This is a genomic window from Candidatus Polarisedimenticolaceae bacterium (genome assembly GCA_036275915.1).
Lineage (GTDB): Bacteria > Acidobacteriota > Polarisedimenticolia > Polarisedimenticolales > DASRJG01 > DASRJG01.
The window spans coordinates 690,335-748,005 of sequence record DASUCV010000004.1 but is presented as its reverse complement, the minus strand read 5'-3'; the positions used below and the strand labels follow the sequence as shown (position 1 = coordinate 748,005).

Sequence of the window (57,671 nt, the reverse complement as noted above, 5' to 3'; positions counted from 1 at the left end):
CCTCGCGTGGAACATCACCGGGGACAACCAGAACCTCCTCAAGTTCCACGCCGGGCGCTACTACGCCGGCTTGCACGCGACGTACTACTACTGGGTCGATCCCGGGGCGTTCCAGGACAGCCAGAAGGTCATCGACTGGGACAGCGGGGCGGTCCAGACGTTCCCCGTGAGAACGAAGACCTACGCGATCGATCCGAACTTGAAACAACCGTACATGGATCAGGTCGTCCTCGGCTACGACCGAGGACTGCCGATGGGCATGGTCTTCTCGGTCACCGGCATCTATCGAACGTGGAAACAGTTCGTCGAGACGATCGCCCAGCACCCGAACTACACGCCGGTGACCGGACACGTCGGCGTCCAGGACGCGGCGGGGAACTTCGTCTCGACCGGTCAAACCGTGACGATGTACGACTGGAACAACTTCGACACCGACACGCTGCTCGTGACGAATCCCTCGGGGCTCACGCGCACCTTCAAGGGCGCGATGTTCACGCTGACGAAGAACTTCAAGAAGAACTGGCAGGGGCAGATCTCCTACGTCTACTCGAAGACGACGGGAACGACCGACAACGTCGGGTTCGACGGAGCGTCGGACAGCGGAGGGCAGGACGCCGGACCGAGCCCGTTCCTCGACACACCCAACTCGAAGATCAACTGGAACGGGCATCTCACGCACGACCCCACGAACCAGATCAAGATCCAGGGGACGTACGCGTTCGAGAGGCCGCACCTGTGGCTCTCGGGCAACTGGACGTACTACACCGGGGACACGTACACGAAGAAGAGCCAGTGCCTGCTCGTCGACGACGACAACAACCCGGCGACGCCGGACGTGTGCCACGCATTCCCGCAGGACGGAATCGCGAAGGTCCGCTACTTCGCCGAGCCGCGCGGCGACCGGCGCCTCCCCGGGTTCAATGAGCTCGACCTCCGGCTCGAGTGGAAGCCGCCGCTCGGCAAGAAGGGCAATCTGGGCGTGATCGCGGATGTCTTCAACGTGCTCAACTACACGCAGATCCAGTCGGTGCAAGACCGCGACAACGGGAGCTTCGGCGAGCCGCTGACCTACAACGTCGGCCGCTACGCGCGGTTCGGGATCCGGTACGAGTTCTGACCGGGGAGCGCTACTTCGCGTCCAGGTACCGCCCGAACCAGTCGAGGAGCCGGTAGAGCCGGTCGACGTAGTGCGACGGCATCGACATCGTGTGCGACTCGTCGGGGTAGACGACGAGCTCGGTCTTCATCCCCATGAGGCGGAGGCGCTGGTAGAACTGCATCGCCTGGGAGACGGGGCAGTTGCCGTCCTTCTCGTCGGCGATCAGGAAGAGCGGCGTCTTGATGTGGGTGATGAAGGTGACCGGTGAGACGGCGCGGTACTTGTCGGCGTTCTCCCAGGGCTTGCCGAACTCGGTGACGTACTGAGTTTGCCACTGGTCGGTGCCGTAGCACGAGAGGTAGTCGATCTCGAAGCGCTCGGGGACGCCGACCTTGAAGCGCTCGGTGTGCGCGACCGTCCAGATCGTCATGATCCCGCCGTACGACCAGCCGCCGATACCGAGGCGCGTGCCGTCGATCCACGGGTTCTTCGCGATTGCGGCGTCGAGCGCGGCCATCAGGTCTTCGAACTCGCGGCTGTGCCAGTCGCCTTCGATCGCCTTGCAGAAGGCCTCGCCGTACGACGTGCTGCCGCGGTAGTTGACGCGGAGCACCGCCCAGCCGTGACCCGGGAAGATCTCGTTCTCGAGGCCGCTGTCGAAGTACTCGCCGTCGTACCCCTGGGGCCCGCCGTGAACGTAGAGGACGAGCGGGTACTTCTTCGCCGGGTCGAGATCGAGCGGCGGGTAGAGCCACGCGTCGATCGTGTCGCCGGCCTTGTTCTTCGCCTCGAGCTTCGAGGGGACGGACAGCTCGAGTCCGTCGAACAGCTCACCGTTGGGCCGGACGATCGCGTGCGCGCCGGCGCCGTCGACGTTCGCCGTCCACAGCTCGCCGAACGACGTCGTCGTGGAGACGGTGAAGAAGAGGCGTGGCCCGGCGCGGCGGACGAGCCCGTAGACCTTCGAGCCGCCGAGGATCTCCTTCGACTCGCCGCCGGCCGACGGGATCGCCGCGACCCACGTCGCGCCTTTCCGGTCGAAGACCGCGTGGATCGTCGCGTCGTCGGGTGACCAGAGGAGGCGTGCGAGCTTTCCCGATCCGATCGCGTAGTCGTCGGAGGCGACCCAGTTGTCGAGCGCCGCCGAGAGATCGCACGCCGGCCCGCCTTCGACCGGGACGACCATGATGCGGTTCGTCTGATAGGCGTCGTTCGCGCGCATCGCGCCGACGAAGGCGATCCGGTCGCCCTTGTGCGACCAGACCGGCGCCTCGTCCGGTCCCGCGTTCGAGCTGACGCGCTTCACCGGGCCGCCGTCCGGTTTCACGATCCAGATGTCGGTGTCGTCGGACGCGTCGGGGTCGGCGTTCCGGTTCGAGACGAAGGCGATCCACTCGCCGGTCGGCGACCAGCGCGGCTCGCCGTCGTCCTGCGATCCGCGCGTGATCTGCCTCGGCGTCCCGCCGGAGACCGAGACGACCCAGAGGTGCGTGTAGCGGTCCTCGAGGAAGCCGACGCCGTCCTGCTGGATCTGCGTGCGATGGATGACGTAGGGAGCGGTGTCTTCTTTTCGCTCGTCGGCGCCGCTGAGCGAGGACGACTCGCCCTTCGTCGCGGGAGCGGGGGCGCCCGGCGGACGCTTCCTCACGTAGGCGTCGTCCCTCTCGAAGACGATCTTGGATCCGTCGGGGGACCAGTCGAGCTCGCCGATCGACTCGGCGATATCGGTGACGGCGCGGCCGCGCCCCTCGCCGACCTTCGCGACCCAGAGCTGCGTGCCGTCCTTGCGGTCGGAGAGATAGGCGAGGCGCGAGCCGTCCGGTGAGAACTTCGGATCGGAGCACGAGTCCTCGGAGCGGCAGAGACGCTTCGCCCCGCTCCCCGAAGCATCGGCGATCCACAGCTCGTCCTTGAACGCGTCGCTCTCGCGGTCGGTGATCTCGAGCGTGTAGGCGATCTTCTTCCCGTCCGGCGAGACCTCGAGCGCGGAGACACCCTTCAGGTGATAGGTGTCCTCGGGGGTCATCGGGCGCCGCGACGCGGCGGCGAGGGCGGCGGCGAGGACGAGAGCGGCGAGCGGCATCGGGCGGCCTCCAACGCGAAAGCGCGCATGTTACCCTCACCGCCATGGGCGCTTCGCCTCCCGCATCGAAGGTCACCTACGTCACGCTCGCCGGCAACGACGAGGCGAACGCCGCCTACGATGCCGCCGTCCAGCGCGTGAGGCGCACGCTCGGCGCGACGCACCCGTTCTTCATCGACGGAAGCGCGCGCGGCGAGGGCCGCGCAGCGTTCGACGATCTCTCGCCGGGCGACGCGTCGCTCGTCGTCGGCCGGTTCGCGTCCGCGACGGCGGAGGATGTGGGCGATGCGATCACCGGGGCGCGCCGCGCGTTCCTCGACTGGGGATCGCGCCCGTGGCCCGAGCGTGTCGCGATCCTGCGCGCGGCCGCCGAGACGATCTCGGCGCGGCGGAGCGAGCTGGCCGCGCTCATGAGCCTCGAGGTCGGCAAGAACCGTCTCGAGGCGATGGGCGACGCGGAAGAGGCCGCGGACCTCTTCCGCTATTACGCCGCGCAGATGGAGGAGGCCAACGGGTTCGAGAAGCCGCTCGACCGCCTGCTCCCCGGCGAGGACACGCGCTCGGTGCTGAGGCCGCACGGCGTCTTCGCCGTCGTCGCGCCGTTCAACTTCCCGCTCGCCCTCGCGGCCGGCATGGCGGGCGGCGCGCTCGTCGCCGGCAACACGGTCGTGTTCAAGCCGTCGTCCGACGCTCCGCTCACCGGCCTCCGCCTCTACGAGATCTTGACCGGCGCCGGCGTTCCGGCAGGCGCGTTCCAATTCATCACGGGGAAGGGCGGTGCGCTCGGCGAGGCGTTCCAGGGCGATCGCTTCGACGGCATCGTGTTCACCGGGTCGAAGGAGGTCGGGCTCGACCTCCACCGGCGCTTCTCGAAGAGGTGGCCCAAGCCGGTCATCGTCGAGATGGGCGGCAAGAACCCCGCGATCGTGACGCGCCGCGCCGATCTCCAGAAGGCCGCGGAGGGGATCGCGCGCTCCGCGTTCGGGTACGGCGGCCAGAAGTGCAGCGCCTGCTCGCGCGCGTTCGTCGCTCGCGAGGTTCACGGCGAGTTCCTCGAGCGTCTCGTCGAGGTTGCGAAGACGCTGGCGGTCGGCGATCCGACGCACCGCGGCACCTACATGGGACCGGTCATCACGGCGAAGGCGAAGGCGACGCACGCCGCCGCGGTCGCCGAGGCCCGGCGCGACGGGCACCTCGTTTTCGAAGGGAAGATCCCCCAAGATCCCGCCCTCGCGCGCGGCCACTTCGTCGCCCCGGTCGTCGCCGAGCGCCTCCACGGCAGCCACCGCCTCTGGCGCGACGAGCTGTTCGTGCCGTTCCTCGCCGTCGACTCGTTCGGCACGCTCGACGAGGCGATCATGCGCGCGAACGACACCGAGTACGGCCTCACCGCCGGCGTCTTCAGCGAGGACGAGGACGAGGTCAAGACGTTCTTCGACAGGATCGAGGCCGGCGTCGTCTACGCGAACCGCCGCACCGGCGCCACGACCGGCGCGTGGCCGGGCGTTCAGTCGTTCTGCGGCTGGAAGGCGTCCGGCTCGACCGGCAAGGGCGGCTGCGGCCCCTGGTACGTGCAGCAGTTCCTCCGCGAGCAGAGCCGGACGATCGTGCGATGACCGGGGCGGAGAAGAGCCTCCGCCACACACTCTTCACCTGGTCGGCGCAGGGCGGGCTCGATCCGATCGAGATCGTCTCCGCGGAGCGGGCGCACTTCACGGACGGGAAGGGCCGCCGCATCCTCGATCTCGCGTCGCTCGTGATGAACGCCTCCGCGGCGCTCCACCACCCGAAGATCGCCGCGGCGATCGCGGCGCAGGCGGCGACGCTGCCCGCCGCAGGTCCCGCGATGGCGACGGAGATCCGCGGCCGGTACGGAGAAGCGCTCGCCTCCGTCGTGCCCGACGGTCTCGGCAAGTTCCTCTTCACGCTCGGCGGCGCCGACGCGAACGAGCACGCGATCAAGATCGCGCGCCTCGTCACCGGCCGGCCGAAGATCGTGACCCGCCACCGCAGCTACCACGGCGCGACGCTCGGCGCGCTCGCGGCGACCGGCGACCCGCGCCGCCTCCCGTTCGAGCCGGTGATACCCGGGGTCGTGCGCGTCCTCGACCCCTACTGCTACCGCTGCCCGTTCGGCTGGACGCCCGACACATGCCGGCGGCCGTGCATCGACCACGTCGACGAGGTGATCCGCGCGGAAGGGCCCGGCACGATCGCCGCGGTCCTCGTCGAGCCGGTCGTGGGCACGAACGGCGCCTTCTGGGGACCTCCCGAGTATCTGCCGCGCCTGCGCGAGATCTGCGACCGCCACGGGATCCTCCTGATCTTCGACGAGGTGCTCACCGGGTTCGGCCGCACCGGGCGGTGGTTCGCGTTCGAGCGCTGGGGCGTGACGCCCGACATGATCACGATGGGGAAGGCGATCACGAGCGGCCACGCACCACTCGGGGCCGTCGCGGTGAGCGAGCGGATCGCGGCGCACTTCGAGAAGAATCCCCTGGTCACGGGTCTCACCCACGCAGCGCACCCCGTCTCGCTCGCGGCCGGGCTCGCGACCCTCGAGGTGATGAAGGAGGAAGGGCTCGTCGAGCGGTCCGACCGCCTCGACCTCTTCCTCGCCGAGCGCCTCGCGGCGATTGCGAAGCACGGGGCCGTCGGCGACGTCCGCAGCCTCGGCCTCTACGGGGTCATCGAGCTCTCGGGCCTCACGACCGAACATGTCGCGAAGAAACTGGCGCACGACGCCCTGGCTCGTGGTATCCATTTGTCCACGCGCTGGAACTTCGTCTTCGTCGCGCCTCCTCTGTGCATCGAGGAGAACGATCTCGCAGGGGGACTCGGTACGGTGTCGGAGCTGATCGGCGCGCTGTCCTGAAGGGGGGGGTCATGAAAGCCGCCGCCGTCCTCTTCGCCGTCCTGGTGACGGCGTTGCCTTCGTTCGCAGGAACGACCACCGACATCGAGATCAGCCCCGGTTCCATCGCGATGTCGGGGCCCGAGAAAGAGATCGCCGCCGATCCGGCGAAGGGGATCCAGCACGGGGTCATCCTGATCGACGAGACCGAGCGCGACGACAATCACGGCACCAACTCGCAGATCGGCCGGCACGTCCGCGCGAAGATCCTCTCCGCCGAGGGACGGGGCCTCGCCGACGTGGCGATCCCGTTCGAGAAGGGGAACTCGAGCCTGAAGAAGTGGTGGGGGCGCACGATCCTGCCGGACGGGAACGTCCTCGAGCTGCGCGAGGACGAGCTGAAGAGCCAGTCGGTGGCAAAGACGAGCAGCGCTGACTTCCGCGAGCTTCGCGGCTCGCTCCCGGGGGTCGTGCCGGGCTGCGTCATCGACTACGGCTACCTCATCGAGCAGGACGGGTTCCAGCAGATGACGCACGTCTTCCTCCAGACCGACTGGCCGGTACGCGCGTTCCGCTACCGCTGGGTGCCGAGCAAGTACTATCCGGCCGCGTACGTGCTGTCGCGCGCGGAGGGGCTCCCCATCGGCGCCAAGCACGACTCCGGCTCGGTCCTCGTGACCGGCCACGACCTGGACACGGTCCCCATCGAGCCGAAGATGCCCCCGGACCACGAGGCGCGCGCCTCCGTGATCTTCTACTACACGACCGCCGATCCGACGGCGCAGGAGTACTGGGACCTGCGCGCCAAGCGGATGGAGACCCAGCTCAAGTCGTTCATCGGCAACGGCGGCGCGATCCGCGAGGTGCTCGAAGGCTTGAAGCTCCCTCAGTCGGCGCCGCTCGAAGACAAGCTCCGCGCCGCGTACGACTGGATCGGCGCGAACGTGAAGAACACGCTCCTCAAGAGCGCCGAGGAGGCAGAGGCGGAGGACCGCAAAAACAACGACGCGTACAACGCCAAGACGGTCCTCAGGGCGAAGGAAGGATCGCCGCGCCAGCTCGACTACCTCTTCGCGGGGATGGCGCGCGCGCTCGGCGCCGAGGCGGACGTGGTCTTCGCGGTCGACCGGACCGACCGGTACTGGAACAAGGCGCTCAAGACGTTCGAGCAGTTCGGCTACTCGTTCGTCGCCGTTCGCGCCCCCGGCGAGCCGGACGGCAAGCTCGTCTTCGTCGATGCCGGCTCGACCCTCCCTTACGGCGAGGTGCCCTGGCGCGCGACCGGCGCGAATGCGCTCCTCTGCACGCCGAAGGGCAGCGGCTCGGTGCTCATCCCGCCGACGTCGCCGGCGCTGAACCGCGCGGACACGCACGTCAAGCTGAAGTTCTCGGACGACAACGAATCGATGGTCGCCCAGTGGTCGCGGACCGCGATCGGCGCCTACGGCACCGGCTTCCGGATCTGGCTGCGCGACCTCGACACGCGCGAGAGGAAGGAGAAGCTCGACGAGATCTGCGGCGCCGAGGGCCGCAGCGAGGTGACCGCGGCGGAGCTGCCGGGTCTCACCGAGGCTTCCGGACCGTTCCAGATCGCCTGCGACCTCGAGATGTCCGACACGAATCTCGACGGCGCGATCGCGCGCTACAGCCTCCCGATGAGCGGCCCGTGGTGGCCGGAGACTCCCGACTTTCCCGCCGCGAAGCGGGTTCACCCGATCATCTTCGACTATCCGAAGCTCGACATCCTCGCGATCGACGTGGAGGCGCCGCACGGCTTCGTCCCGAAGGATCCGCCGGCGCCGGTGACGCTCGACTCGCAGTACGGCCGCTATCAGCTCTCCGTCACGAAGACCGCGACCGGTTATCACGTCGATCGCGCGTTCGCCCTGACCGTCCTCATCGCGAAGCCGCCCGAGTACGACGGCCTCCGCGCGTACTTCGCGAGCGTCCGCAAGGCCGATCAGACGATGCTCGCGTTCGAGCGCCAAGGGGGGAAGCCGTGAGACGACTCTTCCTCGCCGCATGCGTCCTCGGCCTCGCGTTCAGGGCCGACGCGGGGATCCCCGACTGGGCGAAGGCCGTGACCGTGCCCGCTCCCGCGTTGCCCGACGGCGTGCCCGACTGGCCGCAACGTACGCTCCTCCTCGAGACGAGCATCGTCGTGTCGCCCGACGGCACGACATGGCGCGTGCGGCGGCGAAAGGTGATCCAGGTTCTGAGCAACCGCGTCGACGATCGCACCTTCGGATCGTTCGCCTTCGACGACACGACGAAGGTCAAGAAGTCGAAGGGCTGGCACGTGCCGCCCGGCGAGCACGCCGAGCGCAACACCGGCGGCGCGATCGACCTGACGCTCTCGCAAGAATTCCTGACCGACGCGAAGGCGCGCGTCGTCGCCCTCGAGGGGATCAAGCGGGGGAGCCTCCTCATCTACGAGTTCGAAGCCGAGAGCCATCCCTACGCGCTCACCGACGTCGAGTCGTTCTACGACGGCTCGCCGATCGCGCTCGCACGCTACTCCGTCGAGCTGCCGGCGGGCTGGGGGCTCAAGCACTCGTGGCTTCCGGCGGCCGGCCCCGCACCGGCGCGCGACGGGAACGTCTTCACGTTCGAGCAGCGCGATCTCATGCCGCAGCGTGAGGACGCGCTCGCCCCCGTTCCCACCGACCTCGGGCCTCGCCTCGTTCTTGCGTTCGTGCCGCCGAGCGGCACGACAGCGTCGAGCCCGGCGTTCGCCGACTGGAGCGCCGTCGGCGGCTGGTATCAGCAGCTCGCGAGCGGCCGGGACGCCGCGAGCGACGACATCAAAGCGGCGGTCGAGAAGGCCCTGGCGCAAGCCGGTCCGGCGCCGCTCGATCGCATCCGCGCGGTCACGCTCCTCGTGCGCGACCGTGTGCGCTACGTGGCGCGCGAGGTGGGGATCGGCGGCTACCAGCCGCACTTCGCCGCCGACGTGCTCAAGGGGCTCTACGGCGACTGCAAGGACAAGGGGACGCTCCTGCGCGCGGCGCTCGCCGTCGCGGGCTACGCGTCGTACCCGGTCCTGATCCACGCGACGAACCCGTACACCGTCGCTCCCGACGTCCCCGCGCTCGGATCGTTCGATCATTTCGTCATCGCCGTCGCATGGCCGAAGGACGCCGCCGTTCCGCCGGAGATCGCCTCCGGAATCGTGGAGGCGCCGCCCGCGGGCACTCTCCTCGTCCTCGACGCGACCGACGAGCGGGCGTGGCCGGGGACGCTTCCCGACAATCTCGCGGGGAAGACGGGACTCCTCGTCGTCGACGGAAAGGGCGTTCTCGTCACGCTCCCCGCGGCGAAGCCGGACTGGCATCGCATCATGCGCACCGACACGGTCACGATCGACGCCGGCCATTCGGTGGCCGTCACGCGCGTGTCGCGGTTCTACGGGGGCCCTGCCGAACGCGAGCGCGACCGCAACGCGAGGTCCTTCAAGGACCGCCGGGAGGCCGCCGAGTCGGAGATCCGCAAGGCGTGGCCCGGTGCGGAGGTGAAGGACTACGCGGTGACGGCGGAGGACAAGGACGGCGCCTTCGTCGAGACGATCAGCCTCGCGCTCCCCTCCGGGGCGCCGTCGCTCCAGGAGAACGCCTACTGGCTCTTTCCGGGGGCCACGTACGACATCGACCGCGTGCCGTTGACTCGTCGCACGCTGCCGGTGCTCTATCCCTACCCGGTCGAGCTGCGCCGCGAGACGACGGTGAAGGGCCTGCCCGACGCCGCGTCGATTCCCACGGCACAGAAGCTCGCGGGAGACGGATGGGCGGTCGAGAGCACCTTCGGCCGCTCAGGCGGATCGGTGAACGGCGTCTGGACCGCGACCCTGAGCCGCACGCGGTTCGAGCCGGCGGCGTTCGCCGAACTCAGGCAGTTCTGGTCGGCGGCAAGCAAGGCGGCCGCGCCGGGCATCGCGCTCGCCCCCTAGCTTCCGCGCAGCAGGTGATAGGCGATGCGCTGTGTCGGCGTGCGCGGCAGCGCATCCATCACGCGCCACCGCGTCGGCACCTTGAACGGCGCGAGATGCGTGGCGCAGTGCGCGGCGAGCTCCTCCTCGCCGGCGCGAAGACCGGGACGGAAGACGATGCACGCCTGGACGTCGTCCTCGCCGACGGGGGACGGGACGCCGACGACCGCAGCCTCGAGAATCGCCGGGTGGCGCTCGAGGACCGATTCGACCTCGGCGGGCGTCAAGTTCTCGCCGCGGCGCCGGATGACGAGCTTCTTGCGTCCGGCGAAGGTGTAGGCGCCGCGTGCGTCCACCGTCGCGAGATCGCCCGTCTTGAGCCAGCCCTCGTCCGTCACCGCCTCGCGCGTCGCCGCGTCGTCGCGGAAGTAGCCGGAGAAGGTCGCTGGGTTTCTGAGCCAGATCTCGCCGTCGACGAGCTTGACCTCGGTGCCGCCGCGGGGCTCGCCCATCGACGCGAGGTCGCACGGCCGGCCCTGCGGATGAATGAAGCCGAACGTGCTCTCCGTGAGCCCGTAGCCGATCACGAGCTTCACGCCGAAGCGGCGCTCGAACGCGAGGTGGTCGCGCTCTCCGAGCGCGAGCGCTCCGTAGACGAGCCGGAGGCCGTGATCGCGGTCCTCAGGTGACGGCTCGCGCTCGAGGAGGATCCTGAGCATCGCGCCGATTACGTTGACCTCCGTGGCGCCGCTCTCCTTCATCCAGGCCCAGAAGCGTGAGGCGGAGAATCGCTCTTCGACGGCGAGGGACGCGCCGGCGGCGATCGCGCCGAGGCACGAGTAGAAGCGCGCGTTGACGTGCGAGAGCGGTAGGCAGGTGAAGAGCCGGTCGCCCTCGCCGAGGCCGAGCCACGTCGTGAAACCCTCGCCGGTGAGCACCGCCATCCGGTGCGAAAGCATCGCCGCCTTCGGCGCTCCGGTCGTCCCCGACGTCGTGAGGATCGTCGCGATCCCATCCGGCTCGACGCTTGCGAGGGTGCGCCGAGAGGCCAGCAGCGCGTCAAGCGTGCCGGCGCGCGTCCCGCCGATCGTCAGTGTCCCCGACGGATCGATGCTTCCCCGTGGATCGAGATGCGCGAGCGTGGCTTCGACCTCCGGCGGGGCGAGATCGACCGCGATCGGGCACGAGACGATCCCCGCCTTCGCCGTCGCAAGCCAGAGGAAGACGTGCGCCGGTGACGTCGGGAGGCGCATGGCGAGCCGGTCGCCGGGTGCGAAGCCGAGCGCGAGCAGCTCCGCGGCGACGCCGTCCGTGATCGCGCGGAGATCGGCGTAGCTCCACGTGCTGCCGCGGAAACGGAGGAACGGTGCCTCGGGGCGCCGCGCGCAGGCGCGATCGAGGAACGCTCTCACCTGCGGTACTTCGCCAGCGCCGCCTTCAGCTTGTCGTGGTCGAGGCCGATTGCGACGTGGCCGCCCTGCCCCTTCATCGTGTCCGCGGCGACGAGCGCGTTGACGACCGCCTCCTCCGTCGCCTGCGCCGCGGCCGCGAAGAGCGGGTCGAGCTCGCCGTTCGGGAGGTACTTCGCCGTGAGGGGAGCACCGCTCGAGCGATCGGCGACGTTCGCCGTCGTGAAAGCGATGAAGAGATCTCCCGAGCCGTTGCCGCTGATACTGCCGGTGCGTGCGAGTCCCATGGCGCCGCGGCGCGCGAGCCGCTTGAGCTGCTGCGGGAGGAGCGGCGCGTCGGTCGCGAGGACGACGAGGATCGAGCCCGCCTCGTGCTCGTAGGCGGGGCTCTCGGGGATCTCGCGACCGACCGGCACGCCTGCGATCGTGAGCTGCGGGCGCAGCCCGCAATTGCACTGGAGGAGCACGCCGACGGTGTACGACCCGCCGCCCGCCTTCACGCGCCGCGACGCCGTGCCGATCCCGCCCTTGAACTCAAAGCAGACGGTTCCCGTGCCGCCGCCGACGCTCCCCTCCGCGACCGGACCCGGCGCGGCGGTCTCGATCGCATGGAAGACGTCCGGCGCCTTGACGTGGAACCCGTTCATGTCGTTCAAGAAGCTGTCGTCGGTCTCGCCGACGACCGGCAGCGACCACCAGTAGTCCTCGGCGTCCGGAGACTTCTGCCGCGTGCGCCAGGCGATCACGGCGTCGCGGACTGTTCCCACGCTGTGCGTGTTCGTGAGCATGATCGGCCCGTTCAAGAACCCCGAGTCGTCGAGCCACGCGGTGCCGGTCAGCTCGCCGTTGCCGTTCAAGGGAAACCAGCCGGCCATGACCATGTCGCGGCTCGCCTTCCCGCGCGGAAGGATCGCGGTGACTCCTGTGCGGACCGAGAGGGGCCCGTCGCTCCGGATCAGCGTCGTCTCGCCGATCTCGACACCGGCGACATCGGTGATCGCGTTCAACGGTCCCGGCGTGCCGTCGAAGGGAACGCCGAGGTCGCGGGCGCGGGGGTGCGGCGACGAGACCGCGAGCCAGAGCCCGGCGAAGAGAAGCATCAGGTTGGGCATCGGCGGTAGCTTATCGCGCCTTAGAATGCGCCGATGCGCGATCGCGAGGAGGGGAGACTCGTCCGGGGGCTCGGTCTCTCCGCCTCCGTGGCGCTCGTCACGGGGAACATCGTCGGCTCGGGGATCTACGTCATCCCCGCGTCGCTCGCCGATGCGGCGGGGCCTCTGTCGCTCCTCGCGTGGCCGATCGTCGCCGCGGGGTACCTCTGCCTGAACGCGGTCTACTCGGATCTGGCCGAGGCGTATCCGGTGCAGGGCGGGCTCCAGGCGTACGCTGCCGCGGCGTTCGGCCCGCTCGCGGGCGCGATCACCTCGACGCTGTACTGGATCTCGTGCGTCGTCGGGAACGCGGCGTTCATCACGGCGTTCGTCGGCTACGCGGCGGTGTTCGTGCCCGCGTTCCGCGATCCGCTCCCGGCGTTCGCGCTCGCGCAGGCGCTCCTCTGGGCGCTGACGCTCGTCAACGTCCGTGGGGTCGTCGCGGGCGGCGCCGTACAGACCATCACGACGATCCTCAAGGTAGTCCCGCTCGTCGTGCTGGCGATCCTGCTCGTCCCGCACGCCTCGGCGGCCAACCTCGTCCCGTTCGCGCCGAAGGGGTGGGGCGCGCTCTTCCCCGCGATCGCGCTCGTCGCGTGGCCGTTCCTCGGTGCGGAGACGGCGACCGTCCCCGCCGAGGAGATGACCGACGCGAAGCGGACGATTCGCCGCGCGATCTCCTTCGGGTTCGGGCTCGCCGCGCTCCTCTACGCCGGCGTGGCGCTCACCGTCGCGATGGCGCTGCCGTCGTCCGAGATCGCGGGAAGCCCGTCACCGATCGCGATCGCCGCGCGCCAGGTCCTGGGGCCGGCGGGGGAGACGTTCGTGACGATCGCCGCGCTCGTCTCGGTCGCGGGGGTTCTCAACGGCTGGATCCTCGTCGCGGGACGCCTGCCGCAGGCCGCCGCCCGCGACGGTTACTTCCCGGCGTTCTTGGGACGCATCAGCCCCAGGACAGGGGCTCCGGTGCGGTCGCTCGCGGTGTCGAGCCTCCTCACGGCACTCCTCGCATCGACGTATTTCTCCCATACGCTCCTCCAGGCCTACAACTTCGTCGCGCTCGCCTCGACGGCGACCGCGCTCGTCGCGATCGCGATGACGTGCTTGGCGCTCGTCGTCCTGGTGCGCAAGGCGCCCGAGCGCTTCCGCCCGGCGCAGAGGGCCCGCGCCGCCACCGTCGCGTGCGTCGGTCTCGTCGTCGTGGTGATCTTGATGTGGGGCTCGGGATGGGAGGTGTGGGCGTTCACCGCGGTCGCGGCGATCTTGCCGCTCCCGTACTTCGCGTGGGGGCGGAAGCGATGAGGATCGTGAGCTTGATCCTGGCGGCGTCCGTCTCGTCCGTGGCGCTCGCCGACGCGGCGCTCGACCATGCGCGCACCCTCCTCAAGACCGCGATCCTCGTCGACGGCCACAACGACCTCCCGTGGGCGATCCACGAGCGGAAGTCGGCGCCGATGGACCTCGACGCGGTCGATCTGACGAAGCCGGGGCCGGGGGACACCGACATCCCGAAGCTCCGTGCCGGCGGCGTCGGGGCGCAGCTCTTTTCGGTCTACGTGCCCGGCGACCTCAAGGACGGCCGCTTCGCGCGGATGCAGCTCGAGCAGATCGATCTCGCGCGGCGCCTGATCGCCAAGTATCCGGACGATCTCGCCCTCTGCACGAGCGCCGAGGACATCGTGCGGGCCCACGCCGCCGGCAAGATCGGCTCGCTCCTCGAGATGGAAGGCGGCCACGCGATCGAGAACTCCCTGGGCGCGCTCCGCGCTTACTACGACCTCGGCGTCCGCTCGATGGCGCTCGTGCACAACCAGACGCTCGCGTGGGCCGATGCCGCGCAGGACGAGCCGAAGCATCACGGCCTCACCGACTTCGGCCGCGAGGTCGTGCGCGAGATGAATCGCCTCGGGATGATCGTCGACCTCGCGCATGCGTCCCCCGAGACGATGCGCGACGCCCTCGCGACCACGACCTCCCCGGTCATCTTCTCGCACGCCTGCGCCAAGGCGCTCGCGGACCACCCGAGGAACGTTCCCGACGACGTGTTGACGAAGCTCGCGGCCAACGACGGTGTCGTCATGATCGCGTTCGTCCCGATCTTCGCGTCGGGAAAGATCGCCTCGTGGTGGGCGCCGGTGTGGCCCGAGGTCCTCCTCGATCCGCGGATATCGACCTTGGACCGCGTGAAGGCCGAGCACGAGAAGGTCGCCGGACCGGAGCCGAAGGCGACCCTCGCCGACGTCGCCGACCAGATCGAGTACGTGCGCAAGGTCGCCGGCGTCGATCACGTCGGGCTCGGCGCCGACTTTCCCCCGACCGCCGGCGCGCCCGAGGGGCTCGAGGACGTCTCGAAGTATCCGGCGCTCCTCGCGGAGCTGATCCGTCGCGGCTGGAAGGACGAGGACGTGGTCAAAGTCGCCGGCGGGAACTTCCTGCGCGTTCTCCGGGCGAACGAGGCGAACGCCAAGAAGGGCGGCGCGTCGCTCGCGTCGCTTCCGGCCGACCCGCCGCCGTTCGCAGGGGTGTGGCGCGGCGTCTCGACGTGCGTGAAGGATGACGTGCATCCCGCCTGCAAGGACGAGACGGTCGTCTACAGGATCGCGGCGAAGGACGCCGTTCACGCTTCGATGGACGCCTTCAAGATCGTCGACGGGAAGGAACTTCTGATGGGCAGCATCGACTTCGCCTACGACGCGGCGAAGGACGCGTGGGTGGGCGACTTCCAGAATGAAACCGTCCACATCCGCTGGTCGTACCGCGTGCGAGGCGACGAGATGCTGGGGACGCTGGTCGACCTCCCGTCGAACCATCTGTCGCGCCAGGCATTCGCGAAGCGGGATCGCTAGCCGCCGAGCGATCTCTGGTCGCGCCAGTTCCGGAACGAGCGCAGCAGGAACGAGACGGCGAACCACGCCGCGATCGTCGCGAGAGGGTACGCGAGCGCTTTCGGCCACCGCGAGCCGACCATCGCGATGATGATGAGGACCATCGCCGCCGCGGTCATGATCTTGCCGTCGGCGTTCCCCAGCTCGCGCGGGCGGGTGATCGCGGCGCCGACCGCGCTTCCGATGCGGAACGCGCCGGCCGCGGCGCGGCCGGCGCGGTGCCGGCGGGGAGGGGCGGGACGGTCGAGCCTCGGCTCGGCGGGGCGGGGTCGCAGGCGGCGCCGCCGGCGCTTCAGCACGATCTCGGTCGCGCGCGTGAGGTCCTCGCGATATTGCCGCTCCATCACGTCCGCGAACCCGGCGTCCTCGACGGCGACGTCGAGCTCGTAGTTGCCGACGAAGCTCGCGAGGTTGAGGTTCGTCGACCCGACGCGCGCCCATCGCCCGTCGGCGACGGCGGTCTTGGCGTGGAGCATCGTGCCGTTCCACTCGAAGACGCGGACGCCCGCGTCCAGGAGCTGCCGGTACCCCGCGCGTGAGAACGGGGAGACGATCGGGATGTCGGAGGTGCCCGGGAGGAGGAGGCGCACGTCGACGCCGTCCCTGGCCGCCGCGCAGAGGGTCTGGACGTAGGAGGCGACCGGGACGAAGTAGGCGTCGGTGAGCCACAGCCGCGTGCGCGCGATCGAGGCGACGAGCTGGTCGAGCCGCATGAGGCTTCCCGCTGCCGGGGCGTTCGCGATGACGCGCAGGGCGACGTCGCCGGCGGCCGGCAGCGACGACGGGTCGGCGAGATCGTCGTTGGCGAGCTGCGGGCCGGTCGCCGCCCAGACCTGCGCGAAGCCGCGCTCGACGTCGGCGACCGCCGGGCCGTGGATCGCGATCCCGGTGTCGCGCCACGGCTCCAGGCCCTTTTCGGCATCGCCCCGCCAGGTCTCGGCGATGCAGAGACCGGTGACGAACGCGACGCGGCCGTCGACCGAGATCGACTTGCGATGATTGCGCCGGAGCCACCCGAGCGGAGAGTCGAGGCGGGGCGGGTTGAAGACGCGCACCTGGCCGCCCGCGGCGACGAGAGGCCTCCAGAACGAGGGCAGGATCTTGCCGGGGCAACCGAGCCAGTCGTAGACGACTCGCACGCGCACGCCCGCCTTTGCCCGCGCGACCAGCGCATCGAGGAACTCGCGGCCGATCGGGTCGTCGGCCACGATGTACATCTCGAAGAAGACCGTGCGCTCCGCCGCGGCGATCGCGTCGAGCCAGGCGGGATAGTTCTCCGCGGCGTCCTTCAGGAGCAGGACGGCATTCCCGGCGACGAGCGGCGCGCCGGCGGCGCGCGAGAAGGCCTGATCGGCGACGAGACGCAGCGGCGTCTCGCGTGTGGGACGGAAGGCGGCCATTGATGGGAATGTTATAGGATCGCCCGCCGCCTGAAAGGCGCAGGGAGTGGACGCACGATGCGCGTGGACCTTTCGAATCGAAGCCTGCTCGAGCTCGCCGACTGCACCCCCCACGAGATCCGGCACCTCCTCGATCTCGCGCACGCCGTCAAGAAGGCGAAGAGGAGCGGCGAGCGCGATACGCGCCTCGCCGGGAAGAACATCTGCCTCATCTTCGAGAAGACCTCCACGCGCACGCGCTGCGCGTTCGAGGTCGCCGCGTACGACCTCGGGATGGGAGTGACCTACCTCGACCCGACGGGCTCGCAGATCGGACACAAGGAGTCGATCGCCGACACGGCGCGCGTCCTCGGGCGCATGTACGACGCGATCGAGTACCGCGGGTTCGCGCAGGCGGTCGTCGACGACCTCGCGAAATACGCCGGGGTGCCGGTCTACAACGGGCTGACCGACGACTCTCACCCGACGCAGATCCTCGCCGACTTCATGACGATGGAGGAGCACTCGCCCAAGGCGCTCGCCGAGATCGCGTTCTGCTACCTCGGCGACGCGAGGAACAACATGGGGAACTCGCTCCTCCTGGGCGCGGCCGCGATGGGTATGGACGTGCGCCTCTGCGCGCCGAAGGCTCTGTGGCCGAGAGAGCCGGTCGTGGCGCGCGCGAAGGCCCTCGCCGCGAAGACGGGCGCACGCCTCACGCTTTCGGACGATCCGAAGAAGGCGGTCGCCGGCTGCGACTTCGTCTACACCGACGTCTGGGTGTCGCTCGGGGAGCCGCCCGAGAAGTGGGCCGAGCGCATCGAGCTCTTGAAGCCGTACCAGGTCAACGGCGCTCTCATGGCCGCGACGGGAACGCCCGGCGCGAAGTTCATGCACTGTCTCCCCGCGTTCCACAACCGCCAGACGACGAAGGGCGAGGAGCTGTTCAAGACCTACGGCATGGACGGTCTCGAGGTCACCGAGGACGTCTTCGAATCCGACCGCTCGATCGTGTTCGACGAGGCGGAGAACCGCATGCACACGATCAAGGCGCTATTGCTCGCGACCCTCGCGGGACAGTAACCAAGTTTTTCTTACACAGAGGGGACAGCTTCCGAAACTCGAAGTGAAGAGTTTCGGAAGCTGTCCCCTCTGTGTAAGAAAAACTTGGTTACTGTCCCTAGAAGACGTAGGCCGCCGCGAAGCCGACCTGTGCGGCCATCATCATCAAGTACATGTGGGTCCACGAGGGATGGTTCTCGACCTTCGCGAGATCCTCGGGATCCTTGAGGATGAGGTAGACGGTGTAGGCGCCCCAGAGCGAGAGCCCGAAGCCGAGGCCGGTGAGGACCCAGCGATTGCCGGTGAGGATGTGGTGGCCCGGCGACCACGGGTTCGGAAGCCACGCACCGAGCGGCATGAGGAGCCACGGCACGACGAAGAATGGCGCGATCATGCGCGCCGCGCGGACGACGCCGAAGCGGATTGGCAGCGTCCGGCAGCCGGCTGCCTCGTCGCCCTTCATGTCGGAGAAGTCCTTCGTCGACGCCGCGCCGGCGAGGAACAGGAAGAAGATCGAGCCGATGAACCACGGCTCGAGGTGGAAGACCGAAGCGACCATCGACCAGCCGGCCACCTTGAGGAGGCAGCCGCGCGGAATCGCGATCGTGAGGTTGGCGAGGAACGCGTCGGCCTTCGTGCGTCCGAGCGCGGGCGCGCTGTAGATGAACGTGAAGAGCATGCCGAGGAGGAAGATCGCGAAGCACTGATGTTCGAGGAGCGGGGCCGCGAGCTTCGCGCCCCACGCCGTCCGCGGCCAGACGACGACGGCCCACGTGGGCACGACCGCGACGAGGTAGAGGACGATCGCGTAGACGAACCCGGCGCGCATCGAGATCGCGCCGGTTATGAGCGGCCGGTCCGGCTTGTTGATGCGGTCGTTCTCGAAGTCGTAGTACTGATTGATGACGTTCGACGCCGCGTTCAAGAGCGCCGCGCAGAGCGAGCCGAGGAGCACGTTGCCCACGATCGCCGCGGCGACGCGGCGCGGCTCGCCCGCCAGGACCTGCGGGTTCGACGCCGATCCCCACGCCGTGACGGCGCCCGAGATCACGCCGAGGAGCGGCGGGAGCAGGGTGAAGGGCCGGGTGAAGCGTGCGTAGAGGCGGATCGCGCTCCCGAGCCCCCGTTGCGGTTCGGCCATCAGGCCTCGGCGATGAACCGGCCGACGAGGACGCGCGCGGGACGGATGACGCGGGAGCCGAGCGCGTAGCCGGAGCGCACGACCTGGAGGACCGCGTCGTGTCGCTCCTGATCGGTCACCGGCAGGATGCCGACGGCCTCGGCGACGTTCGGATCGAACGGCTCGTTCAACGGCTCGATTCGGGTGATCCCCGCCTTCTGCAGCGCGGCGAGGAAGCGCTCGCGTGCGAGCACGACGCCCTTCAGGAACGGAGCCGCCGCGTCGATCCCGGTGCCGTGCTCGATCGCCAGGTCGAGATCGTCGATCGAATCGAGCAGATCGGCGACGACGTTCCCGAAGCGCAGCTCGACCTTGCGATCGGCGTCGCGCAGGAGGCGCTCGCGCGTCGCTTCCAGATCGGCGCGTGCCGCAACGAAGGCGCCCTGGACGTCTTGGAGCTTTCGCTCGGCCGCCTGCGCGCGCTGGCGCATCGTCTCGAGCTCTTCGTTCACGACCTCGGCGTTCTCGCCGTTGTCGCCGTCCTCATCGTCGCGGCGCGCCCCGTGGCGCTTGTCCTCGACCTTCACGTCAGCGCCCCAGGAGGCGGCGCACGCGCTCGGCGATCGGCGGGTGCGTGCTGAAGAGCTTCATGAGAGCGGACCCGGTGAACGGCGCGACGATGAACATGTGCGCCGTCGCCGGCGAGGCGTCCATCGGGATGCGCTTCGAGTAGGCGTCGAGCTTCTCGAGCGCGCGCGCCAGGCCGTAAGGCGACCCGGCGATCGCGGCGCCGGTCGCATCGGCGCCGTACTCGCGCGAGCGCGAGATCGCCATCTGGATGACGAGCGCCGCGATCGGGGCCAGGATCGCCGTCGCCAGGAGGACGAAGATGTTGCCGCTCCCGCTGCGCTCGTTGTCGCGGCCGCCGTACCCGCCGAAGATCGCGCCCCAGCGCGCCATGTGCGCGAGGAAGGTGATCGCTCCCGCGATCGTCGCCGCGACGGACGAGATGAGGATGTCGCGATTTTTGACGTGGCCGAGCTCGTGGGCGATCACGCCCTCGAGCTCCTCATCGGTCATGAGGCGCAGGATCCCGTCGGTCGCCGCGACCGCCGCGTGCTGCGGGTTGCGCCCGGTCGCAAAGGCGTTCGGAGAGTCGCCGGGGAGCAGGTACAGCTTCGGCTTCGGAAGGCCGGCGCGCGCGACGAGGCCATCGACGATCGCATGGAAGCGAGGGGCCTCGGCCGGGGAGACCTCGCGGCCGCGGTACATGGCGAGAACGATCCGGTCGGAGAACCAGTACGACGCGAAGTTCATGACGCCGGCGAGGACGAGCGCGACGATCATTCCCTGACGCCCGCCGAGCGCCCCGCCGACGGCGAGGATGAGCCCGGTCAGGAGACCGAGCAGGAGAGCGGTCTTGAGATAGTTCGTGGTGGACATGGTTTCTCTCGATTCCTCTTCGTTTCGAATTCTATCAGGCGCCGCGGGGCGCCGCGGGCGAGCGCTACTTCAGCTCGATCCGGACCCGTCCGGGGAGTGCGCCGCGGCGCTTCCGGAAGACGATCTCCAGCACGCCGTCCTTCTGGCGCGCCTCGATGCCGTGCGGGTCGACCGACGGCGGGATCGTGAGCGCGAGCCCGAACCGGCCGTGCGGCCGCTCTGCGCGCAGGAGCGCATCGCGGGTCACCGGCGGCTCGGAGAGGCGGTCGCCCCGCACGTGGACGACGCCGCTCTCGACCTCGATCGTGACGTCGCCCGGCGCGACGCCGGGCAGGTCGGCGCGGACGACGTACGCATCGCCGTCTTCCCACGCATCGACCGGCGGACGCCAGGCGCCCGACGCGTCGGACGCGGGATCGGTCGCCGCGCGGCCGAGGACGTCCTGGAAGAGCGTGTCGACGCGCTCGCGCAGATTGCGAAGGTCGCGGACCGGATCCCAGTCGGTCGCCATGCCGTTCAATTTACGACCACTTCCGCGGTATGCAGCACGATTTCATCGTTCTCGAGGCTCGCCGTGACCCGCGAGCCGGGCTTGACGGAGCCGTCCAGGAGCTTGAGCGCCAGCGGGTCCTGGATCTGCCGCTGGATCGCCCGCTTGAGCGGACGCGCGCCGAACGCCGGATCGTAGCCGTCCTCGGCGAGCTTGAACTTCGCCGTGTCGGTGACGACGAGCTCGATCCGCCGCTCGTCCAGAAGCTTCCGGAAGCGGTCGAGCTGCATGTCGACGATCGCGAGCAGATCGGTCTGATCGAGCGCGCGGAAGATCACCGTGTCGTCGATCCGGTTCAGGAACTCCGGCCGGAACGCCTCGCGGAGCGCCCGGTCGACGTGCCGCCGGATCGTGCCGGCGTCGGCGCCCGCGTTCTCGAGGATGTACGACGACGCGAGGTTCGACGTCATGATGAGGATCGTGTTCTTGAAGTCGACCGTGCGGCCGCGTCCGTCGGTGAGCCGCCCGTCGTCGAGCACCTGGAGCAGCACGTTGAAGACGTCGCCGTGCGCCTTTTCGATCTCGTCCAGGAGCACGACGGAGTACGGGCGGCGGCGCACCGCTTCGGTGAGCTGCCCGCCCTCGTCGAAGCCGACGTAGCCCGGAGGCGCCCCGATCATGCGGGCGACCGAGTGCTTCTCCATGTACTCGGACATGTCGATGCGGATCATCGCGCGCTCGTCGTCGAAGAGGGTGAAGGCGAGGGCGCGCGCCAGCTCGGTCTTGCCCACGCCGGTCGGGCCGAGGAACAAGAACGAGCCGACCGGACGGTTCGGATCCTTGAGGCCGGCGCGCGCGCGGCGGACCGCGGTCGCGACGGCGCGGACCGCCTCGTCCTGGCCGACGACCCGTGCTCGGAGCTGCTCGTCGAGATGGACGAGCTTCTGCACTTCGCCCTCGAGCATCTTCGAGACCGGGATCCCGGTCCACTTGGAGACGATCTCGGCGATGTCCTCCTCCGAGACCTCTTCCTTGAGCATCGCCCCGTCCTTCTGGATCAGGGCGAGGCGCGCGTTCTCGGCCTCGAGGTCTCTCTGGAGCTTGGGCATGACGTCGTACTGGAGCATCGAGGCGCGCTCGTACGCCGCCTCGCGCTGCGCGCGCTCGGCGTCGGTCTTCGTCTGCTCGAGCTTCTCCTTGAGCGACGCGATCTTGACGATCGAGTCCTTCTCGGCCTGCCAGCGCGACTTCGCGGCGGCGAGCGTTTCCTTCCGGTCCGCCAGCTCGCGCTCGAGCTTGCCGAGGCGCTCCTTCGAGACGAGGTCGCGCTCGCGCTTGAGCGCCTGGCGCTCGATCTCGAGCTGGGTCACGCGCCTCTGGATCTCGTCGACCTCGGCCGGGACCGAGTCGATCTCCATCTTGAGCTTCGCGGCCGCCTCGTCGACGAGGTCGATCGCCTTGTCGGGGAGGAAGCGGTCGGCGATGTAGCGGTGCGAGAGGGTCGCCGCGGCGACGATCGCGCCGTCCTGGATGCGGACGCGGTGGTGGGTCTCGTAGCGCTCCTTGAGACCGCGGAGGATCGAGATCGTGTCCTCGACCGACGGCTCGCCGACCATCACCGGCTGGAAGCGGCGCTCGAGCGCGGCGTCGCGCTCGATGTACTTGCGGTACTCGTTCAGGGTCGTCGCGCCGATGCAGCGCAGCTCGCCGCGGGCGAGCGCGGGCTTCAGGAGGTTCGCCGCGTCGACGGCGCCCTCCGCGGCCCCGGCGCCGACAAGCGTGTGCAGCTCGTCGATGAAGAGGATGACCCGACCCTCGGACTCCTGGATCTCCTTGAGGACGGCCTTCAGACGGTCCTCGAACTCGCCGCGGTACTTCGAGCCCGCGATGAGCGCGCCGAGATCGAGCGCGACGACGCGCCGGTCGCGCAGCGTCTCGGGCACGTCGCCGTCGGCGATGCGGCGGGCGATCCCCTCGACGATCGCGGTCTTGCCGACGCCGGGGTCGCCGATGAGCACCGGATTGTTCTTGGTGCGGCGTCCCAGGATCTGGATCGCGCGGCGGATCTCCTCGTCGCGGCCGATCACCGGATCCAGCTTGCCGCGCCGCGCGAGATCGGTGAGGTCCTTCGCGTATCGCTGGAGCGCCTGATACTTCGCCTCGGGATTCTGGTCGGTGACGCGGGACGCGCCCCGGACCTCGCGAAGCGCGTGGAGGATGTTGTCGGGCGTCGCGCCGAGCTGTCGCAGGATCTCGGCCGCCTCGGACTTGCCGCGGACGATCGCGAGGAGCAGGTGCTCGGTCGAGACGTACTCGTCCTGGAACTCCTTCGCCGCCTTCTCGGCGGACTGGAGGATCTCGACGACGCCGCGGGACATCCCCAGCTCCGAGCCGCCGCTGACGCGGGGGATCGAGCCGAGGCGCTCCTCGGTACGGGCGGTGACGGCGCGCGGATCGGCGCCGAGCTTCTCCAGGATCGGCGCGACGATCCCGTCCTGCTGGGACGTCAGCGCGAGCAGCAGGTGAAGCGGCCCGATCTCCGGATGGCCGTGGCTCTGGGCCGCGGCGCTCGCTTCCTGAAGGGCCTCCTGGGCCTTGATGGTGAGCCGGTCCATTCGCATGGGTTCACACCTCGAACGAGTGTTTCGACACAGGTGTGTTGCGATGGCCGGACGGCGGTGTCAAGTCAGTAGAAGTCCGCGCAGCTCACGTAGTACCCGCAGGCCGGCTGCGGGCAGACGAGCTTGCACTTTTTCTCCTGAAGCTCCGCCCCGCAGTTGGGGCAGGTCCGGACGCTGGCCTCGGCGCGCGTCTTTTCGTCCATGGGCGCCACGATAACCCACCATTCCGGTATCGACGGCAGGCGCGTTGCCGCGTACCCTTTCGGCAATCATCGTGGGGGACCCGTGGGCAAGCTCGTTCCGGCCGCCGTGCTCTTGACGGCTCTCGTGACCGCTCCGCCGGCCGCCGCCGGGGACCGCGTCCGCGCCGCCGCGCTCGTGACCTACATCCACGGGATGACCGATGAGATCGCCGCTCGGGAGGTCGGGCCCGAGGGAGTTCCGGAGCTCCTCGAGCTCCTTCAAGATCCCGGTTTTCCAAGGCGGGACAACGTCGTGGCGTTCCTCGGCCACCTCCGCTCGAAGACGGCGACCTCCGGACTCGCGGGCTTTCTGGCCCAGCCCGTCGGCGATCCCGCCGCTCCCCCCGACGACCGGGCGGTCCTCCTCGTGCCGCGCGCCCTGGGCCTCATCGCCGAGGCGGGGGATCCGGCGGCCGCGTCCGCGCTCGCGGCGATCGCCGGCGGCGACCCGGCGGTGACCGGCGCGTACGACGACGAGACCCGGGAGCTGCTCGGCCGTGAAGCCGAGCGCAGCCTGGCCGCGCTCGCGCCGGGTGCCACCTTGAAGCCCTCGTCGTTCCCGGCACCGCTCGACGGGAAGGCGCTCGCCTCGCCGGCGCCGGCGAACCCGGCGGCGGTCGCCTATGTCGAGGACACGTCGCCCCGCGGCGTCGCCGCGAACCTGACCTACGCCAACCACGCGGCGGTCGCGATCAGCCCGCAGTATGGGATGCGCGACGCCGTCGCGAAGCAGCTCCTCGGCGAGGCGGCGCTCATCTCCGGCAGGGCCGATTTCTACAACGACGTCGCCTGCTGCAGCGAGCTGCACCTGGGCGCCCCGGGCGGAACGTTCGGGACGCTCACCGACGGCAACGACATCATCAACGACGAGAGCCAGCTCGAGGCGGTTCTGAAAGCCGGCACGCAGCGCATCAAGATCGTGCGGATCATCAACTGGTGCGACGGTGTCGGGGGGACGAACGTCATCGGCTGCTCGCTCGTCAACGGCTTCGGCATGATCCTCGTGCGGATCCCCGAGCACGAGTCGATGCTCTGGCTGCACGAGTTCGGTCACAATATCGGGCTCGAGCACGCCTCGCTCTCGAACTACGTCATGTATCCGTACCTCACGGGGGACAACCTCGGGCTCCAAGCGTTCGAATGCCTCCGATTCCACAACCCGCCGGCCGCCTCGCGCGCGGCCGAGATCGATACCGGCGTCTGCGCCGATGTCGATCAGGACGGCGTCGTCGACCGGATCGACGACTGTCCGGGGGTCCAGAACAACGATCAGATCGACGACGACGGCGACGGGCTCGGCAGCGCCTGCGACAACTGCCCGGGGACACCGAACCCGGCCCAGACCGACATCGATCACGACGGTTATGGCGACGCGTGCGACAGCTGCATCGACGTCGACGGCGACGGCGCCGGCCGAGCTCCCGCAACAGGATGCCCGCTCGACTGCAACGACACCAACCCGGCGATCCACCCCGGCGCGCTCGACCTCTGCGACGGCGTCGACGACGACTGCAACGGCGTGAAGGACGACGCGGTGTGCTCCCGATTCGCCCTCGCCGGGCAGTCCCGCGTCGACGGCATCACCTTGGCGACGATGGGCCGCTCGTTCGGCGCATGCTCGCAGGACCCGGCCGGCGAGCCGTGGGGGCGCCTCGATTACAACGGCGACAAGTGCCTCGACGGCGACGACCTCGCGGTGTTGACCTTGGCCTTCGGCTGCACCGGCGAGCAGCGCGTCTGCCCGAATCACTGAGCGTCGAAGCGGCACCGCACGAGGAGCCCCGGGGTCGTCTCCCCGGGGAAGCGGACGAAGGCGAGATCGTCGGAGCGGAGCAGCTCGAAGAGATTCCCGGAGACGGTGCCGCGGAGGCGGCCTTCGAAACCGTTCGCCCCGATCGCGAGCGACTGCGGGGCCGAGAGCGAGAAGTCGCCGCTCGTGAAGTCCTGCGTGTGCACGCCGAGGACGCCGAGGACGAGCACGCCGCCGGCCGCGGCGCCGAGCGCCGCCGGCTCGTCGATCGCCAACGCGCCCTCGAAGAAGAGCGTGTCCATCGCCGCGGGAGGTGCGTTCGGCGGAAGGCCGAGGCGGCGCGCGTACTTGAGGTCGAGCATCGGGGTCGCGAGACGGCCGCGGTCGATCAGCGTGACCGGTGCTGCGGGCACGCCTTCGCGCGTGAACCGGTAGGCGCCGCTGGCGAACGGGACGAGCGGGTCGGTCCGCAGCGTGAGGTCCGGTCGTAACGACGCGAAGCCGGAGCCGAACTGCGCGCGCGTGAACGCGCCGGTGCCGTGCGCGACCTGCTCGCCGTCCAAGTTGTGGAGGAGGACGGCGAGCACGTAGTCCTCGACGACGCCGGGATGGAACAGAACCGGAACGACGCCCCCCGGCCGCGCCGGTGCGGTGCCGCGCAGGGCGAGGACGAGCGTGACGAGGCGATCGAGGCGCAGGGCGAACTCCTCGAACGGCTCGAGGCGTCGCCCCGATTTCCCCGCGCCGACGCTCTCGCCGTCGAAGCTCACGCTCCACGAGGTCGACGTTCCCTCCGCCTCGACGTCGAGCCCGGCGGAGGTGAGGAGGCGCGTATTCCCGTGCGCGGCCTGCATCGAGCCGCTCCACGTCTTGAGGCCATGATCCGCGAGGCGCGCGCGGATGGCCTCGAGCCGAGGGACGAACGGGTCGATCGCACCCTCGGCGAGCTTCACCGTGCCGGGGTCGAGGGTCGGCACGTCGGGAAACGCCGACGGTCCGAGGATGGTCCGCGCGTCGGGGTCGTCGTAGGCGGCAGCCAGCGCCGATGCAAGGACCGGATGCGGGTCGGACTCGATCGCGCGGCGCTCCATGACGCCGCGGCTCACGCGGCCGTCGTCCCACACGAGCTTGAAGCGGGCGTTAAGCGAGTCGGAGAGGCTCACGGGCGCGTGCGGCCCGCCGGTCTCCCGGTCCTTCGTGCCGATGACGAGCCGGCGAATCGTCGTGATGTCGAAGTTGAAGCCGGCAATCGCGCGGCCCTGAGGGCGCGCCGTGCGGAGGGCCGTGAGGAGCGCCGCGACCTCCATGTCACCGTCCGCCGAGGCGCACGCCCGGATCGGGATCGAGAACGAGGAAGTAGTGGCTGCCCCCGGAGGAGGGGACGCTCTGGCCCCACTTGCCGCAGCTCCCGATCGCGTCGAGCTTGAGCGGGCCGAAGCCTTCGCGGACCGCGCCGAGAGCACCGAACATCGACCCGGAGAAGATGGCGGGCTTGTGCAGGACGACCTCGTCCGGGCCGAGCGCGTAGATCGCCTTGCAGTTGAAGACGAAGTCGCCGGTCGGCGGGTTGACCTGACCGCCGCCGTAGCCGGAGAGGAACGCGACGCGGCGATGGCGCGAGAAGATTCCCGCGTCCCCGAGGAGATCGCGCACGCGCTCGGCGGAGTAATCCTCGAAGGCCCCCGGGGCGGGAAGCGGATCGTCGAGCTCGATCCGGATGTTCGACATGCGGGGAAGCGGTGCGGAGCGGAACGACTCGGCGCGGTCGGCGCCGGTGAGCGCCGTTCCGGCGCCGCGCGCGGACCACGCGTCGGTGAGCGCGTCCCTCAAGCGTCCATGATCGACGATCGTCGCGCGGCGGCGGGGTGACCCGGTCGCCGAGTACGGCTGCCACGCGAAGTCGCCCTGCACCGGCTCGTCGATCACCGAGACGTGCGCCGGGCCGACGGTGTCGCCGGAGCGGAACCGACCGTCGCGCGCGAGGACCGAAGAACGGAACCCGTCGGCTTCGGATGCGTGTCCGAACGCCTCGTGCGCCAGCCCCTTGGCGAGCGCGTAGTCGATGACGAGCGGGAACGAGCCCGCGGGATGGGTCGGCGCGTCGGGCAGCGCCGCGGCGAGGCTGCCCGCGGCGCGCGCGCGGGCGAGGAACGTCGCGACGGCGGCCGGATCGTCGAACATCCGTGGGCTCGGGTCGGCGAGCGAGGCGCCGACGGTGTGGCGCGCGTCGCCCGAGGAGCTCAGCGACGCCCGCAGGACGCAGCGCGGGACCGCGAAGAGCACGTCGGCGCCGTCGGACCGCAGGATGCGCCACACCTCGAGGACCGCCTGGAAGGCGAGCGTCGTCGTGACGCCCGGAAGATCCGACGTCAGCTCGCGCTCGAGCGCGACGAGACGCGCCGACGCGGCGTCGAGGTCGAGCGCGTCGAAGGCGGCGATGCCGGCGGGGAGGTCGCGCGCGGTCGACGGGGCGTCGGGCGCGAAGGAGCCGCCGGCGACCCCGAGCGCGCCGCCGGAGGAGGCGGCGTCGATCGTCGCGTCGAGGAGCGCCGCGGAAGGCTCGGGACCGAAGTCGTCGCGGCTTCCGAATGCGCTGCGGCCGTCGTCCAGGACGGCGTGGACTCCGTGGCCGGAGCCCTGGGCGACGACCGCTTCCTCGACGCGCCCGGAGCGCACGAGAAGGCGCGCCGCCCTCGTGGCCTGCGCGCGCCAGATGAGGAACGCGCCGCGGGCCTGCGCGCGCGCGATCAGCGCCTTGGCGAGGTCGGTCTGGGCTTCGAGCTCGGTGACGATCGTGGAGGCGGGGCCGGCCATGAGGACCGCATTCTAGTCAATCGACGTCGATCGCCCCCGCGATGCAGACTTCGGCGCACTTCCAGCACGAGGTGCAGGCCAGGTTGTTCACGATGACGGGCCGCCCCTCGTGGATCTCGATGACGTTCTCGGGACAGACCAGCTCGCACGCGCCCGAGCTCTCGCACTGATCGGTGTCGATGACGATCGGCATGGTCCCTCCGTCGCTGCAAACGTAGGGTCCGTTTGGAGCCCTTTCAAGCCGGGGTGTAGCATCCGCTCTTCATGGCCGAAAGCATGCGTCAGACGATGGAACGCGAGGAGGACGCGCGTCTGGCGCCCTATGCGCTCCGGTCGTCCGAGGGCGTGCGCCGCCACCCTCTCGAGGACGACGGGCGCGCCTTCGACTACCGGACGGCCTACCAGCGCGACCGCGACCGGATCGTCTACTCGCGCGCTTTCCGCCGCCTGCGGCACAAGGCGATCGCCGGCATCCTCCCCGCCTACGAAGACCACCGCAGGAACCGGCTGACGCACACGCTCGAGGTCACGCAGGTCGCCCGCACGATCGGCCGCGCGCTCCGCTTGAACGAGGACCTCGTCGAGGCGACGGCGCTCGGCCACGATCTCGGCCAGCCTCCGTTCGGCCCCGCCGGTGTCCAGGCGATCGACGATCTCCTCGCCGGGAGACGCGACGGGCGCGGCGGGCCCGGGCTCGGAGATCGCGGCGGCTTCTCGCCGGCGTGGCAGGGGCTACGCGTCGTCGACCTCCTCGAGAAGCGCTACGGCCACCCGGGCCTGAACCTCACCGACGCGACCCGCGAGGGGATCGTGAAGGCGGGGGGCGCTCCGCTCGCGGAAGAGCCCGCTCCCGAGGGATTGCGCTGGGGGATGCCGCCGCTCTTCGAGGCGCAAGTGGTCGCCCTCGCGGTGCGTCTCGCGTCGGCGCTCCACGATCTCGACGACGCGCTCCAGGCGGGGACCGCCGGCCTCGCCGAGGTCGAGAAGCTCGGCGCCATCCGCGAGCTGAAGCGGAAGCTCGGTGCGCGCTACCCGCGCGGCGGCGGCCGATTCGCGGCGGCGAACGCGATCCACCGCGGCCTCACGCACCTCCTCGTGACCGGCGCGATCCTGGCCTCGCAGGCGAGCCTCGCCAAGTGGAAGACCGCGCACAAGATCTCGAGCCCGAAGGCGTTTCGCGAGAAGCGGGACGAGGCGGTGACGGGCGAGGAGATCGCCCTTCCGGCGGGAGGCGAGTCGCTCGTCTCGGAGCTCGAACGGTTCCTCACCGCGCGCCTCCACCGCGGGGAAGCCGAACGGGTCGAGGCCCGGGGCCGCCGCGTCGTCCTCGGCCTCTTCGCCGCCTACTTCGCCGACCCTGCGCTCCTGGACGACCACGTCCTCTTCCGGATGAAGGAAACCGCCGGCGTGAGGTACTTTAGGGACCTGTCCCGCGAGCACCGGGAGCGGGAGGCCAAGGCATATCGAGCGGACCACCGTTACACGCGGCTTCTGGCCGATCACCTCGCCGCGATGACCGACGGTTACGCTCTGGCGGAGCACGCACGGCTCGCCGAGATGGGAGCCGTGCCGATCCCGAGCCTGGAGCAGCTCCGGAGGGAGGACCAGCCATGAAGATCGCGGCGGGGGCCGATCACGCGGGGTTCGAAGCGAAAGAGCAGCTCAAGAAGTGGCTCGTGGCGCACGGTCACGAGGTCGACGATCACGGCACCGACGGGCTCGCGTCGGTCGATTACCCGGACTTCGCGGCACGCGTGGCGCGCGCGGTCGTCCAGGGCCGCGCGGAGCTCGGCCTCCTCATCTGCGGCACGGGCATCGGCATGTCGATCGCCGCGAACAAAGTCCGCGGGATCCGCGCCGCGCACTGCACCGACCCTTATCAAGGCCGCGTCGCGCGCCAGCACAACGACGCCAACATCATCTGCCTCGGCGGACGCGTCTCGGGGATGGGCGTCATGGAAGACACGCTCGAGGCGTTCCTCACCCACACCTTCGAGGGCGGCCGGCACGCTCGTCGAACGGAGAAGATCGCCCAGCTTCAGGAGACCCCATGAGCGACCCGACGAAGAGCCTCCGCGCGCAAGACCCCGCCGTCGCCGACGCGATCCTCCACGAGACCGAGCGCCAGTCGAAGGGGCTCGAGCTCATCGCCTCCGAGAACTTCGTGAGCGAAGCGGTGCTCGAGGCCGCGGGCTCGGTCTTCACGAACAAGTACGCCGAGGGATATCCCGGGCGGCGCTACTACGGCGGCTGCGAGTTCACCGACGTCGTCGAGCGGCTCGCGATCGATCGCGCGAAGCAGCTCTTCGGCGCGGAGCACGCGAACGTACAACCGCACTCCGGCAGCCAGGCGAACCAGGCGGTTTACATGACGGCGCTCCAGCCGGGGGACACGGTGCTCGGCATGGACCTCTCCCACGGCGGCCACCTGACGCACGGCCATCCGCTCAACCTCTCGGGAAAGCTCTACAAGTTCGTCGCCTACGGCGTCCGCAAGGAGGACGAACGGCTCGACTACGACCGGCTCGATGAGCTTGCCAAGGAGCACAAGCCGAAGCTGATCGTCTGCGGCGCCTCCGCGTACCCGCGGACGATCCACTTCGACAAGATCGCCGCGATCGCGCACGCGCACGGCGCCAAGGTCATGGCCGACATGGCGCACATCGCGGGGCTCGTCGCGACGGGCCACCACCCGAGCCCGGTCCCGCACTGCGACTTCGTCACCACGACGACGCATAAGACTCTGCGCGGACCGCGCGCCGGCCTCGTCCTCTGCAAAGCGGAGCACGCCAAGGAGCTGGACAAGGTCGTCTTCCCCGGCATCCAGGGCGGCCCGCTCGTCCACATCGTCGCCGCGAAGGCGGTCGCCTTCGGCGAGGCGCTCGATCCGTCGTTCAAGGTCTACATCGGGCGCGTCGTCGCGAACGCTGCGCGTCTCGCCGCGGCAGTCGCCTCGCACGGTTACCGACTCGTCTCCGGCGGCACCGACAACCACCTCTTCCTGATGGACGTCTTCTCGAGGTCGATCACCGGCAAGGTCGCCGAGAAGGCGCTCGAGAAGGCCGCGATCACCGTCAACAAGAACACGATCCCGTTCGACACGAACTCGCCGATGGTCGCGAGCGGGATCCGGATCGGGACCGCCGCCGTGACGACACGCGGGATGGGCGAGCCCGAGATGGACCAGATTGCCGCGTTGATCGCCCGAGCGCTCGACGCGAGGGACGACGAGGCGGCGCTCAAACATCTCGCCGGCGAGGTCGAGGCGCTCACCGCCCGGTTCCCGCTCTACGCGTCGCGGCTTCCCGCGCGGGCCTGATGGCGTCGTCCGACTTCTTCGCGCCCGGAGGCGGCCTCGCCTCCGTGCACCCGACGTACGAGCACCGGGAAGGCCAGTCGAAGATGGCCCAGGCGGTCGCCCGCATCCTCGAGGACGGCGGCCGTCTCATGGTCGAGGCGGGAACCGGTACGGGGAAGACGTTCGCGTATCTCATCCCGGCGATCGCGTCGGGGCGGCGGATCGTCGTCTCGACCGGGACGCGGAACCTCCAGGACCAGATCTTCCGGAAGGATTTGCCGTTCCTGAGCGAACGCGCGGGGCTCAAGGTCTCCGCGTGCCTCATGAAGGGCCGCGACAACTACCTTTGCCGGACGCGCTTCGACGCGTTCGCGCACGAGCCCCTCCTCGAGGTCCGGGACGAGCGCCGCTTCCTGCCGGTGCTCGCGGCGTGGAGCCGGACGACCGACAGCGGCGACCGGGCGGAGGTCGCCGAGCTTCCCGACGATCTCCGCTTCTGGCGCGACATCAACGCGCGCGCGGACACCTGCACCGGCTCGAAGTGCCCCGAATACGAGATGTGCTGGCTGACGAAGGTGAAGCGCCGCGCGCAGCAGGCGCAGATCGTCGTCGTCAACCACCATCTCTTCTTCGCCGATCTCGCCGTGCGGAGCGCGTACGGCGCGGTGCTCCCCGACTACGACACGGTCATCTTCGACGAGGCGCATCAGCTCGAGGAGATCGCCACGCTCTACTTCGGCACGACCGTGTCGGCGAACCAGATCGAGGAGCTGGCGCGCGACGTCGAACGGGCGGCGGCGAAGTCAGGCGGGCCGGCGAAGGGCGGAGGCGGAGCGTCGGTTCTCCGCGACGCGGCGCGGACCTTCTTCGCGCCGGTCAAGGATGCGCTGAGAAGCGCCTCGGGGCGCCAGCGCTTCGAGCCGCCGAGCCGCGGCGGCGTCGATCTCGACGAGGAGTGGCTCACGCTCTCTCGGGCGCTCGACGACGTCGCCGATCCGAAGTTCGAGGCGGTCGAGCAGCGCGCCCGCGACCTCAAGGACACGATCGCCGGCGTGATCAAGCGCGACGCGCCCGGCTACGTCTACGGCATGGAGGCGAGGGGGCGCGGCAACGTGATCCTCTCGGCGGCGCCGATCGAGGTCGGCAACCTTCTCGAGACATCGCTCTTCGATCGTCTCCACGCCTGCGTGCTCACGTCGGCGACGCTCTCCGTCGGCGGCTCGTTCGACTTCTTCAAGAAGCGGCTCGGCTTGAGCGACGTGGAAACCATGGTGGTCGAGTCGCCGTTCGACCATGCGCGCCAGGCGGTGCTCTACCTGCCGAAGGCGATGCCGGAGCCGCGCGAGCCCGCGTTCTTCGCACGCGCGATGGCCGAGATCGAATCGCTGCTCGCCCTCACCGACGGACGCGCGTTCCTCCTCTTCACGAGCCACCAGGCGCTCGCGCGCGCGACCGAGCACCTCCAGCGTTCCGGCCGGTGGCCCCTCCTCGTCCAGGGGGAGGGGAGCAAGGTCGCCCTCGTCGAGCGCTTCAAGGCGACGCCGCGCGCCGTCCTCCTCGGCACGAGCTCCTTCTGGCACGGCGTCGACGTCCCGGGCGAGGCGCTCTCGCTCGTCGTCATCGACAAGCTGCCGTTCGACGTGCCGACCGACCCGCTCGTCGCCGCGCGCATCGAGCGCATCCGCGAGAACGAGGGGAACCCCTTCGCCGAGTACCAGACGCCGATGGCGGTCCTCGACCTGAAGCAGGGTCTCGGCCGTTTGCTCCGCAGCCGCGGCGACCGGGGAATCCTCGCCGTCCTCGACCCTCGCCTGCTCACGAAGTCCTACGGGAAGACCTTCCTCAAGTCCCTTCCGCCCTTCCCCGTCGTTCGGGAACTGACTGCCGCCGAAAATTTCTTCAAGACCGCTTGACCGGCTGCAAAAGGCTTGTATATTGTCCTAGGACATTAGGACAATAAGGGAGCCGGTCATGAAAGCTGCCCTGATCCTCGGCCTTCTTCTGGCGGCAGTCCCGCAACCATCCATTCCAACCGATGCCGAGCGCGCCCGATGGACGATGGACGACATGCGCACTCTCGCCACCGCGATCGAGGCCTACGCGGTCGACCACAAGACCTACCCGGTCGGCAGCTCGCTCGCCGCGATCGTCGCCACGATCGAACCGATCTACGTGAGCAAAGCGCCGACGCGCGACGCGTGGGGCCACGACTTCCTCTACACCTGCAAGGACGGTCAGGCCTACACGATCGTCAGCACCGGCGCCGACGGCGTCGCCGATCCGGCAAGCTGGTCCCGCCCTGCAAAGCTCGACGCGTTCACCGAAGACGCGGTCCTCACGTCCGGCAAGATGGATCGTTCCTGGGCGTATCGCTGAGGCGCCACGCGCATGATTCCCGACCTCGACCCCCAGAGTCCCGTTCCGCTCTACCTGCAGATCGTGGAGCAGGTGAGGCGTCTCGTCGCCCTGGGCGCCCTCAAGCCCGGCGACCGCTTCCTCACCGTGCGCGAGCTCGGGACGCGGGCGCGCGTCAACCGGAACACCGCGGCACGTGCGATCGCCGAGCTCGAGCGGGACGGCGTGGTGAGGACGCGCGTGGGGCAGGGGACGTTCATCGCCGACGGCGCGCCGTCGATGGGCAAGAAGGAGCGTGACGCCGCGATCGACGCCGCGCTCGACACGCTCCTCGTCGAGGCCCACGCGCTCGGCATTCCCGACGAGGAGCTCGGCTGGCGTCTCCATCGGAAGATCGAGCACTTCGCCCGCTCGCGACGAGAGGCGGGGAAGGAGTCCGCATGAGCGACCCGGCCGTCGTCTTCGAGAAGGTCACGCGCCGCTTCGGCAAGACCACGGCGCTCGACGGCGTCGTCTTCGACGTGCCGCCCGGCGCCGTCCTCGGCCTCATCGGAAGGAACGGCGCCGGCAAGACGACGGCGCTCCGCCTCGCCCTCGGCACGCTCTGGCCCGACACCGGCCGCGTTCGAACGCTCGGGCTCGACCCGGTCACGCAAGGTCTGGAAGTGAGAACGCGTGCCGCGCTTCTCTCAGAAGAGTCCGCGCTCTATCCGTGGATGACGATCGCCGAGATCGTCGCGTTCGCGTCGCGCCTCCATCCGCGCTGGGATCCTTCGATCGCCTCACGGTTGTCGAATGATCTCGACCTCGATCCCACGAAGAAGATCAAGACCCTTTCACGTGGAACGCGCGCGAAGGTCGCGCTTCTTCTCGCCGTCGCGGCTCGGCCTGAGCTGCTTCTCCTCGACGATCCGACGGCGGGACTCGATCCGCTCGTCCGCCGCGAAGTTCTCGACAACATCCTTCAGTCGGTCGCCGACGCCGGCGGCTCCGTCATCTACGCCTCGCATCTCGTCCACGACGTCGAGCGCGTCGCCGATCGCATCGTCGTCCTCGACGGCGGAAAGATCCGGCTCGCGGGCGAGCTCGAGACGCTGAAAGCCGGGATCAAGCGCGCCCGCGCCGTCTTTGACGACGACGCGCCGCGGACCACGCAAGGCGGATGGCTCGACGTCCAGGCCGACGGGCGCGTTCTCACCGTGACCGCGGAGGCGACCGACGGGGAGCTGGAAGCCTCATTACGAAGGCTCGGCGCGCGCGACATCACCGTCGAGCCCCTTCCTCTCGAAGAAATCCTCGTCGCGCTCCTGCGCGGCGAGCGCGCGCCGGAGGCCGCCCATGTTTAGAGCGCTCTTCTGGAAGGAATGGCGTCAGCTCGCGCTGGTGCGCTGGGGTGGGATCGCGATCGGCGTCTTGTTACCCCTTGCGTTCCTCGCCGGCGCGGAGATGGCGAAGCGCGGCGTGCTGCCGACGGGGAGCATCGACCGGTACCAACCCGCCGATGTGCTCTATGAAATCGTTCCAACCGCCATGGCCATCGCACTGTGGCCGCTCATCGCTCTTATGAGCGCGGCCCAGGCAATCGCCGGCGACCGCAGCGCCGGGACCGAGTCGTTCCTCCTCGAGCGTCCGATCACCCGCTCGAGCGTGTGGCGCGCAAGGATCGCCTCCGCGGCCGTGAACCTTGTCTTCGTCATCGTTGTGACCGCGGGTCTAGGTTCTCTCATCGCCAAAGTGTCCGCCGCGCCGTCCCAAGGTTGGGAGCGCTGGACCCAATCGATTCTCGCCGGTCCCGCGGTTGCCGCGCTCGCGATGCTCGGTGGATTGATCGCGGCATCTCTCATCGCCTCGCCGATGGCCGCGGTCCTCGGCGGGGCCGTTCTCGGCGCACTGCCGGCACTCCTCGCGGCTCAACTCATCGCGGGGTTTCCCCACGCGACGATCGGCCCCGTCCCTCTGGGCCTCGTGTTGCCCGTGCTGCTTCTGCCGGCCTACGTCGTCGCCTCGTGGACGGCCTCTTGCCGAGGAGAGCCGGCAGGACGAGGTCGGGTAAAGCGCGGCCTCCTCACGACGGGATCAACATTGGCCTTGATCGGTGGTCTCTTCGTCGTTGTCGCGCCGGTCTCAGTAAGGGCGCGAGCGGCTCGGGGTTGGCATGCCATCGAGCTCGATCGACAAGGACGATCTGCGTTCGTCGGCTCGTCGTCAGAGTACGGCGGCGGCGGCGGATGGCTCGTCGATCTCGCGTCCTCGCGAAAAACGGGGTTCGTGCCGCCTCCATTCCGTGACGTCGCGTTCCAACCCGAAGGAGACCTCGTCGCGATTCTCACCTGGTCCGCACCGCTCGGAGGAGAGACGAAGCGCGATAGGATCGAGCTGCGACAGGCTTCGACGGGACGGCTCGAACGTTCCATCGGCACTCCGGGCGACGAGCCCGTGATGGCGGTCGGCTGGGTCGATCGGGCTGTAGTGGTCCTCATCACCCGTAACACGACGCCGAACGGCCACACCTATGAGGTCCTGGCGGCGAATCCCTTGAGCAATGACTCCTGGCGGTCACTCGGCTTGGTCCAATCCGAATGGGCGGCCTTCACGGCGCCGCGGCACGATGGCCGGTTGTTCCTGCGCACGAGCGGCGACCTCATCGATGCGGGGGGCGTTCGAAGAATTCGCGGTTACCACCTGCGCCCGATCGAGGCCGGCCTCCGTCGAATCGGGGAACCGATCAGCGATGCGTCAGGAAAGCCGATCGAGTTCGCGAGCTGGTTGGCTGGGCTGTCTCCCAGCGGGAAGCTCGGAACCACCGCGACCACGGTGGATCTTCACTCCGATCGAAGTGGAATCGCCGTGACGGACCTAGCGACCGGATCGGTCCGGGTCGTCGATTCATCGGTGAACGATGAGCAGTGGCTTTCGGGAGACCGCCTGGTTTGGCTGGAGAACGAGGGTGCGGGGGGCAGTCGCGTACGTCTCCGATCGATGGGGAGCGATGGAAAGATCGTCACGCTCCGAGCTTGGCGCAACGCGGCTGTGCGCATTCAGGTGTCACCTCTCGGCGAGGCCGTCTATCTCAGCGCTCACGAGCTGGCCCCCGGGCACGGCAAGGCGCTCGATCCGGGCGATCCTGAAGGGACCGTCCCCGAACACGGCATTCTGAGGGTGGCGGAAGGAAAGTGGTTCTCCATCAATCCGGCGTGCAGTGAGGCCGAGGAGTGCACAACCACTTGGGCGAGTGAGAGAACCCTTGCCCGGATCGGGCCCGGGTTTCTCGCCTTCGAAGACATCGACCACCCGGGCGTCAAGCGCTTCGTCCTCGGGTCGGAGGCTGACCTCCGCTAGACTGTCCGGTCCGTGGACACGGTCTATCTCATCGACGGGACGTCGCAGCTCTTCCGCGCGTTCTTCGCCATCCGGAACCTCTCGAACGCCGAGGGGCTGCCGACGAACGCGGTCTTCGGCTTCACGTCGATGCTGCGAAAGCTGCTCAACGAAGAGAGGCCGGCGTTCGTCGGCGTCGCGTGGGATCTCGAGGGGCCGACCTTCCGGCACGATCGCTTTGCCGACTACAAGGCGCAGAGGCCGCCGCTCCCCGCCGATCTCCTGCCGCAGTTCGACTACGCGAAGGAGGTCTGCAACGGCTTCCGCATCCCGGCGCTCGAGCTTCCGGGGTACGAGGCCGACGACCTCATCGCGACCTACGCTCGGCTCGCGAGCGAGGCTGGGTTTCCGGTCGTCGTCGTGGCGTCCGACAAGGACCTGCTCCAGCTCGTCGGCGACGGGATCACGGTGCTCAACCCGTCGAAGGACCTGAGGCTCGACGCGGCGGGCGTGGCGGCGCAGTTCGGCGCGCCGCCGGATCGCGTGATCGACGTGCTGGGCCTGATGGGGGACGCCGTCGACAACATCCCCGGCGTTCCCGGCGTCGGGGAGAAGACGGCGCTCTCCCTGATCGCAGCGCACGGCGGCATGGAGGCGATCCTCGAGCGAGCGAAGCGGTTCGTTGCGGCGTTCGCGGCGAGGGACACGCTGCTCCTGGCGCTCGAAGCCGAGGGGGTCCCCCTCGATGCGCCGCGCGGCGCTTTCGTCGACGCTGCGAAGGCGCTCCTCGAGATCGACCGCGATCCGGATCTCCCGAAGCGCCTGCGTGAAGCGATCGAGCGTGCGTCGTTTCCGGGGGAGCTCACCGGCAAGGACCGCAAGGTGCTCGTCAAGGTCTTGAAGGATCTCGACAAGGGCTCGCAGCGGCGGACGTGGCAGGCGATCTCGGAGAACGCCCCGCAGGCGCTCCTCTCGCGCGAGCTGGCGACCGTCGATCGGAACGTTCCGGTGAGCTTCGATCCGGAGACGATGCGCGTCGGCGCCCCCGACCGTGAGCATCTCGCGACGCTGTTCAAGACGCTCGGGTTCCGGTCGCTCACCGCGGAGTTCTCCGATGTCGCGCCGAAAGCAGCCGTCGAAGCGGCGGTGGTCGCTGCCGCGGAGGGAGCGGCCGACTACACCGCGATCATGACCCTCGCCGATCTCGATCGCGCGGTCGCCGCGTGCCGCGCGGCTGGCCGGATCGCGGTCGACACCGAGACGAACTCGACCGATCCGATGCAGGCGAAGCTCGTCGGGATGTCGCTGTCGTGGGCACCGCGCCAGGGGGTCTACATTCCGATCGGGCACGCCTATCTCGGCGTGCCCGACCAGCTCGACCTCGACGACGTGCGACTGCGTCTCGCACCGCTGCTCGCGGATCCGTCGATCCAGAAGGTGGGGCAGAACCTCAAGTACGACAGCCATGTCCTACGCCGCCACGGGATGCAGGTCGCAGGGTGGGTGCTCGATACGATGGTCGCGGCGTTCCTCCTCGAGCCCGACCGGCAAACGTTCAACATGGATGCGCTCGCCGCGTACTACCTCGGCCACGAGACGATCAAGTACACGTCGCTCGTCGGCACGGGGGCCAAGCAGATCACGCTCGACCAGGTTTCGGTCGAGCACGTCGCGCAGTACGCCGCCGAGGACGCCGACGTCACGCGGCGTCTCGCCGACGTGCTTGCGCCCAAGCTCGTGTCGGCCGGCGTCGAGGAGGTCTGGAAGGCGATCGACGGGCCGATCCTCCCGATCCTCATCCGGATGGAGGCAGCGGGGATCCGCATCGACGTCGAGGCGCTGCGCTCCCTGTCCCGCGAGATGGACGTCGCGCTCGACCAGGAGCGCCGCGGCATCCACGCTCTCGCCGGCCGACCGTTCAACGTCGACTCGCCCAAGCAGCTCCGCGAGGTGCTGTTCGGCTCCCTGGGGCTCGCGACCGGCAAGAAGACAGCGAAGAGCGGAGAGTTCTCGACGGACGCGTCGACCCTGGAAGCGCTCGCCGAGGAGCACGAGATCGCCCGGCGCCTCCTCGCGTACCGCGAGCTGTCGAAGCTGAAGGGCACCTACGTCGATACCCTTCCGGGCCTCGTCAACCGCGAGACCGGCCGCGTCCACACGTCGTACCACCCGACCGGAGCGGCGACCGGGCGCCTGTCGTCGTCCGATCCGAACCTGCAGAACATCCCGGCGCGCTCGCCGGTCGGTCTCCGGATCCGGTCGGCGTTCGTCCCCGAGCCGGGCTGGACGTTCCTGGCTTCGGACTACTCTCAGGTCGAGCTGCGCGTCCTCGCCCACCTCTGCGGGGACGAGGGGCTCACCGCCGCGTTCCAGGCCGGGGAGGACATCCACCGCGTCACCGCGGCGAAGGTGTTCGGCGTCGCGCCCGACGCCGTCACCGACGACATGCGCCGGCGCGCCAAGGCGGTCAACTTCGGGATCCTCTATGGAATGTCCGAGACCCGTCTCGCGCGCGACCAGGGGATGACGCGCCCCGAGGCGCGCGCCTTCATCGCGGCCTACTTCGACCGCTTCAAGAACATCAAGGCGTACATCGAGGGGGTCCGCACCGAGGCGATGCGCGAGGGCCAGGTCCGGACACTGTTCGGGCGTCTCCGGGCGTTTCCGGCGCTCCGGAACCGCGGCCACCGCGGCGAGGTCGAGCAGGCCCTTCGGGCGGCGGTCAACACGACGATCCAAGGGACCGCGGCGGATCTCATGAAGCTGGCGATGCAGCGGGTCGACCGCGCGCTCGCCGAGAACGGGCTCCGGTCCCGCATGCTCCTCCAGGTGCACGACGAGCTCCTGCTCGAGGTGCCCGAGGACGAGATCGACACGGCCCGGGCCCTCGTGCGCGAGGCCATGGAGAACGTCCACCCGCTGCGGGTCCCGCTCGCGGTCGATCAGAAGACCGGAGGGGACTGGCGCGAGGTCACCTGAGCGGTTGCCCGGCTCCCCTTCAATACTTACACTACGCGCCGTGACCCGGCCCGCCCACATCGTCGTCACCGACGACGAGCCTTCGATCCGCGACGTGCTCGCGGAGGGGCTGACGTCGTTCGGCTACGAGGTCCGGCAGGCCGGCTCCGCGGGCGAGGCTTTCGAGCTCGTGCGCGCAGGCGGCGTCGACCTCGTCCTCTCGGACATCGACATGCCGGGCGAAAGCGGCCTCTCCCTCCTGAAGCGCATCAAGGAGCGGGACCCCGACGTCGACGTCGTCATGGTGACGGGCGTCGTCGACCTCGACGTCGCGATCGGCGCGATCCGGCAGGGCGCCGCCGACTACGTCGGAAAACCGTTCAACCTCGAGGAGGTGCAGATCGTCGTCGAGCGCACGCTCGAGAAGCGTCGCCTCATCAAGGAGAACCGCGAGTACCAGCAGACCCTCGAGCGCAAGGTCGAGGAGCGGACGCGCGAGCTCGAGGAATCGTACGAGAGCACCCTCGAAGCGATGATCACCGCCCTCGACTTCCGGGACAACGAGACGATGGGCCACTCACGGCGCGTCGTCGAGTACGCGGTGATCGTCGCGCGCACGATGGGGGTCGGCGAGCCCGAGCTGACCTGGATCCGCCGCGGCGCGATCCTGCACGACGTCGGGAAGATCGGCGTCTCGGACGCCATCCTGCTGAAGCCGGGGAAGCTCGACGCGGCGGAGTGGGAGGAGATGAAGCGCCATCCCGAGATGGGCTACCGGATGCTCAAGCACATCCGCTTCCTCGCCCCGGCTCTCGACATCGTCCACTGCCACCAGGAGCGCTTCGACGGCACGGGCTACCCGAGGAGTCTTCGCGGGGACGCGATCCCGCTCGGAGCGCGGATCTTCGCCGCCGTCGACACCTTCGACGCGATGACCTCCGACCGGCCGTACCGTGCGGCGCTGTCGATCCAGGCCGCGCGCGACGAGATCCGAAAGTTCTCCGGCACGCAGTTCGACCCCGAGGTCGCGTCGGCGTTCCTCTCGATCGACGAGGCGGTCTGGCTCGAGATCAGGAATCGCGTGCACCGCGACGCCATCGAGGAAGCCGAGGCCGCCCGCGCGTCGCACTCCTAGGGTGCCGCGGTTCCGTCCCCCTCGACGATCCGTACCGAGACCACGACGTCCGCCGGCATGATCTGCGCGACGATCTGCTTCATCCCCTGGGTCACGAGGCCGAACGAGGTGTAGCGCCCGTCGAGGTGCGGCTGCGCCGACAGCGTGACGAACCACTGGCTCCCCGCAGTGTCCTTCCCGTCCGACGCCATTCCGACGACACCCTCCGTGTAGGCGAGGGGGTTCCACTCGTCGCGGATCGCATAGCCTGGCCCGCCGAAGCCGTCGCCGCGCGGATCGCCGTCCTGGACGACGAAGTTGGGAACGACGCGGTGAACGATGCGGCCATCGAAGAACTTGCGGTTCGCGAGCTGCGCGAAATTGAACGCCGTCATCGGTGCGGCGTCGGCGTCGAGCGCGACCACGAATCGACCCGGGAGGGAGTCGATCCGCTGCATCGTGAAGACGGCCGCGTGCGGCTTCTTCGACCACTGCACGACCTTGACGTAGTCCTCGAGCGGCTTTTCGGTGTACGGCCCGATGTCGGACGTATGGTCCTCGCCGTAGACGTCCTTGATCCGCTCCGCCGCGCGGCGCCGGACGAGGACGTCGGGGTCGCCGAGGCCGCGGGCGAGCGCGGCGCGCGTGGCGTCGTCCTTTCCCGCTTTCGCCGCGGCGTCGAGGACCGCGAGCTTCGCGTCCGGGATCGAGTCCTTCGCCGAAGTCCCCCACAGTGTCTCGAGGTCGGCGAAGAGGTCGGCCCGCGTCTCCGCGGGCTCCTTCTCTTTCGGCGGTGCGGGTGGGGCGACCTCTCTCTTGGGCGGCAGGGACGTCTTCGACGGCACCGTCGGCTTCGGCGGCTTGACCTCGGCCGGTGGCTTGACCTCGGGCGGAGGCTCCTTCGCGATCTTCTCGAAGCGTGTCCCGACCGCTTCCGCCGCGGCGGCCCGCACGACCGGATCGGGAGCGGTGAAGAACGATGCGATCTGCTTCTTGAGCGGTCCCTCGGTCGCAGCGATGAGCGGGATCGCCGCCGCGGCAACCTGGGGCGCGGGATCGCCCATGAGCGCGGCGACGTCGTGAATCGCCCACGGATCGTGATGCCCGACGAGGATCGCCGCCGCGGTGGCGCGCATGAGCGGATCGGGGTTGTCGAGCATGCCCTTCACGATGGTCTCCGCCGATCGAGGGTCGGCCTGAGTCAAGGAGGTCAGCGCCGCCTGCCGGAGCCAGCTCCCGTTGAGCTTCATCACGATCTCGTTGAGCCGTTCGGCGGCCTGGGCGCCTCCGACCTTCCCGAACGACTCGAGCGCCGCTCGAGAGACGTGGAAGTCCTTGTCGGTGGCCGCGCGGTTGAGGTACGGCATGACCGGCACGCCGGGGAATCCGAGAGCCCGCACCGCGTTGACGCGGACCCGCGGCTCGCCGTCGCCGGAGAGGGCCCCGACGATCGCGAGCTCCTCGGGGGTCTGCGGGAACGAGAGGCCGCGTGCGGCCTGCATGCGCACCTCGGCATCGGGGTCGCTGACGTGAATGCCGAGCTCCTTGCGGATCCGTGCCCGGGAGGCGTCGGTGATGTGTCCGACCGCGGCGCCCGACGACGCCGGCACGATCCCCGATGACGCGAGCCGGGCGAGCGCGTAGGCGGCGTTGCGGCGGAACCCGATGTCGTCCGACGTCAGTGCCGTGAGAAGCGGGTCCAGGACCGGCTCCGCATCGGGGAGCTTCCAGGCGGCGAGCGCGGCGGCGGCGCGGACGTCGGAAGCGGGGTCGCCGAGGAGGGTGCGGACCGTCGCCGTGCTCGACGCGTCGTGGAGGCGGCCGAGCGCTTCCGCCGCGGCCGCGCGCACGCCGGTGTCGGAGTCGGCGGCGAGCCGTGTGAGGTCGGCGACGCTCGACGGTTGCGCGATGAGTCCCAGGGAGAAGGCGGCGACGGCGCGCACGTGCGGCACCGGATCGGCCGCGGCGTGCGCGGCGTCCGCTGCGGAGGCCGGCAACCCGATCTGGCCGAGTGCCAGGACCGCCGCGGCGCGAAGAGCTGGATCGTCGTCGCCGAGGGCCGCGCGCAGGTCGTCGTCCACCACGCGGCGGTCGGCGGCGCGCAGGATCTTCGCGCGCGTCAGCGTCGCGGCATCCGGTGGCGGCAACGGCTCGGCGGGCGCTGCCGGCGGTGCCGGCGGTGTCGGGGCCGCGGGCGCGGCTGCCGACGTGGACGCCGATGCGGCCGCGGTGCCGGATGGCGGGGCCTTGGGACAGGCGAACAACAGCGCGGTGCAACAGGCGACGAACCACGTCAAAGCCGAAACTCGCATGCGAGACCCCTCGAAGGAAGGCGAAATTATAGGCTTCGGCAGGATTCTTGACGCCCGCTGAGCACGCTGGTAGTTTCGCAGCGAGTCAGGAGACGCGGATGAATCAGCGTGTGACGGCGGGGGTGCTGGCCCTCGGTCTCTCTCTCGGAACCGCGTGGGCGAAGGAAAAGCCTCATGCGCCGCCGCCGGCTTCGGCCACGGCGCCCCAGGAAGATCTCGACGCCGTCCTGAACCGTTTCGACGCCGTTCAGGCTCAGATCCACACCCTGTCGGCCGAGTTCGTCCAGACCACGCGGAACTCTCTCCTCAAGCAGCCGATGGTGGCGCGCGGCGCGTTCTATCTGACCAAGCCCGACTCGGTCCGGTGGGAGTACACGTCCCCCGAGCCGATGCGGTTCGTCGTCTCCGAGGGGCAGTACACCGGCTACTTCCCGGAGCGTAAGCGCGCCGAGAAGCGCGACATCAAGCGCTGGAGCGAGCAGCTCTTCCGGTTCTTCGGTCTCGGTCAGGGCTCGAAGGACCTCGGCAAGTTCTACGGGATCGCCCTCGGCGCCCCGGATCCCGAGATGAAGGGCTCGTATCTCCTCGTGCTCACCCCGAAGAAGCGCCGGGTCAAGAAGAGCGTCGACGAGGTCAAGCTCTGGGTCGACACGGCCACGCTCCTGCCCCAGAGGATCGACTACATGGGGAAGGACGGGAACGAGCGAGAGATCCGTTTCGTCAACACGCGGTTGAACCCCGAGCTGGCCGCGGGGATGTACAAGGTCGACATCCCCTCGGACGTCCCGGTCACGGAAGGTTTCAGCGGCTTCGACGTCCAGTCCCGCACCCACTGACCGCCGGCGAGCCGGGGATGCGCCGGATCGGCCTCGTCTCAGACCCCGTCTTCGAGCGCCACGACACCGGCCCGGGGCACCCCGAGCGTCCCGCGCGGACCGCCGCGATTCGACGCGCCCTCGCCGCCGCGCGCCTGGACGAGCGCTGCATGACGATCGCGCCGGTCGCAGCGGACGACGAAACGCTGATCCGCGTTCACGATCCCGCGCATGTGCGGCGCGTCGACGCATCGGCGGCCTCCGGAGCGCGACTCCTCGATTCGATGGACACGGCGATCGGGCCCGAGAGCGCCGCCGTCGCCCGGCTCGCCGCGGGATCCGTGGCGGCGCTGGCGCGCGAGGTCGCCCTCGGCCGGCTCGACGCCGGTTTCGCGGTGGTCCGTCCTCCGGGCCACCACGCCGAGCGCGACCTCGCCATGGGGTTCTGCCTCTTCAACAATGTCGCCGTCGCCGCGGCGATGCTCCGCGCGACCTGTGGGGTGAAGCGCGTCCTCGTCGTCGACTGGGACGTCCACCACGGCAACGGCACGCAGCACCTGTTCGAGGACGATCCGGCGGTCTTCTACTACTCGTCGCACCAGATGCCGCTCTACCCCGGCACCGGCCATGCGACCGAGCGGGGCCGGAGCGCCGGCCTCGGCGCGACGCTCAACGTTCCGCTCCGCCCGGGAGACGGCGACGCGCCGTTCCTCGCGGCGCTCACCGAACGGCTCGTTCCCGCGATGGACGAGTACCGTCCCGACTTCGTGCTCGTCTCGGCGGGCTTCGACGCCCACCGCGCCGACCCGCTCGGGGGGCTCGCGGTGACGACCGAGGCGTTCGTCGCCGCGACGCGCGTCGTGCGCGGGATCGCCGAGCGTCATGCCGGCGGCCGGCTCGTGTCGATCCTCGAGGGCGGCTACGATCTCGAGGCGCTCGCCTCGTCGGCCGTCGCGCACCTCGGCGCCCTTCTCAGCGATTGATCCGGGCGAGAGTGGGCTCGCTCTGTCCGGCATCGACGGTCACCACGCCGGTCCCGGGCGGCAGCTCGCGCGACTTCACATAGGCGATCGCGACGACGAAGTCGCGGCCGGGGACCTGGGCGGCGCTCGTAATCGCCCCCACGTCCCTCCCGTCCCACCGCACGATCGCTCCCCGGGCCGGCATCGGTGCGCCTGGCGGCAGCTCGAGGCGGAGGAGCTCGCGGGAGACCTTGTCGTAGGTGTTCAGGCGGGCGATGACTTCCTGTCCGACGTAGCACCCCTTCGTGAAGCTCACGGCGTCGCGAAGGCCGGCCTCGAGCGGGTTCCGCTCTTCCGTCAACTCGGCGCCCATCGCGGGAAGGCCGTTGATGATGCGCCACGCCTCGTACGAGGACGGGTCGAGCACCGCGCCGCCCACGGACTCCGCGGCCTCGCGCACGAGCGCCAGGATCGTCCCGGCGTCGTCCCGCGTGCCGACGATCATCACGCCGTTCGCGTCGAACCCGTTCGTCCGGATGACGTGGACGGCGGCCGCGCCGATCGTGAACGGCGCGGCGCCGTAGGGGACGATCTCGGGAAGATTGGCGGCGAGCGCCGCCGCGCGCCACTCGGGTCCGACGACGGTGAACGCACAGGTCGACGGCGTACGGTCGACGACATCGAGGCGCTCCGCGAAGGTGAACTTGCGGAGGTGACCGAGGATCCGCTCCGCGGCGCCGGGGCTGCCCACGATGAGGACGCCTTCGGGCCCGAGATGATGGACGAAGAGACGCTCGACGATCCGTCCCTTGGCGCTCGTGAGGACGGTGAGCCGCCCGTCACCGGGGGCGAGCGCCTTCACGTCCCCCGTGCCGAGCCGGTGGAGGAGGTCGAGAATGTCGGGCCCCGTCGCGACGAGGCGCGCCAGCGGCGTGTCGTCGACGACCCCGCAGCGGGTGAGGGCGGCACCGAGGCGATCGTATGGATCCATCGGCTCGCTCACCCGACGAAGTCGACGGCCGGGAGAGAGGGGACGAGACCGGCCGCGGCCCCCTCGTCGAGGAACGCGCGGATCGCACGGCGCCCGCGCTCGCCGTAGTCGAGGGTGAGATCGTTCACGTACATCCCGACGAACCGATCGTTGAGCGGATCGCTCAGGCCGCGGCCGAAATCCTTCGCGTAAGCCAGCGCCTCTCCGCGGTGTGCGAGCGCGTAGGCGATCGAGCCGCGGTACATCGCCGTCAGCGAGCGCATCGTGCCGGCGCCGAGATCCTTGCGCACCGCGTTCCCGCCGAGCGGGAGGGGGAGTCCGTCGTGCGTTTCCTTCCACCAGGCTCCGAGGTCGAGGACCTTTTTCAGGCCGGCGGCGGCGTAGGTGAGCTGCCCCTCGTGGATCACGAGCCCGGCACCCGCCTGTCCGGACGTCACGGCGTCGAGGATCTGGTCGAATGGAACGACGACGAAGGGGAACTCGCGCCCCGTGAACAGGCGCAGCGCAAGGTACGCCGAGGTGAGCGTTCCCGGGATCGCGACCGTGACCCCGGCGAGGCCCGCCGGATCGAGCGGTTCCTTCGCGACGACGATCGGCCCGTAGCCGTCACCCATCGAGGCGCCGCACGACATGAGCGCGTACCGATCGGCGAGGTGAGCGTAAGCGTGGATCGAGACCGCGGTCACCTCGAGCTCGCCCACGAGCGCCCGCCGGTTCAGGCTCTCGATGTCCTCGAGCACCTGCTCGATCGCGTGGCCGCCGGTATCGACGAGCGACCGAGCGATCGCGTAATACATGAACGCGTCGTCGGGGTCGGGGCTGTGACCGATGCGAATCCGGCGTGTCAGGACGCTCACGTTTCTCTCCAGGGGGACGACGAATTATAGAATGCGCGGCGGGAGGGCCGCGATGACCGACGCGTTGAAGCGCCGCGTGGGGGAGTTGGAGCCGGCGATCGTCGGCTGGCGACGGGATCTCCACAGGTGCCCCGAGCTGGGGTTCGAGGAGCACGAGACCGGGCGCTACGTCGCACGGTGCCTCCGAGGATTCGACCTGGCGGTCCGGACGGGTGTCGCCAAGACTGGGATCGTCGCGGTCTTGAAGGCGAAGGCGCCCTCGGCACGTCCGGTCCTCCTGCGGGCCGACATGGACGCGCTCCCGATCGAGGAGACGGCCGGGCGTCCCTACGGCTCCTCACAGCCGGGAAAGATGCACGCCTGCGGGCACGACGGTCACATGGCGATGCTTCTCGGCGCGGCGGCGGTCCTCGCCGCCGAGCGCGAGCGCCTGACGCGCGACGTCGTCTTCTGTTTCCAGCCCGGCGAGGAAGGGTTCGGTGGCGCCGAAGCGATGATCCGGGAGGGGATCCTCGACGAGCACGGGGTCGCGGAGGCGTACGGCCTCCACCTCTGGTCCCAATTCCCCGTCGGGACGATCCAGGTCCGTCCCGGTCCCACGATGGCGGCCCAGGACGAGTTCGAGGCGACCCTCCGCGGTCACGGCGGCCATGGCGCCCTTCCGCACAAGGCGATCGATCCGATCGTCGCCGCGGCGTCGGCGATCCTCTCGCTCCAGACGGTGGTCTCGCGGTCGGTCGATCCGGTGCAGCCCGCCGTCGTGACCGTGGGCGCGCTGCACGCGGGGACCGCCGCCAACGTCATCCCGGACACAGCGAGCATGAACGGAACGCTGCGCAGCTTCGAGAGCGGCGTCCGCGAGACGCTGCGGCGGCGCGTGAAGGAAATCCTCGAGGGCGCCGCGCGTGCGGGGGGCTGCACGCTCGAGTACACGCTCCACGAGGGTTACCCGGCGGTCGTCAACGATCCGGCGGCGGTCGAGCGCGTGCGCCGCCACGCGTCTGCCGTCGTCGGACACGGAAAGGTCATCGAGCCCGACCCCATGGCCGCCGCCGAGGATTTCGCCTACTTCCTCGAGCGCGTGCCCGGCGCCTTCACGTTCATCGGCGCGGGAAACGCGGAGGCGGGAATCACGGCACCGCACCACTCGCCGCGCTTCGACATCGACGAGGCGGCGCTCCCGATCGGCACCGAGCTCCTCGCCCGCATCGCTCTAGGGGAATAACCAGAGGGGACAGCTTCCGAAACTCGAGCACTTCGAGTTTCGGAAGCTGTCCCCTCTGGTTAGTTCGCGGGCGCGGCCCGGCGTAGACCGGACAAACGCGGTGTGCCCAGAGCGAGATAGACGCCTGCGAAGATCAGCGCCGCGCCCATGACCGTGCGGAGCGTCAGGATCTCGTTCTGGAAGACGACGCCGAGGAACGCGGCGATGAGCGGCTGGAGATAGACGAAGAGGGCGACGAGCGACGCCTCGGCGCGGGCGAGCGTCCAGGAGATCAGGACGTACGCGCCGGCAGTCGGGAAGAGGACGATGAACGCGGCCCAGGCCCACGCCGTCCATGAGATCGTCGCGAACGGTGTCGTAACGAGCGCGCCGGCGCCGTAGAGAGCGATCGGGACCGCCCCGAACACGAACATCAGCGCGGTCGCGCCGACGGCGTCGACGCGGTGCATGGTCCGCTTCGAGATGACGAGGAAGAAGGAGTACGACAGCGAGTTCGTCATCGTCAGGAGATCGCCGACGAACGTTTCCGACGAGAACGAGGCGCGCTCGGGCCGGATGACGAGGAAGACGCCGCCGATTGCGAGGACGAGGGAGAGCGCTTTGGGCGTCGTCATGCGCTCGCGGCCGAGGAGCACGGCGAAGAGCAGAGTCCACGCCGGGATCAACGTGTTCATGATCGCCGAGTGGGTCACCGTCGTGCGCGCGAGCCCCTCGACGAAGCAGACCTGGTTGACGGCGACGCCGAAGATCGAAAAGACGGCGAGCAGGGCGAGGTCGCGCGGCGCTCTCGGCAGTCGCCGGCCGAGGAGGCGTACGACGGCGAGCAGGACGATCGCCGCGCCGACGATCCGGAGGACGACCCAGGCACGCGGCGTGATCTCGCGGAGGACGTACTTGCCGGCCAGGTAGTGGACCCCGAAGAAGATCTGGATGAGGGTCAGCGCGGCGAGGACGCGGGCGCGATCGTGCGAGGGGACCAAGCAGGCTCCAAAAAAAACGCCCGGCCCCGAAGGGCCGGGCGTGGAGTCTATGTCAACGGGCGCTCATCGCACCCGCTCGCGATCAGAAGTCGCCGCCCATCCCGCCGCCCATGCCGGGCGCGGCCATGGCCTTCTTCTCTTCGGGGATCTCGTTGATGAGCGCCTCGGTCGTGAGCATGAGGCTCGCGATCGACGCGGCGTTCTGGAGGGCCGAGCGCACGACCTTGGTGGGATCGATGATCCCCGCATCGTGCATGTTCACGAACTTCTCGTTCTGGGCATCGAAGCCCCAGTTGGCGCCCTTGGCCTTGTCGTCCTCGAGGCCCTTGACCTGGTTCACGATCACCGAGCCCTCGTAGCCGGCGTTGTTCGCGATCTGCCGGACCGGCTCCTCGAGGGCGCGCTTCACGATCTTGATGCCGATCGCGATGTCGTGGTTGTTCTTGTCTTCCTTCTTGGCGAGCTCGTCGAGCGCCGCGGTGGCGCGGACGAGAGCGACGCCGCCGCCGGGGACGATGCCCTCCTCGACGGCCGCCTTGGTGGCGTGCATGGCGTCTTCCACGCGCGCCTTCTTCTCCTTCATCTCGGACTCGGTGGCCGCGCCGACCTTGATCACCGCGACGCCGCCGACGAGCTTGGCGAGCCGCTCCTGGAGCTTCTCGCGGTCGTAGTCGGAGGTCGTCTCGTCGATCTGGGTGCGGATCTGCTTGACGCGGCCCTCGATCGCCTTCGACTTGCCGGCGCCCTCGACGATCGTCGTGTTTTCCTTGTCGATGACGATCTTCTTGGCGCGGCCGAGGTCCTCGAGCTTGACGTTCTCGAGACGGATGCCGAGGTCCTCGGTGATGCACTTTCCGGCGGTGAGGATCGCGATGTCCTCGAGCATCGCCTTGCGGCGATCGCCGAAGCCCGGCGCCTTGACGGCGGCGGCGTGGAGCGTCCCGCGGAGCTTGTTGACGACGAGCGTCGCGAGCGCCTCGCCCTCGACGTCCTCGGCGCAGATGAGGAGCGGCTTGCCGCTCTTCGCGACCTGCTCGAGGAGCGGGAGCAGGTCCTTCATCGAGGAGATCTTCTTCTCGTGGATGAGGATGTAGGCGTCCTCGAGGGCGACTTCCATCCGCTCCGGATCGGTGACGAAGTACGGGGAGAGGTAGCCGCGGTCGAACTGCATCCCCTCGACGACCTCGAGCGAGGTCTCGAGGCCCTTGGCCTCCTCGACGGTGATGACGCCGTCCTTGCCGACCTTCTCCATCGCCTGGGCGATGATCTCGCCGATCGACTCGTCGCTGTTCGCCGAGATCGTGCCCACCTGCGCGATCGCCTTGCCGGCGACCGGCTTGCTGAGCTTCTTGATCTCGGTGGTCGCGGTCTCGACGGCCTTTTCGATCCCGCGCTTGATGTCCATCGGATTCGATCCCGCGGTGACGGCCTTCACGCCTTCGCGGAAGATCGCCTGCGCGAGCACGGTCGCGGTGGTCGTGCCGTCGCCGGCGACGTCGCTCGTCTTGGACGCGACCTCACGGACGAGCTGCGCGCCCATGTTCTCGCGCGCGTCCTCGAGCTCGATCTCCTTCGCGACCGAGACGCCGTCCTTGGTGGACAGCGGCGATCCGAACTTCTTCTCGAGCACGACGTTGCGGCCCTTGGGGCCGAGGGTGATCTTCACGGCATCGGCGAGCTTGTTGACGCCGCGGAGCATCGCCTGACGGGCGTCCTCGGCGTAGCTGATGTTCTTCGCAGACATGTGGTTTAGAACCTCCAAAGAAGCGATCGCGTCGGATCGCCGGAAAGGGATAGAGAGGCGTTACTCGAGGATGCCGAGGACTTCGTCCTCACGGAGGATGACGTGCTCGTCGTCGTCGATCTTGATCTCGGTGCCCGCGTACTTGCCGAAGAGCACCCGGTCGCCGACCTTGACCTCGAGCGGAGTCCGCTTGCCTTCCTTGTTCACGGCGCCGGCGCCCACCGCGATGACCTTGCCTTCCATCGGCTTTTCCTTCGCGGTGTCGGGGATGATGATCGAACCCTTCTTCTGTTCCTTCTCTTCGATCCTCTTGACGAGAATCCGGTCGTACAGCGGCTTCATCTTCATGGCTCTCAGAACCTCCGAATGACCGTTAACTTACTTAAAATACATATATTAGGGACGCTCGTTAGCACTCGTTGCCCGCGAGTGCCAGCATCTTAGGATCGCCCCAGAAGGGTGTCAAGGCAGCCGGAACGCGCCCTGCGAAAAATCCCACCGAGTCAGTGGGGGTGATCGGCCTTCTATTCGGCATTGCGCCCACGCGAGGGTCGTGGCACCTACATTGAATGCGACCCGAGAGGGCAGCCGATCCCGGGAGGGAGCCGATGGACGAAGGCGCTCGTAAGCGAACGATCGAGGCGCTCGACGCCGAGACGCTCGAGGAGCGGCTGCGCGAAGTGGCCCGCCTCGCGACGGGAGCACGAGGCGTCGACGGGCTCGAGCTCAAGCACCTCGTCCGCGTTCTCACCGGGTGCTCGCTCCTTCTGACCGACGTCTACTCGGAGGACCGGATCGCGAGGATCATGCAGCCGGACCGGGCGCTGCTCTCGTCGCTCGTCGGGCAGCTCATCGAGGAGCAGCGGCGCGGGAGCGGCGAGGTTCTCTATCGCATCCGCCGCCTCCCCGAGGACGTTCGCGTCGTCGGTGACAAGGCCCTGTTCGATTTCGGATTCCTCGGCTTGCGGCGCGTCAAAGGCTACGAGCTCGGCGAGCTGGGCTCTCGAGCCTATCGTGCCGCCGGCGAGGCGCTGGAGCTCCTCGCGGAAGACCGCCGCCTGCGTGACTTCTTCAAGCAGAACAAGCTCCTCATGCTCCCGCTCGAGGACGAGGTCGGCTTCCTCCACCAGTGTGCCGACCGGTTCCCGCTCTACGCCGAGATCCTGCGTACCCTCCACGGCGAGGCGCCCGAGCGTCCGGCGCCGACGATCGATCTCAAGACGAACGTGCCGCTCATGGCCGCGGTCGCCGATGCCGTCCGGGAGACGGCTCCCGAGTCTCCGATCGTCGACTACGCCGCCTCGGCGCGCGGCGGCGCCGAGGACGGCGCGCTCTTCACGCGGGACGAGCTGCTTTCGGCCTACGAGCGGATGCTGCTCTTCGCGGCGCTCGACATCGACAAGCTGCGGGACGCCCTGAACGCGATGATCGTCGACCAGGAGGCGGCGGTGTCGGCGCTCGCCGACGAGTTCACGCTCGCCGCGTCCGGTACGCGCGACCTGCGGAAGCCTCCCGGTTACTTCCTCGTCGGTCCGACCGGTGTCGGGAAGAACCACCTCGTCGAGTGCCTGGGGCGCGTCCTCGAGGGCGCGTGGCGGGTCGACGTCCCGACGCTCACGATCGAGGGACCGAACTACACCTACCCGTCGGACATCAACGAGCTGCGCGGGGCGACCCGCGGATTCATCCGCTCGGACGAGGAAGGCTTGCTCGCGGCGTTCCACGAGCGGGCGTCGAAGTCGCCGGTCGCGATCATCCTCGTGGACGAGGTCGAGAAGGCGCACCCGCAGCTCCGGACGTTCTTCCTCTCGATCCTGGACCGCGGAACGACGACCGACAACAAAGGCCGTGTCCTCAACTTCGCGAACGCGCTCATCTTCTTCACGTCGAACCTCGGCTACAGCGAGCAGCAGCAGCGTGGGAACCCGATCGGCTACGCCGACGACGGGAGCCGGCAGGCCTCCGCGGACGCCGATGTCCGTTCGGACCTGAGGCGCGCGCTCTCGCCGGAGTTCGTGAATCGCGTGCGGCTCATCCACTTCGGCCGTCTCACCGAAGCGAGCGCCGAGCGCATCCTGGATCTCGAGTTCGAGCGGATCGCGCGGCGCTACCGCGACGTCCACGACCTCACCCTCCACCTCGACGGATCCGCCCGCCGGGAGCTTCTCGACCGCGGCTTCTCGCCGGTCTCGGGTGCGCGCCGCCTCGCGGCGACGCTCGAGAGCGTCTGCAACGTCGCGATCTCGCAGCGGATCCGCCAGGACGACCGCCGCCGTGCGGGGGACCGCGATTCGCTCGTCCAGTGGCTCCGCGGCCTGCGCGAGCACGCGCGCCCGTTCGACCCGAACGAGGTGCGCCGCGAGGTTCTGGCGCACGTCCGCGCGCGCCTCGACTACGCGAGCCTGAGGATCGCCTTCAGGGACGGGGCGTTCGTCTACGAGCCGGAGGACCGCCGCGGATGACGACGCTCGTCGACGCGATCGCGGGGAGCCTGAGGCGGACCTACGCGCTTCGCGCCCCGCTCTTGCCGGTCGGCCGCTATGTCATCGGCGACGCCGGCTTCAAGACGCTCTACGGCGAGCACCTCGCCGTCGCGCGCTCCGAAGGGGAGGGAGGGCGGCTCCTCCTCCGCGAGTCGGGGCCGGGCCTGCGCGCGTGCATCTACTTTCCCGACGCGATGATCCGCCACCTCGAGGCGCATCCGCCACAGCGGGCTCTCACCGACCGGAACGTCGACGCCTTCGCGGTGCTCGTCGAGGAGATCGATCACCTGCTCGTCGCCGCGGAGAGATTCCACGAAGGCCGACCCGTCACGCTCCTCGAGCTGGAGCTGCAGGCCAACGTGAGCAAGGACCTCGTGCTGTCGCACGTCCTGGCGCGGCAGCGGCCGGACGCGGGCGCCGGACGCCGCGTCTGGCTCCGCCACCACCTCTTCCACAAGCGGGAATACCGTGAGGAGCACGAGAGCCCGGGTACGAAGGCGCGCTACGACGACGCCGCGCGCTTCGCGATCCGCTTCCTCCGGGGCCTGGAGCGCGAGCCCGCCGGAAGACGGCTCGAGACGCTGAGACGCTTCCATCGAGCGCCTCTCTCGGCGAAGCTCGCGATGATCGAGGACTAGCTCGACGGAGACGACGCCTTCAGCTCGACCGGCGGCTTGTCCTGGCCCTTCTCTTCCTTCTCGCGGCGGCCGAGCTCGCCGGCCTGGGCGAGCTTCGCCGCCTCGTCGAAGACGGTGAGCGCCTTCTGGATCTGCGAGTCGCCTTCCGCCAGGACCTTGCTCTCCGCCTCGGCGCCCCACTTCACGCGGGCGATCTGCGAGCGCAGGCGAAGCTCCATCGGAGCGCGCGCGGCCTCGAGCTGCGCCGGCTCGTACTTGAACTGGTGCGCTCCGAGGAACGTGCGGAAGTCGTTCACGATAGTGTCGTCGGCGGCGAATCCGGGCTTGAGATCCGGGTGCGCGGCGACGTACTTGACCGCGTAGTCGAAGAAGAGATTGTCCCGGCGCATCTTCGAGAGGACGAGCGGCTCCTTCTCGCCGTGGACCGTGTAGTCGGGCGTGATCCCGCCGCCGCCGAAGACCGTGCGGCCGGAGTCGGTGCGCCGCACCTCGCGGCTCGTCGTCTCGGGGTTGGGAGCGGGCGCGTTGTCGTCGCCCAGCTCGCCTTCGAGGAAGTAGTCGTCGAGATCGGCGGAGTAATCGCGCTGGATGAGGCGGCCCGACGGCGTGTAGTACTTCGCCGTCGTGAGCGCGAGCGCCCCGCCGTCGCGCAGCGGGTAGACACGCTGGACGAGGCCCTTGCCGAACGTCGTCTCGCCGACGACGAGGCCGCGGTCGTGATCCTGGATGCAGCCCGAGACGATCTCGCTCGCGGAGGCCGAGCTGTGATCGACGAGCACGACGAGCGGGGCCTCCGTGCGGTGGTCGCCCTTCGCCGTGTAGTCCTGATCGGACCCGGCGATGCGCCCGCGCGTGTAGACGACGAGCTTGCCCTCGGGGATGAACCGGCTCGCGACGCCCACCGCCTGATCGAGCAGGCCGCCGGGGTTGCTGCGGAGGTCGATGATCAGCCGCGTCATCCCCTGCGTCTTGAGCTTGCCGATCGCGTCGTCGAGCTCGGCGGTCGTCGTGCTCGTGAAGTTCGAGATGCGGATCAATCCGACATTCGGCTTCACCATGAACGCGTGCGCGATGCTGTGCGTCGGGATCTCGTCGCGCATGAGCGACACGTCGAACGCGGCGTCTTCGCCGGGGCGCTGGATCGTGATCGTGACCTTCGTGCCCTTCTCGCCCTTGAGCTTGCGCACCGCGTCTTGCACGGTGAGGCCGCTCGTGTCCTGGCCTTCGATCTTGGCGATGACGTCGCCCGGCTGGAGACCGGCCTTCGCGGCGGGGGTTCCGTCGATCGGCGCGATGATCGTGAGCGGCTTGTCGGGGCCGCGCTTGCTGATCTGGATACCGAGGCCGTAGAACATGCCGCGCTGCTCGTCGCGCATCTCCGAATAGGCCTCGCGGTTCAGGTAATTGCTGTGGGGATCGAGCGTGTGCAGCATCCCCTGGATCGCGTCCTCGACGAGCTCCTCGGGCTTGGCCTTCGCCACCGAGTCGTCCTCGACGAGGGCGAGGATGTGTCCGAACGTTCGCACGGGGGCGGCGGCCTTGTCCGCGTCGGCCACCGCACGGCCGGAGAGCAGCCCGCCCAGCAGGCAACCTCCACCGAGAAAGAGGACGGTCCATCCGACTGTACCGCGCGTCGATCGGCTCATCTGGTTTACTCCATCACTCCTTAGGTTGGGAGCCACAAAAGTATAGGGTGACGTCCTACCCGCGGCAATGACTTCGAGTCAATCCGCTTCGCACCGACGTTTCTTGACACCCTCCTTGCCCGAGGATAGCCTCCGGATCGTGTTCGGCTCTCTGGGCGGCTCCGAGGTCATCCTCCTTTTCGTCATCGCGCTCCTCCTCTTCGGACCGCGAAGGCTCCCCGAAATCGGCCGGACTCTGGGCAAAGCGATGGCCGATTTCCGCCGCGCGACGAACGAGTTCAAGACGAGCCTCGAGCGCGAGGTCGAGCTCGACTCGCTCAAGGAGACCAAGCGCGCGATCGAGAGCACGGCGCGGCCCGACACGCTCGCGCGCGGAATGATCGCCGACGTCGTCGCCGCGACGACCCTTACTCCCGAGGATTCCCGGAAAGCGCCGGAAACGACGGAGGCTCCGGAAACCGGAGCCAAACCCGAAGCCTCTCCGGCGGCGAGCGATGGCGGACCCGACACCGTCCACTGAGAAATCGATGGGGTTCCTGGAGCACCTCGACGAGCTGAGGTCGAGGCTGTTCCGCATCGCCATCGTCTACCTCGCGCTCATGGCGCTCTGCTGGTTCGTCTCCGACCGCATCCTCGAGTTCCTCATGCGGCCGATCAAGCAGCACATGTTCGCGGGAGGTGACATCATCTTCATCTCGCTCACCGAGCCGTTCATGGTCTACATGAAGGCCTCGGCGATCGGGGCGCTCTTCCTCGCGGCGCCGATCATCCTCTGGCAGCTCTGGGGGTTCGTCGCGCCGGGGCTCTACCGGGGGGAGCGGCGCGCAGGCGTCGTCTTCATCGTGCTCGGCACGGCGTTCTTCCTGGCGGGCGGCGCGTTCGGCTACTACGTCGCGCTGCCGGCGTGCGCGAGCTGGCTCCTCTCGCTCGGCGGACAGTTCAAGGCGCAGCTCACGCTGGAATCGGCGTTCGAGTTCGAGAACAAGATGCTGCTCGGGGCCGGCGCCGTGTTCGAGATGCCGGTCGTCATCCTCATCCTCGCCCGGTTCGGCATCATCACGCCGGGCTTCCTCTGGCGGCACTTCCGCATCGCCATCATGGTCATCGCGATCGTCGCGGCGGTCGTCACCCCCTCGGGCGACGCGCTCACGATGTCGATCTTCGCCGCGCCGATGATCGTGCTCTACCTCCTGGGCATCGCGTTCGCCTGGCTCGCGTCGCGGAACAAACCGGAGAAGGCGCGGTGAGCGGCGGGTGGCCCGAGCCGCCCGCCGGCTTCACGCGACGTGACGACGAGAGACGGGCGCTCTACGCGGACTCGGCAGCGCTGACCGCCGTCCTCGGCGCCGGTCTCGACCGCGAAGAGACGTGGGAGCGTGCGCTTTCCGCTCCCGTCGCGGGAGGGCGCCGCGGAACAGCCATCCTCGGGGATTGGCGCCTCAAAGCGCTCGGACGCGGAGGCGTTCTGGGAGCGATGTGGCGTGACCGGTACCCGGGCGTTTCACGACCGGTCTCGATCTTGCGCGCGACCGTCGAGGCCGCCGCCCGCGGCGTGCCGACGGCGGCGGCGGTCGCGCTCCTCGTCACCCTCGGCCCCGGACGCATGGCGCGCGGATTCTTCGCCGTACGCGAGCTCGACGGGTTCGAG

At 69.3% G+C, this 57,671-nt stretch carries 47 protein-coding genes (2 of these 47 running past the window's edge); 27 read left to right on the top strand and 20 right to left on the bottom strand.

What is annotated here, in order from left to right:
* A protein-coding gene (locus tag VFV19_05555; GenBank protein ID HEX4823755.1) for a TonB-dependent receptor crosses the window boundary here: on the top strand, positions 1-1,117 show its final stretch. Its footprint begins 1,634 nt before the window's first position; 1,117 of the gene's 2,751 nt are visible here — the last part of the coding sequence; its start codon lies beyond the left edge, outside the window; the stop codon is at positions 1,115-1,117.
* Positions 1,118-1,127: 10 nt separating this feature from the next.
* Here VFV19_05555 and VFV19_05550 read toward each other — a convergent pair whose 3' ends face one another.
* A complete protein-coding gene (locus VFV19_05550) occupies positions 1,128-3,182 on the bottom strand; it encodes a S9 family peptidase (GenBank protein ID HEX4823754.1) in 2,055 nt (684 codons plus the stop codon).
* Between the two features lie 44 nt (positions 3,183-3,226).
* On the opposite strand from VFV19_05550, the gene VFV19_05545 reads away from it, so the two are divergent.
* The 4 genes from VFV19_05545 to VFV19_05530 are packed head-to-tail and all read left to right on the top strand — an operon-like array spanning position 3,227 to position 9,982.
* Entirely contained in the window at positions 3,227-4,798 is a 1,572-nt protein-coding gene (locus VFV19_05545; GenBank protein ID HEX4823753.1) for an aldehyde dehydrogenase family protein, read from the top strand.
* Positions 4,795-6,057, top strand: a complete 1,263-nt coding sequence (locus tag VFV19_05540; protein HEX4823752.1) for an aminotransferase class III-fold pyridoxal phosphate-dependent enzyme — start codon at positions 4,795-4,797, stop codon at positions 6,055-6,057. The genes VFV19_05545 and VFV19_05540 overlap by 4 nt, the downstream gene beginning before the upstream one ends.
* A gap of 11 nt (positions 6,058-6,068) precedes the next feature.
* Positions 6,069-8,039, top strand: a complete 1,971-nt coding sequence (locus VFV19_05535) for a DUF3857 domain-containing protein (GenBank protein HEX4823751.1) — start codon at positions 6,069-6,071, stop codon at positions 8,037-8,039.
* Positions 8,036-9,982 carry a DUF3857 domain-containing protein gene (locus VFV19_05530; GenBank protein HEX4823750.1) on the top strand — a complete coding sequence of 649 codons (1,947 nt, stop codon included), beginning with the start codon at positions 8,036-8,038 and terminating at the stop codon, positions 9,980-9,982. The genes VFV19_05535 and VFV19_05530 overlap by 4 nt, the downstream gene beginning before the upstream one ends.
* Here the strand turns inward: VFV19_05530 and VFV19_05525 are convergent.
* Positions 9,979-11,373, bottom strand: a complete 1,395-nt coding sequence (locus VFV19_05525; protein HEX4823749.1) for an AMP-binding protein — start codon at positions 11,371-11,373, stop codon at positions 9,979-9,981. The two genes, VFV19_05530 and VFV19_05525, sit on opposite strands and share 4 nt — an antisense overlap.
* Complete coding sequence (locus VFV19_05520) at positions 11,370-12,482, bottom strand: P1 family peptidase (GenBank protein HEX4823748.1); 1,113 nt, start codon at positions 12,480-12,482, stop codon at positions 11,370-11,372. Before VFV19_05520 ends, VFV19_05525 begins: the two co-directional genes overlap by 4 nt.
* A 33-nt stretch (positions 12,483-12,515) precedes the next feature.
* Between VFV19_05520 and VFV19_05515 the strand changes: the two genes are divergently transcribed.
* The gene (locus VFV19_05515) at positions 12,516-13,823 is read left to right on the top strand and encodes an amino acid permease (protein ID HEX4823747.1); all 1,308 of its coding nucleotides are present in this window, start codon (positions 12,516-12,518) and stop codon (positions 13,821-13,823) included.
* 5 nt (positions 13,824-13,828) lie between these two features.
* Complete coding sequence (locus VFV19_05510; protein ID HEX4823746.1) at positions 13,829-15,367, top strand: dipeptidase; 1,539 nt, start codon at positions 13,829-13,831, stop codon at positions 15,365-15,367.
* Here VFV19_05510 and VFV19_05505 read toward each other — a convergent pair.
* Entirely contained in the window at positions 15,364-16,806 is a 1,443-nt protein-coding gene (locus VFV19_05505; GenBank protein HEX4823745.1) for a phospholipase D-like domain-containing protein, read from the bottom strand. The two genes, VFV19_05510 and VFV19_05505, sit on opposite strands and share 4 nt — an antisense overlap.
* A gap of 57 nt (positions 16,807-16,863) precedes the next feature.
* Here VFV19_05505 and argF point away from each other — a divergent pair, with 57 nt between their 5' ends.
* Entirely contained in the window at positions 16,864-17,868 is a 1,005-nt protein-coding gene (gene argF, locus VFV19_05500; protein HEX4823744.1) for an ornithine carbamoyltransferase, read from the top strand.
* 97 nt (positions 17,869-17,965) lie between these two features.
* On the opposite strand, the gene VFV19_05495 is transcribed toward argF, so the two are convergent.
* The 6 genes from VFV19_05495 to VFV19_05470 form a co-directional block, all read right to left on the bottom strand.
* Positions 17,966-18,988: a UbiA family prenyltransferase gene (locus VFV19_05495; GenBank protein ID HEX4823743.1), complete on the bottom strand. Its 1,023-nt coding sequence runs from the start codon at positions 18,986-18,988 to the stop codon at positions 17,966-17,968.
* Positions 18,988-19,554, bottom strand: coding sequence for a nucleotide exchange factor GrpE (gene grpE / locus VFV19_05490; protein ID HEX4823742.1), 567 nt, complete (start codon positions 19,552-19,554; stop codon positions 18,988-18,990). The genes VFV19_05495 and grpE overlap by 1 nt, the downstream gene beginning before the upstream one ends.
* A 1-nt stretch (position 19,555) precedes the next feature.
* Complete coding sequence (locus tag VFV19_05485) at positions 19,556-20,410, bottom strand: zinc metalloprotease HtpX (protein ID HEX4823741.1); 855 nt, start codon at positions 20,408-20,410, stop codon at positions 19,556-19,558.
* A 64-nt stretch (positions 20,411-20,474) separates the two neighbouring features.
* Positions 20,475-20,921 carry an Hsp20/alpha crystallin family protein gene (locus VFV19_05480; protein ID HEX4823740.1) on the bottom strand — a complete coding sequence of 149 codons (447 nt, stop codon included), beginning with the start codon at positions 20,919-20,921 and terminating at the stop codon, positions 20,475-20,477.
* A 5-nt stretch (positions 20,922-20,926) separates the two neighbouring features.
* A complete protein-coding gene (gene clpB / locus VFV19_05475) occupies positions 20,927-23,521 on the bottom strand; it encodes an ATP-dependent chaperone ClpB (protein ID HEX4823739.1) in 2,595 nt (864 codons plus the stop codon).
* A 65-nt stretch (positions 23,522-23,586) separates the two neighbouring features.
* The gene (locus VFV19_05470) at positions 23,587-23,724 is read right to left on the bottom strand and encodes a hypothetical protein (protein HEX4823738.1); all 138 of its coding nucleotides are present in this window, start codon (positions 23,722-23,724) and stop codon (positions 23,587-23,589) included.
* Positions 23,725-23,806: 82 nt separating this feature from the next.
* On the opposite strand from VFV19_05470, the gene VFV19_05465 reads away from it, so the two are divergent.
* Positions 23,807-25,516 (top strand): MopE-related protein, encoded by a 1,710-nt coding sequence (locus tag VFV19_05465; GenBank protein HEX4823737.1) that lies wholly within the window; start codon positions 23,807-23,809, stop codon positions 25,514-25,516.
* Here the strand turns inward: VFV19_05465 and VFV19_05460 are convergent.
* Genes VFV19_05460 through VFV19_05450 form a run of 3 tightly spaced genes read right to left on the bottom strand, consistent with a single transcriptional unit; the run spans position 25,510 to position 28,520 of the window.
* A complete protein-coding gene (locus VFV19_05460) occupies positions 25,510-26,820 on the bottom strand; it encodes a metallopeptidase TldD-related protein (GenBank protein HEX4823736.1) in 1,311 nt (436 codons plus the stop codon). The two genes, VFV19_05465 and VFV19_05460, sit on opposite strands and share 7 nt — an antisense overlap.
* A 1-nt stretch (position 26,821) precedes the next feature.
* Complete coding sequence (locus VFV19_05455; protein ID HEX4823735.1) at positions 26,822-28,327, bottom strand: metallopeptidase TldD-related protein; 1,506 nt, start codon at positions 28,325-28,327, stop codon at positions 26,822-26,824.
* 16 nt (positions 28,328-28,343) lie between these two features.
* A complete protein-coding gene (locus VFV19_05450; GenBank protein HEX4823734.1) occupies positions 28,344-28,520 on the bottom strand; it encodes a 4Fe-4S binding protein in 177 nt (58 codons plus the stop codon).
* A gap of 71 nt (positions 28,521-28,591) precedes the next feature.
* On the opposite strand from VFV19_05450, the gene VFV19_05445 reads away from it, so the two are divergent.
* Genes VFV19_05445 through VFV19_05400 form a run of 10 tightly spaced genes read left to right on the top strand, consistent with a single transcriptional unit; the run spans position 28,592 to position 41,391 of the window.
* Complete coding sequence (locus VFV19_05445) at positions 28,592-29,941, top strand: HD domain-containing protein (GenBank protein HEX4823733.1); 1,350 nt, start codon at positions 28,592-28,594, stop codon at positions 29,939-29,941.
* The gene (gene rpiB / locus VFV19_05440) at positions 29,938-30,381 is read left to right on the top strand and encodes a ribose 5-phosphate isomerase B (protein ID HEX4823732.1); all 444 of its coding nucleotides are present in this window, start codon (positions 29,938-29,940) and stop codon (positions 30,379-30,381) included. The genes VFV19_05445 and rpiB overlap by 4 nt, the downstream gene beginning before the upstream one ends.
* Positions 30,378-31,646 (top strand): serine hydroxymethyltransferase, encoded by a 1,269-nt coding sequence (glyA, locus tag VFV19_05435; protein ID HEX4823731.1) that lies wholly within the window; start codon positions 30,378-30,380, stop codon positions 31,644-31,646. Before rpiB ends, glyA begins: the two co-directional genes overlap by 4 nt.
* Positions 31,646-33,538, top strand: coding sequence for an ATP-dependent DNA helicase (locus VFV19_05430; GenBank protein ID HEX4823730.1), 1,893 nt, complete (start codon positions 31,646-31,648; stop codon positions 33,536-33,538). Before glyA ends, VFV19_05430 begins: the two co-directional genes overlap by 1 nt.
* A gap of 58 nt (positions 33,539-33,596) precedes the next feature.
* Positions 33,597-34,001, top strand: a complete 405-nt coding sequence (locus tag VFV19_05425; GenBank protein ID HEX4823729.1) for a type II secretion system protein GspG — start codon at positions 33,597-33,599, stop codon at positions 33,999-34,001.
* Between the two features lie 12 nt (positions 34,002-34,013).
* Entirely contained in the window at positions 34,014-34,424 is a 411-nt protein-coding gene (locus VFV19_05420; protein ID HEX4823728.1) for a GntR family transcriptional regulator, read from the top strand.
* Positions 34,421-35,326 carry an ABC transporter ATP-binding protein gene (locus tag VFV19_05415; protein ID HEX4823727.1) on the top strand — a complete coding sequence of 302 codons (906 nt, stop codon included), beginning with the start codon at positions 34,421-34,423 and terminating at the stop codon, positions 35,324-35,326. The genes VFV19_05420 and VFV19_05415 overlap by 4 nt, the downstream gene beginning before the upstream one ends.
* Entirely contained in the window at positions 35,319-37,319 is a 2,001-nt protein-coding gene (locus VFV19_05410; protein ID HEX4823726.1) for an ABC transporter permease subunit, read from the top strand. Before VFV19_05415 ends, VFV19_05410 begins: the two co-directional genes overlap by 8 nt.
* Before the next feature lie 12 nt (positions 37,320-37,331).
* Positions 37,332-40,277, top strand: a complete 2,946-nt coding sequence (gene polA / locus VFV19_05405) for a DNA polymerase I (GenBank protein ID HEX4823725.1) — start codon at positions 37,332-37,334, stop codon at positions 40,275-40,277.
* Between the two features lie 40 nt (positions 40,278-40,317).
* A complete protein-coding gene (locus tag VFV19_05400; protein HEX4823724.1) occupies positions 40,318-41,391 on the top strand; it encodes an HD domain-containing phosphohydrolase in 1,074 nt (357 codons plus the stop codon).
* Here the strand turns inward: VFV19_05400 and VFV19_05395 are convergent.
* Positions 41,388-43,682, bottom strand: a complete 2,295-nt coding sequence (locus tag VFV19_05395) for a HEAT repeat domain-containing protein (protein ID HEX4823723.1) — start codon at positions 43,680-43,682, stop codon at positions 41,388-41,390. The genes VFV19_05400 and VFV19_05395 overlap by 4 nt on opposite strands.
* Before the next feature lie 98 nt (positions 43,683-43,780).
* Here VFV19_05395 and VFV19_05390 point away from each other — a divergent pair, with 98 nt between their 5' ends.
* Both VFV19_05390 and VFV19_05385 read left to right on the top strand, forming a co-directional pair.
* Positions 43,781-44,518, top strand: a complete 738-nt coding sequence (locus tag VFV19_05390) for an outer membrane lipoprotein carrier protein LolA (GenBank protein HEX4823722.1) — start codon at positions 43,781-43,783, stop codon at positions 44,516-44,518.
* A gap of 17 nt (positions 44,519-44,535) precedes the next feature.
* Entirely contained in the window at positions 44,536-45,480 is a 945-nt protein-coding gene (locus VFV19_05385; GenBank protein HEX4823721.1) for a histone deacetylase, read from the top strand.
* On the opposite strand, the gene VFV19_05380 is transcribed toward VFV19_05385, so the two are convergent.
* Together VFV19_05380 and VFV19_05375 are read right to left on the bottom strand one after the other, a co-directional pair.
* Positions 45,470-46,462, bottom strand: coding sequence for a hypothetical protein (locus VFV19_05380; GenBank protein HEX4823720.1), 993 nt, complete (start codon positions 46,460-46,462; stop codon positions 45,470-45,472). The two genes, VFV19_05385 and VFV19_05380, sit on opposite strands and share 11 nt — an antisense overlap.
* The gene (locus VFV19_05375; protein HEX4823719.1) at positions 46,459-47,307 is read right to left on the bottom strand and encodes an MqnA/MqnD/SBP family protein; all 849 of its coding nucleotides are present in this window, start codon (positions 47,305-47,307) and stop codon (positions 46,459-46,461) included. The genes VFV19_05380 and VFV19_05375 overlap by 4 nt, the downstream gene beginning before the upstream one ends.
* Before the next feature lie 52 nt (positions 47,308-47,359).
* Between VFV19_05375 and VFV19_05370 the strand changes: the two genes are divergently transcribed.
* Complete coding sequence (locus VFV19_05370) at positions 47,360-48,532, top strand: amidohydrolase (protein ID HEX4823718.1); 1,173 nt, start codon at positions 47,360-47,362, stop codon at positions 48,530-48,532.
* 59 nt (positions 48,533-48,591) lie between these two features.
* Here the strand turns inward: VFV19_05370 and VFV19_05365 are convergent, their stop codons facing one another.
* The 3 genes from VFV19_05365 to VFV19_05355 all read right to left on the bottom strand — a co-directional run bounded on the left by VFV19_05365 (position 48,592) and on the right by VFV19_05355 (position 51,604).
* On the bottom strand, positions 48,592-49,512 hold the full coding sequence (locus VFV19_05365; protein HEX4823717.1) for a DMT family transporter: 921 nt from the start codon (positions 49,510-49,512) through the stop codon (positions 48,592-48,594).
* A gap of 82 nt (positions 49,513-49,594) precedes the next feature.
* Entirely contained in the window at positions 49,595-51,256 is a 1,662-nt protein-coding gene (groL, locus tag VFV19_05360; protein ID HEX4823716.1) for a chaperonin GroEL, read from the bottom strand.
* 60 nt (positions 51,257-51,316) lie between these two features.
* Complete coding sequence (locus VFV19_05355) at positions 51,317-51,604, bottom strand: co-chaperone GroES (GenBank protein HEX4823715.1); 288 nt, start codon at positions 51,602-51,604, stop codon at positions 51,317-51,319.
* Between the two features lie 260 nt (positions 51,605-51,864).
* Between VFV19_05355 and VFV19_05350 the strand changes: the two genes are divergently transcribed.
* Positions 51,865-53,718, top strand: coding sequence for an AAA family ATPase (locus VFV19_05350; GenBank protein ID HEX4823714.1), 1,854 nt, complete (start codon positions 51,865-51,867; stop codon positions 53,716-53,718).
* Positions 53,715-54,377: a hypothetical protein gene (locus tag VFV19_05345; protein HEX4823713.1), complete on the top strand. Its 663-nt coding sequence runs from the start codon at positions 53,715-53,717 to the stop codon at positions 54,375-54,377. Before VFV19_05350 ends, VFV19_05345 begins: the two co-directional genes overlap by 4 nt.
* On the opposite strand, the gene VFV19_05340 is transcribed toward VFV19_05345, so the two are convergent.
* Positions 54,374-56,023 carry a S41 family peptidase gene (locus VFV19_05340; protein HEX4823712.1) on the bottom strand — a complete coding sequence of 550 codons (1,650 nt, stop codon included), beginning with the start codon at positions 56,021-56,023 and terminating at the stop codon, positions 54,374-54,376. The genes VFV19_05345 and VFV19_05340 overlap by 4 nt on opposite strands.
* A 139-nt stretch (positions 56,024-56,162) precedes the next feature.
* Here VFV19_05340 and VFV19_05335 point away from each other — a divergent pair, with 139 nt between their 5' ends.
* The 3 genes in view from VFV19_05335 to VFV19_05325 are tightly spaced (each overlapping or abutting the next) and all read left to right on the top strand, a layout consistent with a single transcriptional unit that may run on beyond the window.
* Positions 56,163-56,543: a twin-arginine translocase TatA/TatE family subunit gene (locus VFV19_05335; protein ID HEX4823711.1), complete on the top strand. Its 381-nt coding sequence runs from the start codon at positions 56,163-56,165 to the stop codon at positions 56,541-56,543.
* Positions 56,518-57,270, top strand: coding sequence for a twin-arginine translocase subunit TatC (tatC, locus tag VFV19_05330; protein ID HEX4823710.1), 753 nt, complete (start codon positions 56,518-56,520; stop codon positions 57,268-57,270). Before VFV19_05335 ends, tatC begins: the two co-directional genes overlap by 26 nt.
* Positions 57,267-57,671, top strand: the beginning of a protein-coding gene (locus tag VFV19_05325) for a lipopolysaccharide kinase InaA family protein (protein ID HEX4823709.1). It continues 408 nt past the right edge of the window; 405 of the gene's 813 nt are visible here — the first part of the coding sequence; its start codon is at positions 57,267-57,269; its stop codon lies beyond the right edge, outside the window. The genes tatC and VFV19_05325 overlap by 4 nt, the downstream gene beginning before the upstream one ends.

Excerpts from the sequence above, each read along its gene's own strand:
- VFV19_05420 (HEX4823728.1), top strand. The coding sequence starts at position 34,014 with ATGATTCCCGACCTCGACCCCCAGAGTCCCGTTCCGCTCTACCTGCAG.
- VFV19_05415 (HEX4823727.1), top strand. The coding sequence starts at position 34,421 with ATGAGCGACCCGGCCGTCGTCTTCGAGAAGGTCACGCGCCGCTTCGGC.
- VFV19_05390 (HEX4823722.1), top strand. The coding sequence starts at position 43,781 with ATGAATCAGCGTGTGACGGCGGGGGTGCTGGCCCTCGGTCTCTCTCTC.
- VFV19_05485 (HEX4823741.1), bottom strand. The coding sequence starts at position 20,410 with ATGTCCACCACGAACTATCTCAAGACCGCTCTCCTGCTCGGTCTCCTG.
- VFV19_05385 (HEX4823721.1), top strand. The coding sequence starts at position 44,536 with ATGCGCCGGATCGGCCTCGTCTCAGACCCCGTCTTCGAGCGCCACGAC.
- VFV19_05355 (HEX4823715.1), bottom strand. The coding sequence starts at position 51,604 with ATGAAGATGAAGCCGCTGTACGACCGGATTCTCGTCAAGAGGATCGAA.
- groL (HEX4823716.1), bottom strand. The coding sequence starts at position 51,256 with ATGTCTGCGAAGAACATCAGCTACGCCGAGGACGCCCGTCAGGCGATG.
- argF (HEX4823744.1), top strand. The coding sequence starts at position 16,864 with ATGCGCGTGGACCTTTCGAATCGAAGCCTGCTCGAGCTCGCCGACTGC.
- VFV19_05505 (HEX4823745.1), bottom strand. The coding sequence starts at position 16,806 with ATGGCCGCCTTCCGTCCCACACGCGAGACGCCGCTGCGTCTCGTCGCC.
- VFV19_05545 (HEX4823753.1), top strand. The coding sequence starts at position 3,227 with ATGGGCGCTTCGCCTCCCGCATCGAAGGTCACCTACGTCACGCTCGCC.
- VFV19_05450 (HEX4823734.1), bottom strand. The coding sequence starts at position 28,520 with ATGCCGATCGTCATCGACACCGATCAGTGCGAGAGCTCGGGCGCGTGC.
- VFV19_05425 (HEX4823729.1), top strand. The coding sequence starts at position 33,597 with ATGAAAGCTGCCCTGATCCTCGGCCTTCTTCTGGCGGCAGTCCCGCAA.
- rpiB (HEX4823732.1), top strand. The coding sequence starts at position 29,938 with ATGAAGATCGCGGCGGGGGCCGATCACGCGGGGTTCGAAGCGAAAGAG.
- VFV19_05350 (HEX4823714.1), top strand. The coding sequence starts at position 51,865 with ATGGACGAAGGCGCTCGTAAGCGAACGATCGAGGCGCTCGACGCCGAG.
- VFV19_05430 (HEX4823730.1), top strand. The coding sequence starts at position 31,646 with ATGGCGTCGTCCGACTTCTTCGCGCCCGGAGGCGGCCTCGCCTCCGTG.
- VFV19_05370 (HEX4823718.1), top strand. The coding sequence starts at position 47,360 with ATGACCGACGCGTTGAAGCGCCGCGTGGGGGAGTTGGAGCCGGCGATC.
- VFV19_05445 (HEX4823733.1), top strand. The coding sequence starts at position 28,592 with ATGGCCGAAAGCATGCGTCAGACGATGGAACGCGAGGAGGACGCGCGT.
- VFV19_05540 (HEX4823752.1), top strand. The coding sequence starts at position 4,795 with ATGACCGGGGCGGAGAAGAGCCTCCGCCACACACTCTTCACCTGGTCG.
- VFV19_05535 (HEX4823751.1), top strand. The coding sequence starts at position 6,069 with ATGAAAGCCGCCGCCGTCCTCTTCGCCGTCCTGGTGACGGCGTTGCCT.
- VFV19_05455 (HEX4823735.1), bottom strand. The coding sequence starts at position 28,327 with ATGGCCGGCCCCGCCTCCACGATCGTCACCGAGCTCGAAGCCCAGACC.
- VFV19_05410 (HEX4823726.1), top strand. The coding sequence starts at position 35,319 with ATGTTTAGAGCGCTCTTCTGGAAGGAATGGCGTCAGCTCGCGCTGGTG.
- clpB (HEX4823739.1), bottom strand. The coding sequence starts at position 23,521 with ATGCGAATGGACCGGCTCACCATCAAGGCCCAGGAGGCCCTTCAGGAA.
- VFV19_05550 (HEX4823754.1), bottom strand. The coding sequence starts at position 3,182 with ATGCCGCTCGCCGCTCTCGTCCTCGCCGCCGCCCTCGCCGCCGCGTCG.
- VFV19_05340 (HEX4823712.1), bottom strand. The coding sequence starts at position 56,023 with ATGAGCCGATCGACGCGCGGTACAGTCGGATGGACCGTCCTCTTTCTC.
- VFV19_05460 (HEX4823736.1), bottom strand. The coding sequence starts at position 26,820 with ATGGAGGTCGCGGCGCTCCTCACGGCCCTCCGCACGGCGCGCCCTCAG.
- VFV19_05480 (HEX4823740.1), bottom strand. The coding sequence starts at position 20,921 with ATGGCGACCGACTGGGATCCGGTCCGCGACCTTCGCAATCTGCGCGAG.
- VFV19_05495 (HEX4823743.1), bottom strand. The coding sequence starts at position 18,988 with ATGGCCGAACCGCAACGGGGGCTCGGGAGCGCGATCCGCCTCTACGCA.
- tatC (HEX4823710.1), top strand. The coding sequence starts at position 56,518 with ATGGCGGACCCGACACCGTCCACTGAGAAATCGATGGGGTTCCTGGAG.
- VFV19_05520 (HEX4823748.1), bottom strand. The coding sequence starts at position 12,482 with ATGCCCAACCTGATGCTTCTCTTCGCCGGGCTCTGGCTCGCGGTCTCG.
- VFV19_05395 (HEX4823723.1), bottom strand. The coding sequence starts at position 43,682 with ATGCGAGTTTCGGCTTTGACGTGGTTCGTCGCCTGTTGCACCGCGCTG.
- VFV19_05515 (HEX4823747.1), top strand. The coding sequence starts at position 12,516 with ATGCGCGATCGCGAGGAGGGGAGACTCGTCCGGGGGCTCGGTCTCTCC.
- VFV19_05470 (HEX4823738.1), bottom strand. The coding sequence starts at position 23,724 with ATGGACGAAAAGACGCGCGCCGAGGCCAGCGTCCGGACCTGCCCCAAC.
- glyA (HEX4823731.1), top strand. The coding sequence starts at position 30,378 with ATGAGCGACCCGACGAAGAGCCTCCGCGCGCAAGACCCCGCCGTCGCC.
- VFV19_05345 (HEX4823713.1), top strand. The coding sequence starts at position 53,715 with ATGACGACGCTCGTCGACGCGATCGCGGGGAGCCTGAGGCGGACCTAC.